Here is a 56,497-nt window from a genome sequence, read left to right on the forward strand (position 1 = left end):
CCCGGCGCCCCGGGGTTGCCCGGGGCGCCGGATCCACGCTCTCACCGGATGTCAGCCGACGCGCGTCAGCTTGCTGCCGATGCCCGGCGCGGCGAGGTCGCTCTGCAGCGCCACCGGCACCTTCACCTGGCTGGCGCCCTCGCCGACGGTCAGCATGCCGACCTCGGTCCCGGCCTTCGCCGTCTGCGGCATCTTCGAGCCGCCGTCCGCGAGCTTGACGTCGACGGTCAGCGAGGCCCAGCCGACCGCCTGCACGTCGGCGGTGGCCACGACGGGCGTCCGGCCCCCGAGACCGTCGTCGACGTAGCCCACGACCTCGCCCTTCTTCACGACGGTCGCGCCGTCGAGGGCCTTCTGCGTGGCGACCATCAGCTGCTTGCTCGCGGCGAGCACGGTGTCGATGATCGCCGGCTTGTGCTGGCCGAGGACGGCTCCGACGATCAGCTGGTTGGTGTTGCCGACCTTCTTCTGCGCGGCGAAGAGGAGGTTTCCGCCCGCCTTGGTCGTCGTACCGGTCTTGATGCCGAGCGCGCCGGAGGGTCCGGTCAGGCCGTTCCAGTTGCGCCAGCTCTTGCCGGAGGGGTCGATCCAGTTGGGCTTCTTGGTGATGTCGAGCAGCGTCTCGATCTCGACGAGCTTCAGGCCCAGCTTGACCTGGTCCTCGGCGGTGCTGACCGTGGTCGCGTCCAGACCCGAGGGGTCCGTGTACGTGGTGTTGGTCATGCCGAGGTCCTTGGCGGTGTCGTTCATCTTCTTGACGAACGCCTCCTGGGAACCGCTGTCCCAGCGCGCGAGCAGCCGCGCGATGTTGTTGGCCGACGGAATCATGAGGGCGGCGATCGCGTCGTACTCCGAGATCTTGTCGCCCTCCTTGACCGTGTCGAGGGTGGACTCGTTGTCGGTCGAGTTGTTCTTCTTGCCCTCGGTCTCGGCGGTCTTGTCGACCTCGATCATCTCGCCCTGATCACCCTTCTTTATGGGGTGGTCACGCAGGATGATGTACGCCGTCATCGACTTGGTGACGCTCGCGATCGGCACCGGCTTCTGCTCGCCGGACTGGCCGAGCGTCCCGAGGCCGGCGGCCGCCATGTACGCCTGGCCCTCGGTGGGCCAGGGCAGCTGCGGCTTCGCGCCGTCGAAGGTGTACGAGGACTTCGCGGTCATCACGAGCGTCGGCTCGGGCAGCGGGCGCACCAGCTGGACGACGGCCAGGATGATCGCCAGGAGCGCGACGAGCGGGGCGTAGATCTTGATCCGCCGGACCGCCGTGCGCATCGGGCTCGGCGGCGGGGGCGGGTTGTTCGTGAGGTCCGCCAGCATGTCGAGCGGCGGCTTGGGGGGCAGCGGCTGCTGGGTGGTCCGCTCGGACGGGTCCACGGAGGCGGGCAGCTTCGGCCGCTGCCGAACCTCGGGCGCCGCTGCGACGCCCTCCGGACGCAGCGGAACGAAGGTGCTGCCCTTGGGCGCCGCGGGCTCCGCCGCCTTCGGCGCGTCCGGCCCGGGGGCGGCAGGCTTGGGGGCGTCCGGCTTGGGGGCGTCCGGCTTGGGGGCGTCCGGCTTGGGGGCGGCAGGCTTCGCGGCGCCGGGCTTCAGGGCGCCGGGCTTGGGGGTCTCCGCCTTGACGGCGTCCACCTTCGGGACCCGGAAGACGGCGGTGCGCTCACTGTCGGCGGGCTTGTCGGCGGGCTTGTCGGCCTTGGGCTTCGCCTCCTCGACCGGCGCCGAAGCCGGAGCCGAAGCGGAAGGCGGCTTCACCGCACGGAACACGGCCGTACGCTCGCTGTCCGCGGGCTCGTCGACAGCCGGCTCGGACTTCGGGCGTGCCGGGGCGGAGGTCGAAGCGGAATCGATCTTCGGGGCCCGGAACACGGCCGTACGCTCGCTGTCCGCGGGCTCCTCGACAGCCGGCTCGGGCTTCGGGCGAGCCGGGGCAGGGGTCGAAGTGGAATCGATCTTCGGGGCCCGGAACACGGCCGTACGCTCGCTGTCAGCGGGCTCCTCGACTGCGGGGGCGGGCTTCGCCTCCTCCGCGGCCGGAGCGGAAGCGGAAGCCGTATCCGGCTTCGCCGCACGGAAGACGGCAGTGCGCTCGCTGTCCCCGGGCTTCGCCTGCGCAGCCGAACCGGAACGGGAACCGGAAGCAGAAGCGGAAGCCGGAACCGGCTCTTCGGCCCGGGTGTCCGGAGCAGCCTCACGCTGCGGCGCGACGGCCCGCTCGGCGGCATCGGCGTCGGCCTCGGCCTCGGGCTCTTCCGCCCGCGACTCGGCGTCCGCATCGGCGTCCGCACCGGCATCGGCCTCCGCATCAGCACCGGCTTCCGCACCCGCGTCGGAATCCACCCGTTCGGCGGCCTCCGCGGCCTCGTCGGTCTTGGCGACCCACGCCGCCACCGCCTCGCGCAGCGGATCCCGCGCGGACCCGGACCCGGCCTCGGGAACCTCCGCGGACCCGGACCCGGCCTCGGGCGCCACCGCGGACCCGGACTCGGCCTCGGCCTCGGGAACCGCGTCGGCCCCGCCCACCGTCTCCGTCTCCGTCCCCGTCTCCGCCTTCGTCGCCCTCTCCGCCTCGCCGGCGCGAACGTCCCGGCCCTCGGGATCCCTCGGCCGGAACACCGACAGCCTCGGATCACGCTCCGCGGACGACTCCGCCGCCCCCGGCGTTCCTGCATCTACCGACTTGTCGGGGGACTCGCCCGCCACCGTTCCTCCTCCATCGCCGCCACGTCCGGCTGTCCGAATGTCTAACAGTGTCCCGTCTCGGGGGCATCGCCCCCGTGCTAGACGAGAACGACATAGCTGCGGGTTCCCCCACAAAGCGGCCACGCGCTCTCGACAGATGAATGTGAGAGGCGTCACCCTGTCACTCATCCACGCGGGGAGGCATGGATGGGCAGGAGCCGCAGAACAATTCCGGAGGAGCTTCTGCTGCTCGCCTTGGACCCGGCCACGGGTACCACGGCGCAGCCGCAGTCGCTCGACCTCGGCCTGGCCGGGGCACAGCTAGTGGAGCTGGCTCTGGCAGGACGGATAGCCCCTGATGGGGATCGTATCGCCGTGGTGATGCCACGGCCGACAGGAGATCCGACTCTGGACTCCGCACTGGAACTGCTGCGCAGGCGCGGCAGCCCGGTACGGGCCGTCCACTGGATCGGCGGACCCCGACTGGGGCTCCGTCAGATTTACCTCGCTCATCTGGAGCGCTGCGGCATGGTCCACGCCGTCGCGGGACAGATGTGCGGTGTGTTGCCGACGACTCGCTACCAGGCGACGGACACGGAGATCAGCCGGGAGATCCGAGCCCGGCTCGACAGTGCGATCCGCACCGGCGTACCGCCGGACCCGCGGACCGCGGCGCTCGCCGCACTGGCCCACGCGGTCGGACTCGGCAAGCACCTGTACCCCGGCAACGAGGGGCGGTCGTCCAGGTCCCGACTGCGGGACCTGATCCGGCACGACCCGATGGGCGGACTCGTGGCGCATGCCGTGATGGACGTCCAGAACGGTGTGGCCGTACAGCCGCGCCGTGACCGCGCACCGGCACCACCGGCCCGGGCCACGGCCGGCAGCGTCCCGCTGCAGCCGCGCCGGACCGGTGCGATGGCCCGCGCGGCCGCGCACTGATCCACCGGTCACGACCAGTTCGGATCCACGGATCCGTCCCGGGTCCGGGCCAGTTCCACCAGCTCCATCGCATCGCCATCGCCGTGACCGACGTCCGCAAGGACCCGGTTCGGAGCCGCCAGCGCGCGGGGTGGCGGGGCCGGTTCGCCGACCCCGCCGCCCCGCGCGTCTGTGTTTTCCCTGCCGTTCCCCAGCGGCGGCGCCCGCTTCGGTGGCAGTCTGCTCGACATCAGACACGCAGAGAGATCGCTGCACGACAGAAGAAGGCGGAGGTGCCGTTCCCGTGGCGTCCAATGTCAATCCCACCGTCCGACGCCGCCGACTGGGCATGGAGTTGCGCAAGCTCCGCGAGGACAAGGGCATGACGGCCGAACAGGTCGCCGAGCGCCTCCTCGTCTCCCAGTCGAAGATCAGCCGGCTGGAGAACGGCCGCCGGTCCATCAGCCAGCGCGACGTCCGCGACCTGTGCGACGTGTACGAGGTCGAGGACCGCCGGCTCATCGACTCGCTCATGCAGATGGCCAAGGACTCCCGCCAGCAGGGCTGGTGGCACGCCTTCGGCGACATCCCCTACAGCGTCTACATCGGCCTGGAGACGGACGCCGCCAGCCTGCGCACGTACGAACCCCTGGTGATCCCGGGCCTGCTCCAGACCACGGAGTACGCCCAGTCCCTCGTCCGCGGTGCGTGGCCGGAGACCGCCCCGGCCGACGTGGACAAACGGGTCCAGGTCCGGATGCACCGCCAGAAGCGGCTCTCCGAGACCGACAACAACAACCCGGAGCTCGGCCCGCTGCGCCTGTGGGCGGTCATCGACGAGGCCGCGCTGCGGCGGCAGGTGGGCGACGCCCAGCTGATGACCCGGCAGCTGGCGTACTTGATAGAGCAGTCCGAGCAGCCGCACGTGACCGTGCAGGTGATGCCCTTCGCGCTGGGCGCCCATCCCGGGGTCAACGGCCAGTACGCGATCCTGGAGTTCCCGGACGCGTCCGACTCGACGGTCGTCTACATCGAGGGCGTGACGAGCGACCTGTACCTGGAGAAGGCCAACGACGTGCAGAAGTACAGCGTGATGTACGAACACCTGCGCGCGCAGGCCCTCAACGTCGACCAGACCCGCCAGTTCATCTCCGACATCATCGACGAATACGCCGACAAGGGCAAATAGTTCGAACGGGTCGAACGGGTCGAACGGCTCCGTGATGTGCCGGGTGAGCGGCGAAGGGGTCGGTACGGTACACGTCACTCCCCAGCCACATAAGGCCTGAATGGAATATGCCACTCGGTCGGGTGAACGCTTCCTTCACCTATCAGGAGCTGCGGGTAGCGTCGATCAGGTCAGCCGGAAATGGCCGACAAGACACCGGAACTACTCGCTCACCGGAGAGAAACATGGCTATTCGTCAGGGCGCCACGGACAACTGGGTCAAGTCCTCCTACTCCGCCAACGGCGCCTGCGTCGAGGTCAAGTCCCCCGTCATGGAGGCCATCGCCGTCCGCGACTCGAAGGTGCAGGACGGTCCGTCCCTCACCTTCGCGCCCGGCTCCTGGACCTCCTTCGTCGCCGACGTCACCGAGGGCCGGCTGGGACGCCTCGCCTGAAGATCACGTCGCGTCCCGATCGTCCCTCCTGTTTGAGCCCTCTCGACCGGTCCGCCGTCTTGGCCGAGGGGGCTCGGCCATGTCCGCGTACGGGAACGGGTACGTGCACGGGCAGCGGCACCGGCACCGGCACCGGCACTGGCACTTGCGCCGGAACCGGCACTGGCAATTGCACCGGCACCGGCACCGGCACGGTCAGCGCAGCTGGTCGACGTACCGGTCCGTCCCCGGCACCGTCGGGATGAACGGCGCCACCAGCTCCACCCGACCCAGCCCCGCCTCCGCGACCTCGTCGTCCAGCCCCTGGAAACGGTCCCAGCACGCGCGCGGATCGGCCTCCAGGAACCACAGCAGCGTGAGCCGGGTGTCGACCCCCTCGACCTGCTTGACGTACGTCATCCGGTCGCCCGGCAGCGGAGTGGGCCGGAAGACCGTCACCATCGCGGCCGGGGAACCGTGCAGCCGCTTCGGCAGGGCGCGCGAGCGCAGCCACTCCAGCAACTCGGTCCGCTGCTCGGGCCCGTCGGCGTCGACGACCTGGACCACGAGGCCGGCGTACGGGTGGTCGAGGGCGTGGAAGTCCCGCGGGCCGGCGGCGCCGTCGCGGTAGACGGTGGCCGCGTGGTCCTGGAAGGCCGTGAAGACGTGGGTGCGGTCCTGGTAGACGCGGCCGTCGCGGTTGAGGCGCTTGTTGATGCCGACGGTCCACTTCATGTGCTCGTCGTAGCGGCCCTCGGTGACCCAGTACGTCGATATGTAGCAGCCTGCGGTGACCGGTTGGGCGACGGCCGACTTCTCCGGGTAGCGCAGCTCCTGGAGCTCGCGGGTGGCGACCCAGCGGCGGCCCGCGTACATCCACGGCATGGCCATGGCGCCGGCGTAGTAGTGGTCGTCCTCGTACCAGCGGTTGTACGCGTGCTCGTGGCCCGGATGCGGCTCCACCATGGTGATCAGCGCGTGGCCGGGGCGGACGCCATAGGGGCCGACGGACGCGAGCGCGGCGTAGTCGTCGACGCGGGTGTCCTGCTGCGGGCCCTGCCGGGGTTCCTGCTCTCCTGTCGTCATGGGAACGGTCTAGCTGATGTGGCGTCAGATGGGGAGAGGTCCGCCTGTCACCATCCCCCACGGCCCAGCACCGCCCAGCACGGCCCGCCGTGGCCCGCCGTGGCCCGCCGTGGCCCACCGCGGCTCATCGCGGCCCACCGCCCGATAAATACATGGCGTCTACAACTTCACCTGACTACGATGCGCGCACCCGTCCCGGAGGAGCGCCATGCCCGCCAGCGCCACGCCTGCCACCGCCTTGCCCGCCGACGCCGCCGCGCCCGCGTCGCCGCCCCCCGCGTTCGCCGCCCGCGCGACCTCGGTCGAGGGTTCTCCCGTACGCGAGATCCTCGCGCTCACCGAACGCCCCGGGATCGTCTCCTTCGCCGGCGGCCTCCCCGCACCCGAGCTCTTCGACACCGAGGGCCTGCGGACCGCGTACGACGCCGCCTTCGCGGTGTCGGCGCGGCGCGCGCTCCAGTACTCGACCACCGAGGGCGCGCCGGAACTCCGCGCGGCCGTGGCCGCCCGCGCCACGGCGCGCGGCCTGCCGACCGACGCGGACGACGTCGTCGTCACCTCGGGCTCCCAGCAGGCCCTCGCCCTCGTCACCGCCGCCCTGATCGAACCCGGGGACGTGGTGCTGGCCGAGGACCCCACCTACCTGGCGGCGATCCAGTGCTTCCGGATGGCGGGAGCGCGGGTGGTGGCCGTGCCCTGCGACGGGGAGGGCATCATCCCCGAGGCCCTGGCGGACCTCGTGGCCCGCGAACGCCCGAAGCTGCTCTACACCGTCCCCACCTTCCAGAACCCGACGGGACGCACCCTGCCGGCCCCCCGGCGTGCGGAGGTGGCGCGGATCGCGGCGCGCCTCGGGCTGTGGCTGGTGGAGGACGACCCGTACGGGGACCTCCGCTACGAGGGCTCCGACGTCCCGTGGCTCGCGGCGCACCCGGGGGCGGAGGACCGTACGGCCCTGATCGGCAGCTTCTCGAAGATCATGGCGCCAGGGCTTCGCCTGGGCTGGCTCCGGGCCCCGGCGGCCCTGCGCCGGGCCGCGGTGGTCGCGAAGCAGGTCGCGGACCTGCACACCTCGACGGTGGACCAGCTCGCCGCGGCCCACTACCTGACGACGGCGGACCTGAGCGCGCACATCGCCACGGTCCGCACGGCGTACCGCGAACGGCGCGACGCCCTGCACGACGCCCTGAGCCGGACCCTCCCGGCCGACTGCGAGTGGAACCTCCCCGCGGGCGGCATGTTCATATGGGCCCGACTGCCCGAGGGGCACGACGCGACGGCCCTCCTCAAGACGGCGGTCACTCACGGCGTCGCCTTCGTCCCGGGAGCCCCCTTCCACCCGACCACCCCGGACCCCCGCACCCTGCGCCTCTCCTTCACTACCCACACCCCACCGGAGATCAGGGAAGGCGCGACCCGCCTCGGCCGCGCCCTGACGGAGTACGCCGGCATCTGAGCACCCCGAATTCCCGCCGCGCGACCACGGAGGCCGAACGTCCGGCAACTCACCGATCTGAGCCCGGACACCCCCCGTTGCCGGCAACCGCGGACCCGCGCGCCTGTCTCGTTCTGTGCACTACCGAACAGTGAAATTGGACTCCCGCCGTCGCAGCAAGCGAAGGTTCGTTCCTTCCCGACCTCATCGGCGCGAAAGGCCTGGGTTCCTGGAAGCATTTCCCCCACAGGGACGACCCGACGGGCCAGCACTTAGGATAAGCCACGACAATAGGCCAGGAGAATGGGAATGGATCATCGACCAAGGCGACATTCCACATTTCAACTCATTCATCGACGGGGTGACATGGATCAATTTCTACGAAGGATATCGCTGGCTCGACTGAGATGACGCCTCAGCCCGATAACGGAAGACACCTCGACATGCAATCGGACGACACATTGCAGCCTGGACAAGTCTGCATGGGCATCGTTACCGCAGTGGGCGACCGCCACCTGGAAATCGACCTGGGAGGAGGTGTCCACGGAACGGTCACATCTGCGAATCTGTCCTGGATGAGATTGGATCATCCTTCACAGGTTGCGCGGGTCGGGCAATCGGTCACCCTCGTATTCCTGAGCGCCGACCCCGACCGCGGCACCATTTCTCTGTCATTGCAAGACATCGAACCCGATCCACTCATTGAATTTGCCCGCAGTGAACTAGGGAAGATCTCTTCGGGACGAATCACGAAACTCACCCCGATCGGAGCCTTCGTGCGCCTCCCATCCGGCATCGAGGCCCTTCTGCCGCATACAAAAGCTGGGGCTGAGGGGTCGAAAGACTTCGAGGTCGGTGACGCATGCGAGGTCAAGGTGGACTACATCAATGTGCACCGCCGTCAGGTAAGGGTCTCCCTCCCCACCCCAGGCGTGAGCCACCGATGAGCCGCGGAAAGTTCCCTGGTACGCGCCCCGCGGGCGCCGATGTTGAAAGCGGACCCCTCCCCGCCTGAGCGCACTGACGACGGACGCAGATATCGCCCGTACTGAGCGGCCGTGGACGCCCAACAGGCGATCCCCACTGGAAGGAGAGCGCGAGTCGTGATCGTGAGGTTCGCCCTCCGGCCCGACCAGGGCGATCCCAGTGGATTCGACCTTGGTGACATGACGTGGCGGGGAGAGCTCGGCGAGGCCGGCTCTGCCGACCAGCAACCCGATCAGGGAATGATGATCCACCTTTCGGTCGCCCAGCTTCTCGACGCCCTGCGTGACCTGTTGGAGGGACGGACCGCCACTACACGGTTCATAGGCGTGGACAGTTCGTTCACATTGACCTTCAAGGCGATGAAGACGGGAGTCGGCGTGACATCCGGATCCCGGAGGCTGGCAGTGGTCAGCCGCGCCGCACTGGCCACCGCAGTTCTCGGCGCAGCAGAGGACCTGGCCGACAGGACGCTGGGAGCACTGCCCGCTCACGATGGCGTCCGAGACGATTACACGGCCGCTCTCGACCAATTCCGCAGCACGACAGCTCTGAGCCGGCCCCCCGACGATGGGGACAGGGAAGAGGACACTGTCAACGGTCGCGGGATGACCGACCACGACCTTCCGGCCTGCGGGGTGGAGCCTCCCTGTCCTACGGCGGCCTCGCCGGCGACCGCCTCACGGGGAACGTCACCTTCTGCGGTGACCACCCGGGCGTCCGGCCCTACGCCCCCCGGCGGCCCGCGGCTGCGGCTGGCGCGTACGTCGGGGTCGTGCCCCTTCACAGCGGCGCGCCCGCGTCGTAGCCTGACGCGCCGTCAGATATGCCCTGCCGCCCGGAGGTCCGTCATGCTGTTGCGAGGGAAGACCGTCATCGTCTCCGGCGTCGGAGCCGGGCTGGGGCATCAGGTGGCCGCCGCCGTCGTGCGGGACGGGGGGAACGCCGTGCTCGGAGCGCGGACCGAGGCGAATCTCGCCAAGTCCGCCGCCGAGATCGACCCCGACGGGACGCACACCGCCCACCTGCCGACCGACATCGGCGACGAGCGGCAGTGCGAGGCCCTGGTCGAGCTGGCCCGCGCGCGGTTCGGGGGTGTGGACGCCGTCGTGCACGTGGCCGCCTGGGACTCGTACTTCGGGGGCCTTGAGGACGCCGACTTCGGGACCTGGCAGCAGATCATCGACGTCAACCTGCTGGGGACCCTGCGGATGACCCGGGCCTGTCTGCCCGCGCTCAAGGAGCGCGGAGGCGCGGTGGTCATCATCGGGACGCAGTCCGCCGTCGCCGCGCCCAACGAGGTGCAGCAGGCCGCCTACGCCGCCTCCAAGGGGGCCCTCACCTCCGCCATGTACTCCATGGCCCGCGAGCTCGGCCCGCACCGGATCCGCGTCAACACCGTGCTGCCCGGCTGGATGTGGGGGCCGCCCGTGCAGGCCTTCGTCACCTTCACCGCCCACACCGAGGGCGTCCCCGAGGCCGAGGTCCACGCGCGGCTGACCGAGCGCATGGCGCTGCCCGATCTCGCCACCGACGGGGACGTCGCCGACGCCGCCGTCTTCCTCGCCTCCGACCGGGCGCGGGCGATAACCGGCCAGTCTCTGCTGGTCAACGCCGGTGAGCTGATGAGATGAGCCACTTCACCGCCGCCCCACCACCGCAACGTCGGATCGTATGCTCGGCTCATGACCACTCCGAGTGACGCTCCGACCGACAACGCGATGCGCCGCGCGCTCCGGCGGGCGCGAGACGGCGTCGCGCTCGACGCGACCGAGGCGGCCGTGCTCCTCCAGGCGCGCGGCGAGGCCCTGCGGGACCTCGCCGCGTCCGCCGCACGCGTAAGGGACTCCGGGCTCGCCGCCGCCGGGCGGCCCGGTGTCATCACGTACTCGCGCAAGGTCTTCATTCCGCTCACCCGCCTGTGCCGCGACCGGTGTCACTACTGCACCTTCGTGACCGTGCCCGGCAAGCTCCGCAAGGCCGGCCACGGCCTGTACCTCTCCCCCGACGAGGTCCTCGACATCGCCCGCCAGGGCGCGGCGATGGGCTGCAAGGAAGCGCTGTTCACCCTCGGCGACCGTCCCGAGGACCGCTGGCCCGAAGCCCGCGAGTGGCTCGACGCGCACGGCTACGACGACACCCTCGCCTACGTCCGCGCCATGGCGATCCGTGTCCTGGAGGAGACGGGGCTGCTCCCGCACCTCAATCCCGGCGTCATGTCGTGGTCCGACCTCCAGCGCCTCAAGCCGGTCGCGCCGTCCATGGGCATGATGCTGGAGACCACCGCCACCCGCCTGTGGTCCGAGCCGGGCGGCCCCCACCACGGCTCCCCCGACAAGGAACCGGCCGTACGGCTGCGGGTGCTGGAGGACGCGGGGCGGTCGAACGTCCCCTTCACCACCGGTGTGCTGATCGGCATCGGCGAGTCGTACGAGGAGCGGGCCGAGGCCTTCTTCGAGCTCCGCCGGATCCAGCGCAGCTATCACGGCATCCAGGAGGTCATCGTCCAGAACTTCCGCGCCAAGCCGGACACCGCCATGCGCGGCATGCCGGACGCGGAGCTGGAGGAGCTGGCCGCCGCCATCGCCGTCGCCCGGCACATCCTGGGCCCGAGCGCCCGGATCCAGGCCCCGCCGAACCTGGTGGACGCCGAGTACGCCCTGCTCATCGGCGCCGGCATCGACGACTGGGGCGGGGTCTCGCCGCTGACCCCCGACCACGTGAACCCGGAGCGCCCCTGGCCGCACATCGAGGAGCTGGCCGAGCGCACCCGCGCCGCCGGCTTCGAGCTGCGCGAACGCCTCACCGTCTATCCGGAGTTCCTGCAGCGCGGCGAGCCGTGGCTGGACCCGCGGCTGCTGCCGCACGTACGGGCGCTGGCCGACCCGGAGACCGGGCTGGCCGACGAGAGCGCCACCGTCGAGGGGCGGCCCTGGCAGGAGCCCGACGAGGGGTTCGTCGCCTACGGGCGCACCGACCTGCACGTCACCATCGACTCCGAGGGCCGCACCGGGGACCGCCGCGAGGACTTCGACCACGTCTACGGCGACTGGGAGGCCCTGCGTGAGGCGGCGGCTCCCGGGATGGTGGCCGAGCGCATCGACACCGACGTGCGCGCCGCCCTCGCGCAGGCCGCGGACGATCCGACGAAGCTGACCGACGCGCAGGCGCTGGCGCTGCTGCACGCGGACGGCCCGGCCCTCGACGCGCTGTGCCGGATCGCCGACGACCTGCGCAAGTCGGTCGTGGGCGACGACGTCACCTACATCGTGACGCGGAACATCAACTTCACCAACGTCTGCTACACCGGCTGCCGTTTCTGCGCGTTCGCGCAGCGCCGCACGGACGCCGACGCGTACACGCTGTCGCTGGACCAGGTCGCGGACCGTGCGGCCCAGGCCTGGGACGTCGGGGCGGTCGAGGTGTGCATGCAGGGCGGCATCCATCCGGACCTGCCCGGGACGGCGTACTTCGACATCGCGCGCGCGGTGAAGAAGCGGGTCCCCGGCATGCACGTGCACGCCTTCTCGCCGATGGAGGTCGTCAACGGGGCCACGCGGACGGGGATGTCCGTACGGGACTGGCTGACGGCGGCCAAGGAGGCCGGGCTGGACTCCATCCCCGGCACGGCGGCGGAGATCCTCGATGACGAGGTCCGCTGGGTGCTCACGAAGGGGAAGCTGCCGACGGCCGACTGGATCGACGTCATCACGACGGCGCACGAGCTCGGCATCCGGTCCTCGTCGACCATGATGTACGGGCACGTGGACCAGCCGCGGCACTGGCTCGGCCACTTCCGCACCCTGGCCCGGATCCAGCAGCGGACCGGGGGCTTCACGGAGTTCGTGACGCTCCCCTTCATCCACACCAACGCGCCCGTGTACCTGGCGGGCATCGCCCGGCCCGGTCCGACGGTCCGCGACAACCGCGCGGTGACGGCGATGGCGCGGATCCTGCTCCACCCGCACATCACGAACATCCAGACGAGCTGGGTGAAGCTGGGCGCGGAGGGCGCGGCCGAGATGCTCCGGTCCGGCGCGAACGACCTGGGCGGGACCCTGATGGAGGAGACCATCTCCCGGATGGCCGGTTCGAGTTACGGCTCGTACAAGTCCGTCCAGGACCTGATCGCCGTCGCCGAGGCGGCCGGGCGGCCCGCGAAGGCCCGTACGACGCTGTACGGGGAGGTGCCGCGGGAGCGGCAGGACGCGGCCCGCGCCTCGGACGGGCACCTGCCGGAACTGCTGCCCGTACTGGACTGACGGCCCGTACGGGACGGACGGCGGCGCGCGGGACTGACGGCGGCGCGCGGTGTCCGGCCGGTGTGGCGTCCGGCCGGTCCGCGCGCGCCCGGCCCACGGGAGGTGGTCCGGGTCGCCCGCGGTGGCGGCCCTTCTTCATCCGGGCCGAAGGCAAGTGGCAAAACGTGCCACCAGCCAGGGGGCGGCCGGAAGTATTCGCGAACTGGCCGTTCTCTGATCACTTCCGAGCCTCTTGGCGAACCACTTCCGGATTCGATCGAAGCTGTCCACTACGGTGAGGCTTTCGCATGCGCGGCGGGTACGAGTGCGGTACCGGGCGCCGGGCATCGGGTGGAGTGGTCAGCGGGGAGCGCGGTGCCGGGGGTGGACGAAGTGATCGGTACGAACAGCGGAACGGGGCCGGTACCCGAAGCCGGACGCGCCCTGCCGGGCCCCGCGACGGGCCCCCTGGCGAGGTTCCCGGCCGGGCCCCCGCCCCTGCCCACCCCCGCCCCCGAGCCCCCGCCGGGGCCCGCGGCCGGGTTCACCCCCGGAGCCTTGGAAGGATCCGCAGCCGTACTCCCGACGGGCCCGGGCCCAGGGTTCGTCGCCGAGCCGACGGTCCACCCCGCAGCCGGGTACGCCGCACCCGGACCCATGCCCGCACCCTTCGGCGCAGCCGGACCCGGGCACATGGCCGCGCCCATGGGCGCGTGCGTGCCCGGCGCACCGCCGGCCGGCTCCGAACCCGCGGCAGGGCCCCCGCCCCTGGACCTGACCGGATCCGGCGGATACGGGGCCCGGTTCGCCGCCGGGCCCGCAGGGCAGGGGGCGGGCCCCGAAACCGGCCCCCCGCCCGCACTCTTCGGCGAAGCCGGCCCCGCCACCCCCACGGCCGTACCCGTGGGCCTGGTTCCGGCCGCGGGCATGGACGGCCCCGCCGGGTACGGGCCCGCAGCCGCGGCCGGACCCCGGCAACAGCCCACGGCCCTACCCGGCCACCTGCCCGCACCCGCGGCCGACGACGGCCCCGCCGGGCACGCCGTCGGCGACGGCACCGCCGGGCACGGTGTGGGGGTCGGGCACGGTGTCGGGCACGCCGTCGGTGTCGGCCACGGCGCTGGCGGCGGCACCGTCGGGCACGGCGGCGTGCACGGGCCCGTGGCCGGACCTGTAGCCGGGCCCGCGGGGCAGGGGGTGGCCGAGCCCGCCGCAGGCGACGGGCGGACGCTCGGGCGGGCCGTCGTCACCGGGCTGTGGGGCCGCATCGAGCAGCAGGACTTCCGCAGCCGTGTCCGCGGCACCCTCCTCGGCTCCGCGCTGGGCGACGCCCTCGGTGCGCCCCTCGCCGGCCTCACCCTCGACGGCATCCGCGAGGCCCACGGTCCCGACGGCCTCACCGCGCCGGCGCCCGCCCACGGCCGCCGCGGCCGGGTCACCGCCGCCACCCAGCTCACCCTCTTCACCGTGGACGGGCTGATACGGGCCCACGTACGCCGGGACACCGGCGCCTGGCACCCGCCCACCGACATCCACCGCGCCTACCTGCGCTGGGCCGCCACCCAGCACGACTGGGGCCCCGACGAGCGCCGCAAGGACAACGGCTGGCTCGCGCGGCAGGAGTGGCTCTACGCCCGCCGCGGCCCGGACCGCGCCTGCCTGACCGGCTTCGCCGACGACGTCCTCGGCACCCTCGACCAGCCGAAGAACCCCGCCGCCCGCGGCACCGCCGCCGCCACCCGCTCGGCCCCCTTCGGGCTGCTGGTCGGCTGGGAGCCGGCCCTCGTCCTCCAGCTCGCCGTCGAGTGCGCGGCGCAGAGCCACGGCCACCCGACCGCCTCCCTCTCGGCCGGCGCGCTCGCCGTCATCGTCCACGGCCTGACCCGCGGCGACTCCCTCGACTCGGCCGTCCAGCGGACCCTGGGCCTGCTGGGCGCCCGCCCCGGCCACCAGCCCGTCACGGACGCCCTCCAGCGCGCCCTGTCGGCCGTCACCCAGGGCTCGCCCGGTCCCCGGGCCGTCGAAACCCTCGGCCGGACGGCCGACGGCGCCGACACGGACCCGGACCGCCCCGACGGCCCCGACGGCCACGACCGCCCCGACGCCGCCGACGCGCTCGCCGTCGCCGTCTACTGCGCCCTCGTCGCCGAGGACATCGCCCACGGCCTGCGCCTCGCCGTCAACCACGGCGGCGACTCCACCGCCGCCGGCGCCCTGTGCGGGGCGCTGCTCGGGGCCCTCCACGGCGAGACGGCCCTCCCGGCCGCCTGGCTCGCCGAGCTCGAAGGCCGGGCCACGCTGCTGGAGATGGCCGAGGACTTCGCCCTGGAGATGACCCAGGGCCCGAGCCTCCACAGCCCCACGGAGGCCTCCCCCGGCTGGCTGGCCCGCTACCCGCGCGGCTGACGCACGGCGGGCGTACGGCGGGCGTACGGCCGAAGCACGCCACCGCCCCTGACGCCCCCTCAACAATCGCGGGTCCAGCCCGTACCGTTGCGGGTCCCACGTCTCGGAGGTGCCAGTACCCATGCGGATCGCCACGACCATCTTCCTCACCGACCGCACCATCTCCCCCGTACGCCTGGCCCGCAGCCTGGAGGAGCGCGGCTTCTCCGGCCTCTACCTCCCGGAGCACACCCACATCCCGGTGGCCCGCGACACCGCCGCCCCCATGGGCGGCGAACTCCCCGAGATGTACGGGCGCACCCTCGACCCCTTCGTGGCCCTCGGCCAGGCCGCCGCCGTGACCGAGCGCCTGCACCTCGGCACCGGCATCACCCTCGTCGCCCAGCACGACCCGATCGACCTCGCGAAGCAGGTCGCGACCCTGGACCACCTCTCCGGCGGCCGTTTCACCCTGGGGATCGGCTACGGCTGGAACGTCGAGGAGGCCGCCGACCACGGCGTCGAGTGGCCCACCCGCCGCGAGCTGGTCCGCGACCGCATGGCCCTGATGCGCGCCCTGTGGGCCCCGGAGCCCACGGCGTACGTCGGCCAGTACTGCTCCGTCCAGGCGAGCAGCGCCCACCCGAAGCCGGTCCAGACCCCGCGCGAACTCGCCCCCGGCGTCCCCCTGCACGGCCCCCGCACCCTGATCGGCGGTGCGGCCGGACCGAAGCTCTTCGCCGCCATCGCCGACCACGCCGACGGCTGGCTCCCGATCGGCGGCGGCGGCCTCACCGAGACGCTCCCGGTGCTGCGCCAGGTCTGGGAGACCGCCGGACGCGACCCCAAGTCGCTCCAGGTGGTCCCGTACGCGGTCCAGCCCAGCCCCGGCAAGCTGAGCCACTACGCCGACCTGGGCATCGAGGAGGTCGTCCTCCAGCTGCCCTCGGCGCCGAAGCCGCAGGTGCTGCGCGCCCTGGACGAGTTCGCCCAGTACCTCTGAGCCCTTGGGCCCTCCGGACACGCCCGGCCGGCCGCTGCGTAGGCTCGGGCGGATTACACACGGGGGCTCGGAGGAGAGCGACATGGACACGGCCGACACGGTGGCCCGGGCATCCGGGCCCACGGAGCAGGCGGGCGCGCCCCGGGCGGGGCGTACACGGAACTCCCTGTTCTGGGCCGCGCTCGTCGCCGGGGGCGGCACGCTGGGCGGCTTCGTCTCCCAGTTCCCGTACGGCCTCTTGTACGTCGGCGTGCTCGTCGTCCTCGCCGCGGCCGGCCTCGGCGCGGGCGTCGCCGGCACGTTCTGGAACCGGGCGGGAGCCGCCACCCTCGTGGGCTTCGGCACCATGGCGCTCGGCGTCTTCGCCGGATCCAACCTGAACGAGTCGTACCTGAAGCTGCTCGGCGAACGGGTGGACGCGGTGGTCGCGGAGTCCCGCGAGTTCGCCAACGCCAAGGGCGACACCCGCTTCTACTGCCGTGTCGTCGAGCCCTCGGGCGAGAGCCACGAGCTCGACGCCATCCGGAACTGCTACGCGCAGGTGGCACCGGGCGGGCACGTCGTCCTCTTCGAGGACCGGCTCGGCGGCCTCGACCCGTGGATGGAGACCACGGGCAGCCGTGCCCTCGACCCGCTGGGCCTGGGCATCACCGGCGGCCTGTTCGTCCTCATCGGCGGCACGATGTTCTCGGCCGGTCAGCGCCGCCGCTCGGACCGGGAGATCGCCGAGCTGCACCGCCTCAAGTACGGTCCGCCCGGGCGCTCGCGGGGGTAGCCGGCCGAAATCCCTTCGACGGCCGTCGCCCGGCGCGCCGATCATGACGCCATGACGAACCGAGGACCGGACGCCGGAAACCAGTGGCAGGCCCTTCCGGCCGGGATCCGGACGCAGGCCGACGGCTACGTCCTGCAGGACGGGCGCTTCCAGGCGGTGCGGCTCGTCTGGGAGGCGGGCCGCGCCCAGGGCGTCGGCCTGCGAGAGGCGCAGGAGATCGTCCACCTGCGCTACCGGCACTTCGGCGACCGCGTGGCCCGTACGCCCGACTCGCCGCTCGACCTGGACTCGCTCTCCGCCCTCGCCCTCGGCGTCAGCGGCCGCGTGGTGGCGATCGAGGCCGTCTGGGACGGGGACACCGTCCACGACTGGTTCGTGAAGCTGCTGGCGATCACGGACGAGCCCGCCGGGGAGAAGGGCCTGGCCACGATCTACCGGGGTACGGCCGTACGCGCCCTGGGGGGCGCCGACCCCGGCCCGCAGCACCCGTCGGCGGCGGCCGCCACCCGCGCGGGCGGCGCCCTGGCCGCCCACCTCGGCGTACCGTTCCACTTCGCCAGCCCGGACACCCCGGACGACGAAGCGCCGCGCTGGCGGTCCTGACCCACGCCTACGTCCGGTGGCTCGCCCGGCGGGCCAACTCGGCCCAGACCGTTTTGCCGATCAGCCGGTCCGTAACGCCCCAGCCGGCGGCGACGGCCTCGACGATACGGAGGCCGTAGCCGGATTCGGCCTGGTAGGCATGCGGCAGCGGGGTGGGGCGGCGGTCACGCCGGGCGTCGGACACCTCGACGCGCAGGGCGTTCTCCAGCAGCGTCAGCTTGAGCTCGAAGTCCCGCCCGGGCACCCGGCCGTGGGTGACGGCGTTGGCGGCGAGCTCGGCCACGAGCAGCCCGGCGTCGGCGGACAGCCCGGTGGATTCGGGAAACCCCCACTCGTGCAGCTCGACGAGTGCCAACTGGCGGGCGAGGCGGGCCCCGCGCCGGGTGGAACTGAAACGCTGAGTGAACACGCGTACGAGGGCCGGTGCCTGCCCGGGGGGTGTGGTCATGGCGCCAACGTCCCGCCTGGCCTGGGCGGTTCAACACCACCCGGACTCGTACAAACCAACTGTACGAGTCCACTCCCTGGACAGTGGGAGTCACCGTGCGTGAACATTCCTGTCGGGGAGGTGACCGCCATGGTGAGTGCCGACGACAGCGGTGACGGCGAGGTCGAACCGGATGACACCCTGCGCAGCTTCGGCGAGACCGTCAAGGCATCCCGTAGACGTGCCGGCCTGACTCAGGAGCAACTGGCCCCACTGATCGGCTACTCGGTCCAGTACGTCGGCTCGGTCGAGCAGGGCCGCCGCCACCCGTCCCGGAAGTTCATCAGCAAGACCGAGATGGTGTTGGACACCTTCGGCGTCATCGACATCGCGGCGAAGCGGCTGTCCCGGCGGCGGGGGCTGGCGTCCTGGTTCCGGCGGTGGGCGGAGCTGGAGGAGACGGCTGTCACGCTCAACACGTACGAGTGCCGGTCCGTGCCCGGGCTGCTGCAACCCGAGTCCTACGCCCGCGCCCTCATCGACAACGTTCCGCCTCTGGCGACCTCCGAAGAGGCCGACGCTCGCGTGACGGTCCGCATGGAACGGCAGAAGCTGCTGTTCCGCACCCCGTACATCCTCTTCAGCTTCATCATCGAGCAGGCGCTGATCGAGCGGCGGACGGGCGGCCCCGAGGTCACGCGGGAGCTGATCGACCGCCTCTTGGAGTGCGCCAGGCTCCCCAACGTCGACATCCAGATCATGCCGACGGTCAGCCCGGATCACGCAGGTACCGACGGCCCCTTCCAACTCCTGGAAACCGATGAGCACGAGTGGCTCGGCTACACCGAGGGGCAGCAGTCGGGCCAGGTGATTTCCGACCCGAAAGACATCAGCCTCCTCCACCAGCGGTATGCCAAACTTCGCATCCAGGCCCTCAATCCCGCCGACAGCGCGGGCCTGTTGATGCGAATGCGAGGATCCCTGTGAACAGCTCCCGGTTGCGGTGGTTCAAGAGCAGCTACAGCGGCAGCCAGGGCGACAGCTGCGTCGAGGTCGCCCTCTCCTGGCACAAGTCCACGTACAGCGGTAGCCAGGGCGACGACTGCGTCGAGGTCGCCGCCTGCGCGGACGCGGTCCACGTCCGGGACTCCAAGGTAACGGCCGGCCCCGAGCTCGCCGTGACGCCCGCGAGCTGGGGTGTCTTCCTCGACGGCGTCACGGAGTAGCTGAAAAAGCGACAGGGCCTCCCCGTCTTTCCGGGGAGACCCTGTCGTGTCCGGTGACCGGTGAGCCCTACGACGTGAAGTAGCCGGCCACATCGGCGATGAGGTCGACGGATCCCGCGTTGTTGTAGAAGCTGACCTTCCCGTTCACCACGGGAACGACCACCAGGTTCGGGATCGTCTGCCCCGCCGTGAAGTTCAGGTTCGACGCGCTGGTACGAGTGGTGCCGTTGGGGTACACCGAGACGTAGCTGCCCTCGGTGGGGTCGGTAGCCGTCACGTTCAGGACGACCGCCGTCACACCCGACGCCGGAATCCCTGCCGTACCCGCGACCTGCAAGATCACCGTTCCACCCTGGCCCACCCTCGCCTTCGGCACACCGATTCCGCCACGCGTGTCCATCAGACGGGTCGGCGTGATCGGCTTGTACGTCGAACCCGAGCCGTCGGTCGTGTAGTAGCCGGCCACATCGGCGATGAGGTCGACGGATCCCGCGTTGTTGTAGAAGGTGACCTTCCCGTTCACCACGGGAACGACCACCAGGTTCGGGATCGTCTGCCCCGCCGTGAAGTTCAGGTTCGACGCGCTGGTACGGGTGGTGCCGTTGGGGTACACCGAGACGTAGCTGCCCTCGGTGGGGTCGGTGGCCGTGACGTTCAGGACGACCGCCGTCACACCCGACGCCGGAATCCCTGCCGTACCCGCGACCTGCAAGGTCACCGTTCCACCCTGACCCACCCTCGCCTTCGGCACACCGATTCCGCCACGCGTGTCCATCAGACGGGTCGGCGTGATCGGCTTGTACGTCGAACCCGAGCCGTCGGTCGTGTAGAAGCCGGCCACATCCGCGATCAGATCGACCGAACCTGCGTTGTTGTAGAAGCTGACCTTCCCGTTCACCACGGGAACGACCACCAGGTTCGGGATCGTCTGCCCCGCCGTGAAGTTCAGGTTCGACGCGCTGGTACGAGTGGTGCCGTTGGGGTACACCGAGACGTAGCTGCCCTCGGTGGGGTCGGTAGCCGTCACGTTCAGGACGACCGCCGTCACACCCGACGCCGGAATCCCTGCCGTGCCCGCGACCTGCAAGGTCACCGTCCCGCCCTGACCCACCTTCGCCTTCGGCACACCCAAACCACTACGCGTGTCCATCAACCGCGTCGGCGTGATCGGCTTGTACGTGCCCTGGCCGGCTCCGGCGGGCGGGGTCACCGTCAGCGTGCCCTGTGCGTAGCGGAAGTTGAGGGCGACGACACTGATGTTCCAGCTGCCGGCGGGGGCCGTGCGCAAGTCCACCGTCGCCTTCAGTGTCCGGGCGTCGTCGGAGACCGAGACGGTCGTGGCCGTCAGCGGTGCCGGGCCGCCGGTCAGCTCGACGGTGGTGTTCATGCCCAGAGCCGTGCCCTGCACGGTGAGGGTGGCGACCGTACCGCTCTGTGCGGTGGTCGGCGTGACCGTGCCGACGGACAGGTCCTCGGGGCCGCAGGGTGCGTTGGTGCAGACGAGCTCGGCGCGGTAGGCCGTACGGCTCGCCCGTTCCGGCAGCGCGAGGACGAACAGGCTCTGGTCGTCGGCCTGGCAGTCGTACGGGGCCGAGGTGCCGCTGCAGAGGTTGTTCCAGGTCGTGTTGTAGAGCGTGGGCTCCGGGGTGGAAATCCCGCCGTCCGTGGCGGTGATGTCGGCCCTGAAACGGTCATCCGAGACGCTCGACAGGACGGCGCACACGCCGGTGCGTTCTTCGGAGAGCGTGCCGGTCAGGGGGCCGTACCCGTACGCCACCGATCCGGACCGCGCGCACTCCGGCGCGGGGCCGGCGGCCGTGGCGATCCGCCAGGCGTCGAGACGGTAGGAACCGGGGAGGGACCAGCCGTCCGGCACCTGGGTGATGACCTGGTAGCCCGTGGAGCCGGTGACCGTGCACGCCGAGGTCTTCTGGTGGCAGGCGATGCCGCCGGCGTCGTCCATGACCAGGGTGTGGGTGCTGTTGTGGGCGTCCCGGACGTTGACGCGCAGCCGGTCGGTGGCGGCGGCCGTGGTGATCCGGTGGCAGTGCAGGGAGCCGTTCTGGCCGGGCGTGCCGGTCGTGGCCGGGGCGCCGACCGCCGTCGCGGCGGAGGCGGCACAGCCCTTTGCCGTCGCGGTGACGTCGCGGCGGTCCAGGGTGTGGCTGCGCGGGGCGTTCTGGCCCTCCACGAGCACGGTGTACGCCTTGCCGGGGGTGAAGGAGCAGCTGCTGAGGCCGTCCGTACGGATCGGCTGGCCCGGCGCGGGGTGCGTGTAGCAGGAGGCCCCGTTGCCCTCGGTGTCGATCAGGCTGATCACCCAGTCCGGGCGCAGCTCCAGGTCGTCCGGGTAGCCGTAGCGGATCCGGAGGAGTTCGTCCGTGGAGTGCGCGCCGGCCGGGATGGTCAGGCAGTGCGAGAAGACCCCGTTGCCGGTCTCCAGCCGCACGGCGCTCGCGTCGTCGGCGAAGCTTGCGGCGGGCAGGACCTGACAGCCCGCCTGGAGTACGTCCGTACGGACGAAGTGGACGCCGTACGAGCCGGTGGCGGCCGTGTCGTCGGCGTGCACCAGCGCGCGGAACGGCGCCATTCCGGTCAGGGCGCAGGAGCCCTGGACGAGGGCGCCGGTGGTGCACTGTGCGGTGCCGTTCCGGTCGACCACCTCGACCTGGACGGCCACACCCGCTCCACCGCGCGAGGTGAGGGCTGCGATCCGGGCGCCCTGCGGGCTCGGCAGCTCCAGGCAGTGCGTCTGCCCGGCCGTGGTGAAGTTGCCCGCGTATCGCCCCTCGGCGACGCGGACGCAGTCCTCGGCTGCCGGTGCGGCCTGAGCGGCGCTCACGGGCAGGAGGAGTGCGGCGAGGACGGCGAGCAGACAGGTCACTACGGTGGAAATCGGGCGTCTCTCGGACGCCGAGGCGATTGGCATGAACCCCCCAGGGTGGTGTGCGACGAGTGATCGTCGCACACCCGTTCACCTACGGGCCAAGGCATTGGCGTGGCTGAACTTCCCGTGCCCGGAACGGGTTTCGTACGCTGCCGCACATGATCGATTCACGTACACATGTCCGCGTCGCCCGGCCCTCCCTCGACCTGAAGGCCGCCGAACGCTTCTACGTCGACGGGCTCGGCCTGGAGGTGCAGTGGCGCACCACCGGGAGCGCGCCCGGGGAGCACGACCTGCTGATGGTCGGTCCGGCCGGCGGCGGCTGGCACTTCGAGCTGACCCGTGACGCCTCGAACCCGATCCTGCCCGTGCCGACCGTCGACGACCTCTTCGTGCTCTACCTCGGGGAGACGCCGGACGAGGCCCTGGTCCAGCGGCTCGTCGAGCACGGCGGGACGCGGGTCGCCGCCCACAACCCGTACTGGGACGAGTGGGGGGTCACCATCGAGGACCCGGACGGCTACCGGCTCGTGCTCTGCTCCCGCACCTGGGGCTGAGCGGCCTCCTGGTCGCCCGTACCGGCCGGCGTCGGGTCACTTGACCGAGGGGGGCTTGGGGAGGGTGTGCAGGGGCCCGGTGAGGGAGGCGTCCGTGGCTCCCGCGGCGTGGCCGGCGGCGGAGGAGGTGACCTCGACCGCGGTCTTCGCGTCGTTGACGGTCCGGGCCGGGTGGTCGACGATGTCGACGACCCGGTCGACGACCGGCGGCGCCTGAGCGGTGGGCTCGTCGGCGTGCGCGGCGACGGGGGTGAGTGCGAGGGCGGCGCCACCGGTGACGACCAGGGCGGCGAGAGTGCGCTTCATGGCGTTCATGCCAGGCCCAACGACTCCCCCCACCGCGAGTCACCGCCCGGGCCCGCCCGGAACGCCGGCGGCCCCGGATCGGGGGGGAACGATCCGGGGCCGCGGGGATGACTCAGCGGGGCTGCGCGGAGGTGGTCAGTCCTCGACCACCAGGGCCGGGGTGGACTTCGTCAGGACCTGGCCGCGGAAGAAGGCGGGGCTGCGGCGCTCGGTGACGAACATGATGACCAGGCCGAGGGCCAGCAGGCCGACGCCGATGACGAAGACGTTGCCGACGCCGAGGCCCGGGATGGTGGAGCCGGAGCCGTACGCCGGGTCCCAGGCGTCGTAGAGGGTCTTGAAGAAGACCGCGGCCAGCAGCAGCCCGCCCAGGACCGGGAAGACGCCCTTGAAGAGCAGGTCGCGGGTGGAGCGGCGCAGCTCGGCGCGGAAGTACCAGGCGCAGGCGAAGGCCGTCAGCGAGTAGTAGAAGCAGATCATCAGGCCGAGCGCGAAGATCGTGTCGGTCAGGACGTTCTCGCTGACCAGGGTCATCACCGTGTAGAAGGCTCCGGTGGCGACGCCCGCCATGACGGTGGCGCGGCCCGGGGTCTTGAACTTCGGGTGGACCTTGGCGTAGGAGGGCGGCAGCGCCTCGTACGTCGACATGGCGAGGACCGTGCGGGCCACCGGGATGAAGGTGGTCTGCAGGGACGCCGCGGCGGAGGCCAGGACGGCCACGAAGAGCAGGATGCCGAGCACGGGGCCCATCACCGGGCCGGCGAGGGCCGCGAAGACGTTGCCGGAGGTCTCCTCGTTGGCGAGGCCCAGGCCTTCGCCGCCCGCACCGACGGCCATCTGGGCGGCGACGCCGGTGGCGAGGTAGGAGCCGACCAGGACGACCATGGCGATGAGCGAGGCGCGGCCGGGGGTCTTCGTGGAGCCGGTGGTCTCCTCGTTGGTGGCCAGGCACGCGTCCCAGCCCCAGTACATGAAGATCGAGAGCGAGAGTCCGGCGGTGAAGGCCGCCATGGACTCGACCGCGAAGGGGTTCATCCAGGACCAGGAGAAGTCCAGGCCGGTGTCGAAGGTGCCGGCGGAGGCCTTCTGGAAGGCCATCGCGACGAAGATGGCCAGCACGACGAGCTGGAGGCCGACCAGCGCGTACTGGACGCCCTTGGTGGCGGTCATGCCGCGGTAGCTGATGGCGGTCGCGACGGCGATCAGCGTCAGGCAGGTGGCGATGTGGACGAGCTTGTTGTCGTCCAGGGCCGCGATCGAGTCGTTGCCGGTGATCTCACCGGCCAGCAGCCAGAAGTAGGAGGTGGCGACGCCCGCGAGGTTGGACAGGACGATGATCGTGGCGATCACCAGGCCCCAGCCGCACATCCAGCCGATCCGCGGGCCGAAGGCCTTGACGGTCCAGGTGAAGGAGGTGCCGCAGTCCGGCATGGCCTTGTTGAGCTCGCGGTACGCGAAGGCGACCAGCAGCATCGGCAGGAAGCCGGCGAGGAAGATGGCCGGCATCTGCAGGCCCACCTCCCCCGCGGTGGAGCCGAGGGTCGAGGTCAGGCAGTAGACGGGGGCGACGGTGGAAATGCCGATGACGGCGCTTCCCACGAGGCCGACGGAGCCCTTGCCGAGGCCCTTGCCGCGAACGTCGCCCTCGGCGACGCCGCTTACCGTGTCTCCGGCCCGAGGCCGAACGTCCAGCTGAGTCATGGGTCAGGACGTTAGATGGTGCGTTTTCCACATCTGGAGGATCGAAGTCCGGAATCCGGCCCGCCCGAACGCCTTGGAATCCTGAGGTCGAGAGACTTCACGAACACTTAATACAAGGTTCACTTCTGCCTGGGGCCATGGTTCAGCAGGCCCTCGAGAGAAGCTTTCAGGATGCGGAAACCGTAGCGGTGTCCGTTTTGGGGCATTTCAAACTTTCCCGTGCGAGTTTTCCGCCGCCCGGTTTGCCGCGGACATGATCAGCGCCCTACAGTCGCCGCCGTTCAAGGTCATCCACGGGGGGACACCGCGCACATGCGTTTCAAGCCACTGATCATCACCGTCTCGGCCACCGCGGCCCTGCTCTCCCTCACCGGCTGCGGAGGCGGCGACAACCCGCCGCTCGGCGGTGTCGGCGGGGATTCCGTTGCGGCCGGCGCGAACGGCGCCGCCAACGGCACCGGCGACGGCGGCCCCCATGAGGGCACGCTGGAGAACCCGACGAAGAACGGCGGCGTCAACGGCAATGCCCCCAAGGACGGAACGGCCTTCCAGAAGCTGCCCAAGGCGGCGACCATGGCCGCGGCCGCCCGCTTCGTCAACGGGTTCACCCCCTGCGACCCGATCAAGGCCATCCCCGCGGGCACCAGGTCGAGCACGGGCCCGGACGAGAAGTTCTTCCAGGCCGGCACCGTCACCGAGCGCGGGACCTGCGGCAGCCGGGGCCGCACCAGCATCTACATGATCAAGGACGCGAAGGCCTTCCAGACCGCCTTCAAGGCCGAGACCGCCGCGAAGCAGGGCGGGGACCCCAACAGCGGCATCGTCATCGGGCAGGACTTCGCCATGGGCTCCGAGAGCTCGGACGCCATGAGCGCCCTGCTGACCCCGCAGGCCGGGCTGCTGATGCTGAACTGCCACGCGGACTTCAACCCGCCGAGCGGCTTCCGGAAGGAACCGGCCTTGGTGAAGGGCTGCGTCCTCACCGACTACTACGTGGACTGAGCGGCGCCGGTCGGGACGGGGTCGGGTGTGTGCCGGGGTGATCCCCGCAGGGCGTCGAACGCAACGAGGCTCCGCACTCCGACCCCTCGCCACGTTCGGCGCCCGAGGAGACGCCCCGGCGCGCGCCCGGCCCCGGCACCACCGGCCCCCACCCGACCCCGCCCGAGCGGCGCAGCCCACCGGCGCACCCGCCCCCGGCACGGCCCCGCATCCGCGAGACTGTCCCCATGCCCACGGCCGATGAGCTCCTCAGCGCGGAAACCGTCAGCACCCTGGCCCGGCTGCTCGCCCGGGCGGGCGGCCGCCGGTCCGCGCCCGCCCTGCGCGCCCGCGCCGGCGCCCTCGACGGGCTGACGTACAGCGGCCGCGTCGGCGCCGTCCGCGACGCCGTGCTCGCCGACCTCCCCGAGGACTGGCCCGCCTTCGAGGCCGTCGTGCGCACCGCCCTCGCCGATCCCGCCTTCGCGGGCTGGATGACCTTACCCGTCAACGAGGCCGTCGCCGTCCGCGGGCTGGAGGTGTTCGAGCCCGGGCTGGCGCTGCTGCACGACCTCACCTCCCGGCTGACCGCGGAGTCCGCCGTACGGCCCTTCCTGCGCGCCGACCCGGCCCGCGCCCTCGCCGTCGTACGGGCGTGGACGGCCGACCCGGACCCGCACGTACGGCGCCTCGCCAGCGAGGGCACCCGGCCCCGGCTGCCGTGGGCCCCGCAGCTGCCCGCCTTCGTCGCCGACCCCCGCCCGGCCCTGCCGGTGCTGGACGCCCTCTACCGCGACGAGTCCGAGTACGTCCGCCGCTCCGTCTCCAACCACCTCAACGACATCAGCCGGGACCACCCCGCGCTCGCCGTCGAGACCGCCGCCCGCTGGCTGCGCGCCCCCGCGGGCACGACGGACCGCGTGGTACGCCACGGACTGCGCACCCTCGTCAAGGCGGGCCGGTCCGAGGCGCTGACCCTGCTCGGGCACTCCCCGGACGTGCCGGTCACGGTGCGCGGGCCCGAGGTGACCACCCCCCGGGTCGCCGTCGGCGATTACCTCGTCTTCGACTACGCGGTCACCAACACCGGCACCCTCCCGGCCGAGCTGGTCGTCGACTACGTCGTGCACCACACGAAGGCGAACGGCACCCGCACCCCCAAGGTCTTCAAGCTCCTCACCCGCGCCCTCGCCCCCGGGGAAACCCTCGGCGGCACCAGGCGGCACTCCTTCAAGCCGATCACCACCCGCCGCTACCACTCCGGCGAGCACCTGGTGCAGCTCCAGGTCAACGGCCGGGTCCGGGGCGAGGCCGGATTTTCGTTGGACGCGTCCTGACCCGGCCTGGCAGGCTCCTCGCATGACCTACGGAATCGAGTCCCACCCCGCCCGATGAGCGTCCGCGACGAGCGCGAGCCGCTCGCCCCCCGGACGACCTCCCTGTACGACTACGCCCTCTTCCGGCACGGCACCGACCCGGACGGCCGGGTCCCGTCCGGCGGATACCCACTCCCCGGCGGATTCCCGGCCGTGAGCCGGCGCGACCGGCTCGACCCCGCCGCCGCCGAGGCCGCGGTCACCTCGGCCCTCGTCCCGCTCCTGGCCGACCCCATCATCGGGCGCGCCGCCGAAGCCGTGCACGCGCGGCTGGCCCCGCTCCCCGTTGCGCCGAAGAGCGTCCACCGGATCGTGCGCCGGATCATCCCCGAGGACCGGTACGTGGGCCGGGCTCGACGCCTGGCCCGGCGGCTGACCCGCACCGGCACCCACCCGTCGGCCGTGCACGCCGGCCTGGCCCTGCTGATCCGTCTCGGCGAACCCGAGGACGTGCCGACCGTCCGGACCCTCGGCATGCTGCGGGAGTTCTCCCTCGCGGCCGTCGCCGTCCTCGACCGGATCGACCGGCCGGCGGCGGCCGAGGCCGAACTGCGGCTCCGAGCCGAACCACCCCGCCCGAACCCCCTCCTCGACGCCGTGACCCGCGGGGACCGCGACGCCGTCCGCGCCGCCCTGATCCGCTCCACCACGGCGAAGCCGATCGGCCCGCCCCGCCGGGTCGCCGAGGCCGCCCGGCTGGACGAGTTGCTCGACGCGTACCCGCAGGACCCCGACCTGACCGTGGCGGCGTGCCGACTGCTGCTCGCCATGACCGACACGAACCAGTACCGGCCGGAGGTCCTCGACTACGCGCGGGCGCGTCCCGTGTACGAAGCCGTGGTCGGCGGAGCCCATCGGCTCACCCCGTCACCCGACGCGTACGCCCTGCTGATCTCGCTCGCCCAGGACCTGCGCAGCGGAGCCGGGGCGGTACTGCAGTGGCCGCCGGGCCGACGGGCCGAACTGATCGACAGCCTGGGCCGACTGCTGGCCGCACCGCTCTGGGCGGCCGTCCCCGGCAAGGCCGCGGCCGCCGCCGCGCACACCGGCCCCGGCCCGGACCCCAGTGGCCACCGGGCCGGCTGGATGCTCCGCACCGGACGCCGGCCGTTCACGCCGCCCGCCGCACCGGCCACGTTCGAGATCGAGGTCGTCGTCTCCGACCCGGCCGTGCGCAACGTGGTGGAGACCCGGATCCTGCTCGGCGGCAGGCCGTTGGTTCCGGACCTGTTCGCCTCGGGCGGCCCCATCTGCCCCGAGTTCCTGCTCGACACCGGGCGGCTGCGGGCCGGACCCGAACCGAAGGAGGTCAAGCTCGCCGAGGCCTACTGCAGCGAAGACTGCTGCGGTGCGCTCTACGTGACGATCCGCCGCGAAGGCGACGAGGTGGTGTGGGACGGCTGGCGGGGCGTCGAGGGGAAGCAGCAGCCCCCCGCGTACCGGTGCGACGCCGCCGCGTACGACGCGGAGGTCGAACGGGCCGAGAACGACCGGAGCTGGTCCTGGCCCGCGCGCGACACCGCCCGGCTCATCGCCGACGGGCTCCGCAAACGCCCCGAACTGCTCACCGCCTGGGGCTGCGGCGCGGGCGGGGCCTTCACCGCCTGGGACGATCCGCAGGCCGTCGAGCTCCACTTCACGTACGCCCCCGGCACCGAACCCGGTGTACCGGGCAAGGGCGAACCCTGGCTGCAGTTCGCGTGGCGGATCCCGGACGACGGCACACCCCCGCAGGCGCAGGCCCGGGCCGCCCTCGAGCGGCTCGCGGCACAGGACCCGTGCACCTGGGCCCGGCTCTGCGGGGGCAGCAAGGCGTACGCCGAAGCCCTCGGCCACGCCTGGCCGCCCGAGGGCCCGTAGCGGGGCGGCCGTCGGGGTCCCTCGACGGGACCCCGACGGCCGCGGGCTACGCCGTCCAGACGATCGACTGGATCTCGCTGTACGCGTGCAGCGCGTACGAGCCCACGTCGCGCCCCACCCCGCTGCGCTTGAAGCCGCCGAACGGCGCCTCCATGTTGCGGCCGATGGTGTTCACGCCGACCCCGCCCGCCCGCAGCCGCCGCGCCACGCGGAACGCGCGCGCCGAGTCCCCCGACCACACGTAGCTCAGCAGGCCGAAGTCGCTGTCGTTGGCCAGCCGGACCGCCTCGTCCTCGTCCCCGTCGAAGGGGACGACCACGACCACCGGGCCGAAGATCTCCTCGCGGACCACCCGCATGTCGTTCGTGCAGTCGACGAGGAGGGTCGGGGCCACGTAGAAGCCCTTGCCGTCCTCTCCCACCACCGGGCGCTCGCCGCCGTACGCGATCCGCGCGCCCTCCTTCTTCCCCAGCTCGACGTACGACTCCACACGGTCCCGGTGCGCCGCCGAGATCACCGGGCCCACCACCGTGCCGGCCGCCGCCGGGTCGCCGACCTTCATGAAGGCCAGGTAGCCGGTGAGCTTCTCGATCAGTTGGTCGCAGACCGACCGGTGGGCGACCACCCGGGTCGGGGCCGTGCAGATCTGCCCGGAGTAGAAGGAGAAGGTGGTGCCGATGCCCATCACCGCCGCGTCCAGGTCGGCGTCCGCGAAGACGATCGCCGCGCCCTTGCCGCCCAGCTCCATCAGCTGCCGTTTCATCGTCCGGCCGCAGACCTCCGCGATGCGCTGCCCGACGCCCGTGGAACCGGTGAAGGACACCATGTCCACGTACGGGGAGTCCACCGCGGCCTCGCCGACCTCCACCGACTGGCCGTTCACCACGTTCACCACGCCCGCCGGCACCCCCGCCTCGTGCAGGGCGTCCGCCATCCGGAACACCGACAACGGGTCCTGCGGGGCGGGCTTGACCACCACCGTGTTCCCCATGGCCAGGGCCGGCGCCACCTTGCCCGCCGGGTTCGCCCACGGGTTGTTGTACGAGGTGATGCAGGTGACCACGCCGACCGGCTGACGCACCTCCAGCGCGCCGAGGATGCTCGCCCGCCCCATCGGGCCGGCCTCCGTGACCTGCGGCGGGAGGCCCTTCTCGACGGGTTCGAGGGCCCCGCGCGCGTACCGGCGGAAGCGGGCCACCCCGACGCCGACCTGCATGCCGCGCGCGATCGCGGTGGGCGCGCCCGTCTCCGCCCGGGCGAGCTCCGTCCACGGTTCGAACTCGCGCTGCATGATGTCCGCGGCCCGGTCGAGGATCGCCGCCCGCTCCTCGGGCTTCGTGCGCGACCAGCTCTCGAAGGCCTCGGCCGCGGCGCGGGCCGCGTCCTCGACCTGCGGGCGCGAGGCCTCGGGGGCGAGCCCGACGACCGACTCGTCCGCCGGGTTGACCACTTCGTAGTGGCCGCCGGCGGGCTCCACCCACTCGCCGCCGATGTAGAGCTTCTGCGGCCGTGACTGTGGCTGCGCGTCGGTCATCGGGTGCTCACCGTCCTCGTGTCACGGCCCGAACGGAGCACGGTCCCGGGGACCGCCCCCGTGATCTCGTCGTCGCGGACGGTCTCCACCCCGTTGACCCGTACGGAGACGATGCCGATGGCCCGCGCGTCCAGCCGCGGGCTGTCCCCGGGCAGGTCGTGGACGAGCGTCGCGGGGCCGGCCTCGATGCGTTCCGGGTCGAAGAGGACCAGGTCGGCGTGGTAGCCCTCGGCGATCCGGCCGCGCTCGCGCAGCCCGAACAGCTGCGCCGGGTCGTCGGTGAGCATCCGTACCGCCTGCTCCAACGGGACCAGCTTGCGGCCGCGCAGGCAGTCGCCGAGGAAGCGGGTCGTGTACGGGGCCCCGCACATCCGGTCCAGGTGCGCGCCCGCGTCGGAGCCGCCGAGCAGGACGTCCTCGTGCTGCCAGGTCTCGGCGCGCAGGGCCCAGCTCGCCGGGTCGTTGTCGGTGGGCATCGGCCAGAGCACCGTGCGCAGGTCGTCGTTGGCGCAGATCTCCACCAGGCACTGGAAGGGGTCCTGGCCGCGCTCGGCGGCGATGTCGTTCACGACGCGGCCGGAGAGGCCCTCGTTCTCCTTGCTGTACGTGTCGCCGATGACGTACCGGCCGAAGTGGGCGAGGCGCCGGAAGACCCCGGCCTCCTTGCTGTCGGCGCGGCGCAGCATCTCGGCGCGTACGCCGGGGTCGCGGAGCTTCTCGATCCGCTCGGGGACGGGCAGGCCGAGGACCTCGCCCCAGCCCGGGATGAGGTTCAGCGCGCAGAAGGTGCCGAGGGACATGTTCATGGGGGTGAGGATGGGCATGGTCAGCGCGACGACGCGGCCGCCGGCCTTGCGGGCGCGCTCGCTGGGTATCAGCTGGCGCGGGACGCGTTCGGGGACGGCGGCGTCGATGGTGAGGACGTTCCAGTTCAGGGGGCGTCCGGCGGCGGCGCTCATGTCGACGAAGAGGTCGATCTCCTCGTCCGCGAACTGGTCCAGGCACCCCGCGACGATCGCTTCGAGCTGGGTGCCCTCGTGTTCGGCGACGGCCCTGGAAAGGGCCAGGAGTTCGGCGGGCCTGGCGTGCCGGGAGGCGACGGGGGCGCCGGAGCCGTCGGAGTGGGTGGAGGACTGGGTGGTGGACAGGCCCCAGGCGCCGGCGTTCATGGCGTCGTGGAAGAGGTCGAGCATCTGCTGCATCTGCTCGGGCGTGGGCTGCCCGCCGACGGCGTCCTCGCCCATGACGTGGCGGCGCAGCGCGCAGTGGCCGACCATGAAGCCGGCGTTGACGGCGATCCGGCCCTCCAGGGCGTCGAGGTACTCGCCGAAGGTGGACCAGGTCCAGTCGACGCCCTCCTCCAGGGCCTTGAGGGCCATGCCCTCGACCTTGCTCATCATGCGGCGCGTGTAGTCGGCGTCCTGCGGGCGGGCCGGGTTGAGCGGGGCCAGGGTGAAACCGCAGTTGCCGCCGGCGACGGTGGTCACGCCGTGGTTCATGGAGGGCGTGGCGTACGGGTCCCAGAAGAGCTGGGCGTCGTAGTGCGTGTGGGGGTCGACGAAGCCGGGGGTGAGGACCAGGCCGGTGGCGTCCTCGCTGCTGCGGGCTTCCTCGGTGACGGTACCGGGTGCGGCTATCGCCGCGATCCGGCCGTCGCGGATCCCCACGTCCGCGACGCGGGCGGGGGCGCCGGTGCCGTCCACTACGGTCGCGCCCTTGATCAGGTGGTCGAGCATGACGTCCCTTCTGCCGGTCTTCGCGTTGCGGCCCGTCTCGTGGGGCTCCGCCCCACACCCCGCGCCTCGAACGCCGGCGGGGCTGCAATCCCCGGCCTCGCCGCCGGGGCAGGGTGTGGCCCCGGCCGGAGGCCGCCCGGCCGGGGCTGGTGCGGGACGGCGGTCCGGGAAGACGCCGTCCCCGTTCGCCGTCGTGTCAGACGGCCTGACGGAAGCGCGTCGTGCGGTGCACCGGGTCCGTGTCTATCTCCGGGATGACGTGCTCGCCGATGAGCTTGATCGTGGTCATCGTGTCCTCGTACGAGACACCGGTCGGCAGACCGAAGGAGAGCTGGTCCGCGCCCGCCTGCTCCCAGCGCTTGCACTGGGCGCGGACCTCCGACGGGTCACCGCAGATCAGCAGTTCCTCCGCGATCAGGAGCTCGATGATCTCCGCGTTGTACTCCGGCAGGGTCTCGGGCCACTGCGGGATCGCCTCCGGCCGCGGGAAGGTGTCGTGGTAGCGGAAGACCAGGGACTGGAAGCGGTTCATGTTCGCGTTGACGGCGATCTCCACCGCCTTGTCGTGCGTCTCCGCACAGATCGCGGTGGACGTGACCATCACGTTGTCGTTGACGAACGCGCCGATCGCCTTCGCCTCGCGGATCGCCGTCTTGTACTGGTCGAGGACCCACTCCATGTCGGAGACCTTCTGGACGCTGAAGCCGAGGACGCCCAGGCCCTTCTTCGCCGCCATCGCGTACGAGGACGGGGAGCCGGCCGCGTACCACATGGCCGGGTGCGCCTTCCCGTACGGCTTGGGGAAGATCTTCCGCGGCGGCAGCGACCAGTGCTTGCCCTGGAACCCCTCGTACTCCTCCTGGAGGAACATCTTGGGGAACTCCGCGATGGTCTCCTCCCAGATCTCCTTGGTGCCGTTCATGTCCTCGATGCCGGGCAGGAAGCCGAGGATCTCGTGGCTGCCCGCGCCGCGGCCGGTGCCGAACTCGAAGCGGCCCTTGGAGAGGTGGTCGAGCATGGCGACCTTCTCGGCCACCTTGACCGGGTGGTTCACCGGGGCGAGCGGGTTGAAGATGCCGGAGCCAAGGTGGATGCGCTCGGTGGCGTGGGCGAGGTACCCGAGGAACACCTCGTTCGCCGACAGGTGGGAGTACTCCTCCAGGAAGTGGTGCTCGGAGGCCCAGGCGTACTTGAAGCCGGACTTGTCCGCCTGGATGACGTACTCGGTCTCCTCGATCAGCGCCTTGTGCTCTGCCTCGGGGTCGACCTTGGAGCGCGCCTCAGGCACGTATCCCTGCACGAAGAGCCCGAATTCCAAGGGGTTCACCGTCCTTTGGTTTCTGACGTTGCGTCAGATTCGATGTCCCGACTGTTCCACTGCGGGGGCGGGAGCGTCAATACCTGACGCTCCATCAGATAACCCGGGCGCGGGGCCCTACAGGATGCTGACGCCCGCCATCCAGCCGCCGTCGATGACGAACGGCTGGCCGGTGATGTACGAGGAGTCCTCGCCGGTCAGGAAGAGCGCCAGCTTGGCGATCTCCTCCGGCTGCCCCACCCGCCCCATCGGGACCACCCGCTTGTAGAGCTCCGCCATGGCCTCCCTGGCCTCGTCGGTCATGTTCGCCGGGTCCAGCAGCCCCGGATTGGCCATCGGAGTGTCCACGGCGCCCGGGCACATCGCGTTGACCCGGATCCCCTTGGCCGCCAGCTCCAGCGCCGCCACCCGGGTGAGGCCGAGGACGGCCGCCTTGGTTGCGGCGTAGGTGCCGACGTACGCCATGCCCGTCAGACCCGTGTACGAGGAGGTGTTGACGATGGTGCCGCCGCCGGCCGCCTCGATCTCGGGGGCCACGGTCTTGATGCCGAGGAAGGCGCCGACCTGGTTGACCTGGACCACCTGCTGGAACTCCTCCAGCGGGGTCGCGGTCAGCTCGTTGAAGCGCAGGATGCCCGCGTTGTTGACCAGGCCGTCGATCCGGCCGAAGGCCTCCTTCGCCGCGGCGACCGCGGCCGCCCAGTCCTCCTCGCGGCTCACGTCCATCCGTACGTACCGGGCCCGGTCCTCGCCGATGTCCTTCGCCACCGCCGCGCCCTGCTCGTCCAGCACGTCACCGAGGAGCACCCTGGCACCCTCGGCGGCGAACAGCCGGGCCTCCTGCTCGCCCTGGCCGCGTGCCGCGCCGGTGATGATGACGACGCGCCCGTCCAGCTTGCCCATGGTCATGCTCCCTGATCGTCTCGGCCCGAGTCGTCTGTCGCCCGGTCATTGAGGAGGGGGCCGACCTCGGCCCCGAAAGCGGTGATCTGGTCGACCAGTTCGGCGCGGTCGCGGCTGCGGAAGCGGACCTGGATCTGGTCCACGCCGAGCGCCTTGTACTCGCGCAGGGACTCCGCGAGCGCCTCCGGCTTGCCGGTGAGGGTCCGGCGGCCGGTGTCCCAGCCGGGCTCGCCCACGTACAGCGCCTCGGTGATCGCCCCGATCTCGCAGGGGCCGGCGACCCCGGCCTCGGCGCGCAGCTCCCCGATGCGGGCGATCTGCGCCGGGAGCCGGTCGCGCGGGTCGCCCTGCGGGAGCCAGCCGTCCCCCCGGACGGCGGCCCGGCGGACGGCGGCGGGCGACGATCCGCCGACCCAGACGGGGATCCGTTCCTGCGCGGGCCGGGGCAGCTGGCCGAGGTCCTTGAAGGAGAACCGCTCGCCCTCGAACTCCGGGTACTCCTCGGGCCCCAGCGCCGCCCGCAGCGCGTCCACGGTCTCGTCGAGGACGGCCCCGCGGCGGGCGAAGTCCACGCCGAGGGCCTCGAACTCCTCCTGGACGTGCCCCGCGCCGACGCCGAGGATCAGCCGGCCACCGGAGAGGTGGTCGAGGGTGGCGTACTGCTTGGCGCTGATCAGCGGGTGGCGCAGGCCGAGGATCGCCACGTGGCTCAGCAGCCGCACGCGCTCGGTGATCCCGGCGAGGAAGGACAGGGTGGCCACCGGGTCGTACCAGACGGTGCTCATCGGGCCGGCGAGCCGCCGCGGGATGGCCACGTGGTCGCAGGTGGCCACGTACCCGAAGCCGGACCGGTCGGCGGCCCGCGCGATCTCGGCGAGATCCGCAGCGGTGGCCGACGCCTCCCAGGGCTCGGCGTAGATGGTGCTCTGCGACTGGATCGGGAGCTGCATCCCGTAGACCAGCCGACCTTCCGGAAACACGCGCGCCATGGGGGCCCGCCTCGCCTTCGTCTGCCGATTCGTCCTGTCGGTGCCGGGCCATCGTCGTAGCTGACGGGCCGTCAGACAAGAGGCCGGGGTGAACGCGTACCTGGCAGGATCGGCCGCACGGTTCTAAGGTGCGCGGGTGGATCTGATGCTCACGCTGGTCAGCGGGATCGCCTGGACGGCCGTGTACGTGGAGGCGATCCGCGTCGGGCTGCGGGACCGGACGTGCGCGATGCCCGTCGCCGCGCTCGCGCTGAACTTCGCGTGGGAGGCGACCTACGCCGTCCACGACTTCACGACCGGGGTCTCCGCGCAGGGCGTGGTGAACGTGGTGTGGGCGGCGGCCGACGTGGTGATCGTCTACACCTACCTGCGGTTCGGCCGGGCCGAGCTGCCGGACTTCGTGACCCGGCCGCTCTTCGCCGCCTGGTCCGTCCTGGTGTTCGGTACCGGCTTCGCCGTGCAGTGGCTGTTCCTCGCGCACTTCGGGACGCACGACGCGAGCCGGTACGCGGCCTTCCTGCAGAACCTGCTGATGTCCGGCCTGTTCATCGCCCTGTACGCGGCCCGGCGGGGTCCGCGCGGGCAGTCCCTGACCATCGCCGTCGCGAAGTGGCTGGGGACGCTGGCCCCGACCCTGCTGTTCGGGGTGGTGGAGGGCTCCCCGTTCATCCTCGGCCTGGGGATCCTGTGCAGCGTGTTCGACCTCGCCTACGTCGGGCTGCTGCTCCGGGACGGGGGTGGGGACCGGGACGGGGACCGGCCCGGGGACCAGCCCTGGGACCGGCCCGGGGTCAGAAGCCTTCCGGACCCATCACGATGACCGGCTTCGCTGCCGGGTCGAGGGTCTCCAGGACCTTCTTCATGGCCTCCTTCGGGATGCCGACACAGCCCTGCGAGGGGCCGTCGTGGTCCACGTGGAGCCAGATGTTGCCGCCCTTCTCCTCACCCTCCGGCATGACCGGGTCCAGCGGGGACTTGCCGGGCCGGCGGTTGTAGTCGATGGCGACGACGTAGTCGAAGGAGCCGGCCAGGGACTCGCCGTTCACGCCGCGGCCGGAGGCGACGAACGCGCGGTTCCTGTCGTACGGGAGCCGGGTGCCCGGCGGCTTCGGGAGCAGGCCGCCCGCGTCGGTGAGCGCGAAGACGCCCATCGGGGAGGTCAGGTCCCCGTACTCGCGCTCCACCGACCAGCCCTTGGCGCCGTTGCGCGCGGGCCAGCTCTCGGTCCGCACCCAGTCGACGTCGGCGGTCGGGCGGGTGTAGAGCGCGGCGGTGGACTCCGAGGAGTCGCCCGCCTTGCCGGTGACCAGGATGAGCTGGCGGGCGTCGGCCGGGATCCGTTCCCTGGTCTGCTCGCTGATGCCGGTCAGCCCCTGCAGCGGGGACCGCCGGACGTCACGTGCGGCACGGTCGGCCGCCTGCGGGCGGGCGTCCGCACGCGCCTGCGGCGCCGCGTCGGCGGTCTTGTCCGGGTCCTGGGCGACGTACACCCAGCCGACCGCGATGGTCGCGAGGCCGAGGGTGACGGCCAGGGCCACACGGCGGGGCGTACGGGGCGCTCGGGAGCGTGCTCGGGCGTGCTTGCTCATTGAACCGACCGTACATCAGGCGGTCTTCAGAGGCGGTGCGCCCGCGGTGTGCGCGTCCCGCCCGGCACGGGGAACAGGACACGCACCGTCAGACCTCCCTCCGGTGCCGGATGGGCCTCGACCGCCAGCTCCGCCCCGTGCGCCCGCGCGATCGACGCCACGATCGAGAGCCCCAGTCCGGCGCCCTCACCTGGGGTGTGCTGCCGTTCGGCGCGCCGCCGGAAGGGCTCCAGGAGCCCGGGGGCGTCCGCCGGATCGATCACCGGACCGGTGTTCGACACCGTCAGTTCCCCCTCCGCCGAGGTCGTAACGGCGATCCGGCCCCCGACCCGGTTGTGACGTACCGCATTGACCAGCAGGTTGCGCAGGAGGTGACCGAGGAGCGCGCGGTCGCCCGTCACGGTCAGCGGCGCGAGCGTCCGTACGACGGTCAGCCCCTCCTGCGGGCAGGCCGCCGACTCGGCCGCCGCGAGCGCCGCCAGGTCCACCGGTTCGGTCGCCTCCAGCCCCTGCTCCGACACGGCGAGCAGCAGCAGGGACTCGATGAGGTGCTCGCTGGAGTCCGCGACGCCGATGAGCTTCGCCCGGATCCGGGCGACCTTCTCCGGCGGCGGGTCCCCGGCCAGCCCGATCTCGGCGGCCGCCCGCTGCACGGCCAGCGGGGTGCGCAGTTCGTGCGCCGCGTTGGCGGCGAACCGCCGCTGGGCGGAGACCAGGTGCTCCATCCGGCCCAGCATCGCGTCGAAGGTGTCGGCCAGTTCCTTGAGCTCCCCGGGCGGGGCGTCGAGGGAGATCCGCTCGTCGAGGTTCTCCCCGGACAGGCGGCACGCGGTCTCGGTGATCACCCCGACGGGGCGCAGCACCCGGCCGGCCATCCACCAGGCGAGCCAGATCGACAGCACGGCGAAGAGGGCCAGGGCGAGGAGGGAGTACACGAGCAGCCGGTGCCGGGTTGCGTCGGTGACGGCGTCCGAGAGGTTCCGGGTGAACGCGTAGCCCTTGAGCTCCTCGTCGGTGGGCGGCTCGCCCGGGGGCCGCCGCCGCGCCGGTTCCCAGCTGCGTCCCACCTCGGCCCGCGGGCCGGGCGAGGCGGTACCGGGCGGGGCGGAGGGCGAGGCGGAGGGCGAGGCGGAGGGCGGGACACCAGGCGGGACACCGGGCGAGGGGAGGGCGTAGGCCGGGCTGACCGTGCGGACGGCCCCGCTGACGCTCGCGTAGAGGCCCTGGCCGACCAGGACGTAGACCAGCGCCACCAGTCCGCCGCCCGCGAGGAGCAGCAGCGATCCGTAGAGGGCGGTGAGGCGGCCGCGCTCGGTGCGCAGGACTCCCCCGACCCGTGACCGGTGCCCGTTCACCGGGCGGCGATCCGGTAGCCCGCGCCCGGCACGGTCTCGATCAGCGGTGGCTCGCCCAGCTTGGCGCGCAGCTTGCTGAGGGTGACGCGGACGGCGTTGGTGGAGTAGCTGGTGTCCTGCTCCCACACCTGCTCGATCAGGTCGTCGTTGCTGACGACGGCGCCCTCGGCGCGCAGCAGGGCCTCCAGGACGGCGAACTCCTTGCGGGACAGCGCGAGCCGGTGCCCGTCGCGGGTGGCGCTGCGGCGGGCGGTGTCGACGGCGATCCCGGAGCGCTCCAGGACGGGCGGCAGCGCCGGGCGGGCGCGCCGGCCGAGGGCCAGCACGCGGGCGAGGAGCTCGTCGTAGGCGAAGGGCTTGGTGAGGTAGTCGTCGGCGCCGAGGCCGAGGCCCTCCACCCGGTCCCGTACGGTCCCGGAGGCGGTCAGCATCAGGATGCGGGTCAGCAGCCGCTCGCGCACCACCTGCCGGCAGACCTCGTCGCCGTGCAGGCCGGGCAGGTCGCGGTCGAGGACGATGACGTCGTACTCGCCCAGGCGCAGGCGCCGCAGGGCCTCCAGGCCGTCGCTCGCCTCGTCGACGGCGAGCGCGTCGCGGCGCAGCCCCTCGGCGATCATCTCCCGGAGGAATTCCTCGTCCTCCACCACCAGTACGCGCATGGCCCCCTCTTTACCGGAGATCCGTATTTCGCCGTCGTAAGCGGGGTGCGAGAGGGAAGCGAAAGGCCCTTTCACCGCAGGCTCGGGCCCATGAAGCGATCCCTGATCATGAGCACGGCCGCGGTCGTCACCGGGCTGACCCTGTTCGCCACCGCCTGCGCGAACGGCACGTCGGCGGGGAAGAAGGACGCCTCCGGAGGCGCCGGCGGGAACAGCGGCGGCGGAGCCGGCGCGGACGCGGACCGGGCCGTGAAGATGCGTCAGTGCCTGCGCGAACACGGCGTGGACGTGCCCGACCCCGAGCCCGGCCAGGACCCGCGCGGGATGACCCTCGGCGGGGGCGCCGACCCGCAGAAGACGCAGGAGGCCATGAAGGCCTGCGGGATGGGCGGACCGGGCTCGGGCAAGGAGCCCACGCAGGAGGAGAAGGACCAGGAGCTCACGTGGATCCGGTGCATGCGCGAGAACGGGGTCGCCCTCAAGGACCCCGAGTACAACGGCGGCATGAAGAGCGCCACCGAGGTCCCCAAGGGCCAGGAGAAGGCCTTCGAGGAGGCCCAGAAGAAGTGCGAAGCGGCCCGATGACGAAGCGCGCCAAGTGGCTGCTGGGGTCGCTGGCCGCCGTCCTGGCCGTCTCGGGCGGCGGCTACGCCGTGATCGCCCAGCCGCAGCGCGCCTCCGGCGGGCAGGAGCAGCGCGCGGGCGGCGGCCTGCCGCCGGCCACCGCGCCGGTGCGGCGCGGCGACCTCAGCTCGGGCCTCCAGGTGGAGGGCACCCTCGGCTACGCGCAGGAGCGCAGGCTGAACGCGGGCGGGCCGGGCGTGCTGACGTGGGTCGCGGCCGAGGGCTCGGTGGTCGAGCGGGACGGGAGGCTGTACGAGGTCAACGGCAGGGCGGTGCGGCTCATGTACGGGTCCACGCCGGTGTACCGGCCGCTGAAGAGCGGCGACAAGGGCGAGGACGTCAAGCAGCTCAAGCGGAACCTGCAGGCGCTGGGGTACGGGACCGGGCTCGATCCGCAGGACGGCACCTTCACGGCGGGTACGGCGACGGCGGTCAGGCGCTGGCAGAAGGCGCACAAGGCGGCGGAGACGGGCGAGGTCGGCAAGGAGGACATCGCCTTCGCCTCGGGGCCGCAGCGGGTGCGCAAGGGCGACGCGGCGGTCGGTGACGAGCCGGGACCCGGCAAGCCGGTGCTGACGGTGACGGGCACCGAGCGGATCGTCCGCTTCCGGATCGATGCGGCGAAGGCGGCGGCGGCCAAGCCCGGCGACCCGGTGACCGTACGGCTGCCGGGGGGCGTCACCGCCACCGGGAAAGTCGGGTCGGTGGGCGGGACGGCCGGCCCGGACGACGAGAACGGCGGCGCGGGCGGGGGCGGCGGAGGCGGGGGCGGGGGCGGAGGCGGGGGCGACCAGAAGGCCAAGGTCGAGGTGTCCGTCACCTTCGACGAGCCGGCCGAGGTCAACGCCCCGGACCAGTCCCCGGTGACGGTCGCCCTCACCGGCGAGACCCGCAAGGGGGTGCTCTCCGTACCGGTCAACGCCCTGCTCGCGCTCGCGGGCGGCGGCTTCGGCGTCCAGGTCGTCGAGGACGGCAGGGCGCGCGAGGTCAAGGTCGAGCTGGGCATGTTCGGCAACGGCCGGGTCGAGGTGACCGGCGACGCCCTCGAGGAGGGCATGCAGGTGGGGATACCGAAGCTGTGACGCACACGCACATGGAGACAGTGGTGGAGCTGACCGGGGTCACCAAGGAGTACGCGGGCGGGGTCACCGCCCTGCGCGACGTCGACCTCACCGTCACCGCCGGCGAACTCCTCGCCATCGTCGGCCCCTCGGGCTCCGGCAAGTCCACCCTGCTGCACGTCGTCGGCACCCTGGACCGCCCGACGGCGGGCGGCGTACGGATCGCCGGGCACGACATCGCGGCCCTCTCGGACCGTTCGTTGTCGGCGCTGCGGTCGCGGCACGTCGGCTTCGTCTTCCAGTCCTTCCACCTGGTGCCGGGCATCAGCGCCCACGCCAACGTCGCCGAAGGGCTGCTCTACAGCGGCCTCTCGCGCGCCGAGCGCGGGCGCAGGGCCGCGCGGGCCCTGGAGCGGGTCGGCCTCGGGGACCGGATGGACCACCGGCCGCACGAACTGTCCGGCGGGCAGAAGCAGCGCGTGGCCATCGCCCGGGCGGTCGCGGGCGCACCGGACCTGCTGCTGGCCGACGAGCCGACGGGCGCGCTGGACACGGCGTCCGGGGAGTCGGTGATGGAGCTGCTGCACGAGCTGAACCGGGACGGGGCCACCATCGCCGTGATCACCCACGACAACGAGATCGCGGCGAGCCTGCCGCGGCAGGTGCGGATCCGCGACGGACGGATCGTGGCGGACGTGCGCAGCCGGGCGGGGGTGGTCGCGTGAGGGGGCGTACGAGGACGCGTACGGGAGGCGCGGGCAGGGGCAGGGGGGCGCGGAAGCTGACCCCGCCGAGGCTGTCCCCGCGGGACGTCCTGCACGTCGGGTCGGCGGGCCTGCGCTCGCGCCCGATGCGGGTGTTCCTGTCCGCGCTCGGCATCGCCATCGGCATCGCGACGATGATCGCGGTGGTCGGCATCTCCTCCTCCAGCCAGGCCGAACTGCTGCGCGAACTCGACGCGCTCGGCACGAACATGCTGGTCGCCACGCCCGGCAAGGGGATGTTCAGCGGGCAGGACACCAAGCTGCCCAAGGACGCCCTCGGGATGGTCTCCCGGATCGAGGGCGTCGAGTCGGTGGGCACCACCGGTGACGTGGCCGAGTCCGTGCGCCGCTCGGAGAACATCCCGAAGGAGGAAACGGGCGGGGTCGTGCTCAAGGCGGCCAAGGACGACCTGCTGGGCACCCTGCGCGCCGGGATCGGCAGCGGCACCTGGCTCAACGACGCCACCGGCCGCTACCCCTCGGTGGTGCTCGGGCACGTCTCCGCGCGCCGGCTCGGCATCACCGAGCCGGGCCGGCAGGTCTTCGTCGGCGGCCGGTACTTCACGGTGATCGGCATCCTGGAGCCGGTCCCGCTGGCCCCGGAGATCGAGCGCTCCGCGCTGATCGGCTGGGACGTGGCCGAGCGGCTGCTGGGCTTCGACGGCCATCCGACGGCGGTGTACGAACGGTCGGCGGACGAGCGGGTGGCGGCGGTCAGGCAGCTCATCGCCCAGACGGCCAACCCGCAGACGCCGAGCGCGGTCTCGGTCACCGACCCCTCGGCGGCGCTCCAGGCGAAGGCGGCCACGGAGGGCGCCTTCAGCACCCTGCTGCTCGGACTGGGCGGGATCGCCCTGCTGGTGGGCGGGGTCGGCGTCGCCAACACCATGATCATCTCGGTGCTGGAGCGGCGCCACGAGATCGGCCTGCGCCGGTCCCTGGGCGGGACGAAGGGGCAGATCCGGATCCAGTTCGTGACGGAGTCCCTGCTGCTGTCCGGCCTCGGCGGCCTCGCGGGCATCGTCCTCGGCGGCGCGGCCACGGCGGTCTACGCGCGCGCCGGCGACCTGCCGTGGGTGGTCCCGCTCTGGGCGGTGACCGGCGGCTTCGCCGCCACCCTGGCGATCGGCACCGCGGCCGGCCTCTACCCGGCGGTGCGCGCGGCCCGCCTGTCCCCGACGCTGGCCCTGTCGGCAACGTAGCCCGGCACCTCCACAACTCCCGCCCCCGGCCCGATCCCGGACGGCCGGGGGGCCGGGCGGGGGCGGAGGCCCCGCCCCCGGGGCGGCACCCCCGGGGCGCGAGCCACACCCGGCACGGGAGCCACGCCCAGGGGGCGGGAGCCACGGACCGGGCGGAGGTCACACGCCGGGCGAAGGCCACGGGCCCCGGCGGAGCCCACAGGCCGGGCACGAGGCCACAGGCCGGGTGAAGGCCACGGGCCGGGCAGAGGCCGCAGGCCGGGCAGACCCCACAGACCGGGCAGAGGCCATGGGCCGGGCGCAGCCCACGGCCGGGCACGAGCTACGGGCGGGGGGGCCGGGCGGGGGATCGGTGATGTCGTGGCCGTGCCCCGGGTGCGATCACCGACGTACGCTGAGGTGATGAGGCGAACTCCCCGTCATGCGGCGCGCGTTGTCATCCTGTCCCCGGCCGGGTCCGTGTTCCTCTTCCGCGAGGACAACGTGGAGGTCGGCATCCACTGGCTGCCGCCCGGCGGCGGCATCGATCCCGGTGAGAGCCCCGAGGACTGCGTGCGGCGCGAGCTGCGCGAGGAGACCGGGTGGACCGACCTGGAGCCGGAACGGCTGCTGTGCACCTGGGAGCACGACTTCACCTACCAGGGCGTCCCGGTGCGCCAGCACGAGCACGTCTACCTCGCCCGCGGCCCCCACCGCGAACCGGTCCTGGAGTCCCCCGGCATCCACTGGCAGTGGCTCCCCGCGGACCGCCTGGCCACCCTCGGCGAACCCCTGTGGCCCCCGCGCCTCCCGGACCTCCTGGCGAACGCCCCGGCGGAACCGGTCCACCTGGGCCTGTTGGCCTGACCGACCGGCGGCCGACCGGCGGGGGCAGCGAAGACGAAACGGCCGGACCGGCTAACGGGCGCCGGGGGCCTTCGCGGTGGCCCTGGCGTACAGCGAGGCGGCGTACTCGCCGAGGATCGTGCTGGTCGACACGTCGTCGGTGTCGCCGCCCGTGAGGATGCCGATGATCCTCCCGTCGCGGGCGATCCACGCACTGCCGCTCGTGCCGCCGGGGAAGTCGGAGCAGTCGAAGCGCTGTTGGGTGGCGCTCTCACGGACGCCGACCGCCGTACAGGTGCGGGGGATCTTGCGGTCGGCGGGGTAACCGGTGACGGTGACCTCCTCGCCCGCGCGCCCGCTGGTGTCGAGCACGGCCGCGCCGGTCACGTCCTCGATGGTGCGGCCCTTGGCGTCGGGGGCGAGGCGGGCGAAGGCGAGGTCGTAGTCGTCGTCCGTGCCCTCGGCCCAGCGGTCGTCCTCGAAGACCTCCTCGATCTTCCAGGTGCCGTACGGCGCCACGCCGTTCGCGTACGCAGGTGCGAAGACGGCGGTTCCGTCGCTCTGGTCGCCCTCCATCAGACAGTGCCCGGCCGTGATGATCATGTTCCGGCCGGGACTGTGCACCACGGTGGCCGTACAGAAGTGGTCACTGTCCAGCCCGTTCGTGAACAGGGCTCCGGTGAAGGCCGCGGGACCACCGGGCGGGGGCGTGACGGCGGGCGGGAGGGTGGCTCCGGGCGGCGTCGAGAGCTGAGGCTTCGATGCTTGCGATCGCGATGTGGGCGTCGACGATGCCGTCGGGCCGGTCTTCGCCCGTACGGGCGCGGCCCCCTCGGGCGGCGGCACCAGCTCGGCCACCGCGGCGGAAGCCCCCAGAGCCGCCACCGCACACAGCACCGCCGTCACGACGGTCCGCTTGTCCACCGGCATGATGATCCTTCCGATTTGCCCTGGCGAAGCATGCCTCGGGGGCGGGGCCCGGTGCAAGGGGCGGGCCGGTCAGGCGGGTGTGCGCAGGTCGCGCAGAAAACGCAGGCCAGGGCGGCCGTCGAGCCGGATCTCGCCGGTGGGCGCGAAGCCCGTGCGGGCCAGTACGGCCCGGGAACCGGGGTTGTCGAGCGTCGTGACCGTCCGCAGCGTGGTCAGGCCGTACGCGCCGGCCGCGAGGTCGCAGGCCTCGCGCACGGCAGCCGTGGCCACGCCCCGCCCGGCGGCCTTCTCGGCGATCCGGTATCCCAGCTCGGCCGACCCCTCCGCCAGGTCGACGAGGTTGACCCGGCCCACGACCGCGCCACTGTCGTCCACGAGGACGTGGAACCGGCACAGTCCGGCGTCCTGCTCGGCCATCAGCGCGTGGTGCCGTTCGTCGAAGCGGACGAAGTAGTCATCGCCGCGGTCGGGGACGGACGCGGCGAAGTAGGCCCGGTTCTCCCGCTCGAAGTCGAGCACGGCCGGGGCGTGGTCGAAGCGCAGGAGTTCGAGCCGAGGCATGCCCCGATGCTATCCCGACCATCAACTGTGCGATTTGGCAGGTCCGTTCGGCCTGTTGGTCTCATCGTCCCTCCGCTTCACCGAGAGCCTTCAGAGAGGGCGACGCATACGTGCGACTGACAGGCAAGTACCGGATATCCGTGGTCGCCGCGGCGGCCGCGGTCGCCATCGTGGGCAGTCTGCAGCTCTCCCCCACCGCGTTCGGCACCGAGGACACCGTCGAGAGCGCACCACCCGCGGCCGGGGCAACGGAGTCGCCCGACTCCCACGGCGAGGACTCCGCCGTCCACGGGTCCGACGGCACCGTCTTCAAGGGCGGCGTGATGTCGCTCGGCGCGGAGCCGCCGAAGGCCGGCACGCGGTCGGCGGCGGCAGCCGCGGCCACCGCCACACCGCCGCAGGGCGAGGTCGTCGTGGGCGTGCTGCACCGCCCGTGCGTCCCGCCGGCCGGCGAGGGCAGCATGGGAAGCACGGGCTGGAAGGTCGTCCGCGACGGCTCCGGCACCGCCAACCTCAGCTGCGGCTTCACCAGCTCCTCCGTGGCCGAGACCGTCACCAGCGGGCACGCCTACATCGACGACTCGTTCTTCACCCCGGCCGGCAAGCCGACCGCCGCCATGGGCGAGACGTACATGCGCAACCACGTCAGTCACGAGCTCGGGCACATGCTGGGCCTGACGCACGCCAACCGCAGCCTGAACAAGGGCGACTGTGTGAAGGGCACCGACTCGGGCCAGTTCCCCGTCATGTGCTCGCCCGCGTACGCCTACCAGGACAAGCGGGCGGGCACCTACGTCCAGCAGTTCGACGTCCAGGGCCTGCGCCTCCTCGCCGCCGGCGGCGGCGCCGCGCTGTCCCCGCAGGGGCGGGTGACCGGAATCGGCGCCAAGTGCCTGGACGTCAAGGGCGGCAAGGCCGTCAACGTGGCCTCCGGCAAGGTCCTCGACGTGACGGGCGGCGCGACCGCCAACGGCACCGTGGTCCAGCTCCACACGGCGAACACGAACAAGCGGCAGGTCTGGGCCACCCCGAAGTAGCCCGCCCGTACCCGCCCACCAGGGGGGTCTTCCCTTGAACCGGGTATGCGGATAGGGCGGTTGCCCGATGCCGGGAGGCCGTCCTCAGGCGCACGCTGGTGCGATGGACGGTTGGGGAGCGGGGCGGGTTCTGCGGGACCGCAATGCGGGGTTGTACCTCGCCGGGGTGGTCGTGTCGGGGTTCGGCACGACCGCGATGTGGCTGGTGGCCGGGATCTGGGTGAAGTCGCTGACCGGGTCGGATTCCCTCGCGGCGCTCACGGTGTTCGCCCTGTGGGCGCCCGTGCTGGCCGGGCCGGCGCTGGGGACGCTCGCCGACCGGCTGCCGCGGCGGCCGGTGCTGGTCGGCGTCGGCCTCCTGATGGCCGCGCTGCTGCCCGTACTGCTCCTGCTCGACTCGGCGGGCCGGGTGTGGCTGCTGTTCGCCGTCCTGCTGGTCTACGGGGTGTGCGGCACCGTCCACGAGGCGGCGGAGGCGGCCCTGGTGCCGCAGGCCGTCGACGGCCGGCTGCTCGGGGACGTGGGCGGGCTGCGGCTGGCGGCCAACGAGGGCGCGAAGCTGATCGCTCCGCTGGTGGGCGCCGGGCTGTTCGTCCGGTACGGCGGGGCGTCCGTGGCCCTGCTCGACGCGCTGACCTTCGCACTGGCGGCGGGGATCTTCGCCCTGCTGCGGGTCCGCGAGGAGCCGCCGGACCGGATCGCGTCGGCGCACGGCCTCGCGCGGGTGCGCGAGGGCGGGCGGCAGCTGTGGGGCTCGCCCGCGCTGCGGCCGCTGGTGCTGAGCGGGGCCGCGGTGATGTTCCTGGCCGGTCTGAACGGCGCGGTGGTCTACGCGGTCGCCGATGGCGTGCTGGGGCACGCGCCCACCTACGTGGGCGTGCTGTACGCGGCGCAGGGCGCGGGTTCCGTACTGAGCGGGCTCGCGGCGGGCCCGCTCCTGCGGCGGCTGCCGGAGCGGGTGTTCACGGCCGGGGGCGTGGCCCTGTTCGCGCTGGGCGTCGGGGCGAGGGCGCTGCCCTACGACGCGGTGGCGCTGGCCGGCAGCGTGGCGATCGGGGCGGGGCTGCCGTGCGTGCTGATCGCCGCGCTGACCGCGGTGCAGCGCGAGGTCCCGGTCGCCGTCCTCGGCCGGGCGGCCGCCACCGCCCACACGCTGATCTTCGTACCGAACGCGCTGGCCCTGGCGCTGGGGGCCGCACTGGTGGGCTTCGTGGACGTGCGGGTGCTGCTGCCGGTTCTCACGGTGGCGGGCCTGGCCGTGGCGCTGCTGCTCGCGGCCTCCTCGCGGGGCGCGGCGGCGGAGCCGCGCGGCGCCGGGGCGCACCGCGCGGTGGAACGGTAGAGCGGTGGGAGGGCGCCCTGTGCGCCCCGGCCTACCGGCCCCCCGGGCCCGGCCACAGTCCCTCGGCCGTGAGGCCCAGCAGGTCGATCGCGTTGCCGCGGACGATGCGGTCCACCACGTCCGGTGCCAGGTGGCCCATCTGGGCCTCGCCGACCTCGCGGGACTTCGGCCAGGTCGAGTCGGAGTGCGGGTAGTCCGTCTCGTAGAGGACGTTGCCGACACCGATCGAGTCGAGGTTCTTCAGGCCGAAGGCGTCGTCGAAGAAGCAGCCGAAGACGTGCTCGGCGAAGAGCTCCGACGGTGGGCGCAGCACCTTGTCCGCGACTCCGCCCCAGCCCCGGTTCTCCTCCCAGACCACGTCCGCCCGCTCGAGGATGTACGGGATCCAGCCGATCTGGCCCTCCGCGTACATGATCTTAAGGTGGGGGAAGCGCTCGAACTTGCCGCTCATAAGCCAGTCGACCATCGAGAAGCAGCAGTTGGCGAAGGTGATGGTGGAGCCGACCGCCGGTGGGGCGTCCGCGGACGTGGACGGCATGCGGGAGGAGGAGCCGATGTGCATGGCGATGACCGTGCCGGTCTCGTTGCACGCCTCCAGGAAGGGGTCCCACTCGTCGGTGTGGATGGACGGGAGGCCCAGGTGCGGGGGTATCTCCGAGAAGGCGACGGCGCGCACGCCGCGGGCCGCGTTGCGGCGGACCTCCGCGGCGGCCAGGCGGGCGTCCCAGAGCGGGATCAGGGTGAGGGGGATGAGGCGGCCGCGGGCGTCGGGGCCGCACCACTCCTCGACCATCCAGTCGTTGTAGGCCCGTACGCCGAGCAGCCCCAGCTCACGGTCCTTGGCCTCGGTGAACGTCTGGCCGCAGAAGCGGGGGAAGGTGGGGAAGCAGAGGGCGGACTGGACGTGGTTGACGTCCATGTCGGCGAGGCGGTCGGGAACCGAGAAGGACCCCGGGCGCATCTGCTCGTAGGTGATGACTTCCAGTTTGATCTCGTCGCGGTCGTACCCGACGGCCGTGTCGAGGCGGGTGAGCGGGCGGTGCAGGTCCTCGTACACCCACCAGTCGCCGATCGGGCCGTCGTCGCCCTTGGCCCCCATGACGGGTGCGAACTTGCCGCCGAGGAAGGTCATTTCCTTCAAGGGGGCGCGCACGACGCGGGGGCCGGTGTCCTGGTACTTGGACGGGAGCCGGTCCCGCCAGACGTGGGGGGGCTCAACCGTGTGGTCGTCCACCGAGATGATCTTCGGGAAGGTCTCCATGGCTCATACGGTAGCGCCGATCTGACGAACCGTCAGCTAGTTGGTCCGTGATCGGCCATGGACGGGCTGACGTGTACGCGCAAGACAGGGCAGACTGACCCTTACACCGAACGGAAGGCAGGGGGAGGACAGATGGACGGCGTACCGGCCATCCCGCACCCGCGGAAGCACCCCGAGGGAGCCCGGCCCACCACCACGTCCAAACGCCCGGCCCCGACCCCGACCCCGGCACCGCGACCGCGCCCGACCCCGGACGCCGCCACGGCGGCCACGGCGGCCACGCCCGCCACCCCTGCCACCGCGGACGCCCACGTCTCCCCCGTCTCCCCCGTCGAGTCCCGCTTCGCCGTCCTCGGCCCCGTCCGCGCCTGGCGCGGCGCCGAGCCGCTGCCCTCCGGCACCCCCCAGCAGCGCGCCCTGCTCGCCCTCCTCCTGCTGCGCGACGGCCGCACCGCCACCGCACCCGAGCTCATCGACGCCATCTGGGGCGATGACCCCCCACAGCAGGCCCTCGCCACCATCCGCACCTACGCCTCCCGTCTGCGCAAGGTCGTCGCCCCCGGGCTGCTCGTCACCGAGTCCGGCGGCTACGCCATCCGGCTGCGCTCCGCCGCCACCCTCGACCTCGGCGTCGCCCGCAGCCTCGCCGCCGACGCCGACGCCGCCCGCGCCGCTGGCGACCGCGCCCTCGCCCGTACGCTCCTCGCCCGCGCCCTCGACCTCTGGGAGGGCGAGCCCCTGGCCGGGGTCCCCGGCCCGCACGCCGAGACCGAGCGGACCCGGCTCGCCGAATGGCGCCTCCAGCTGCTGGAGACCCGCCTCGACCTCGACCTGGAGGTCGGCCACCACGCCGAGGCCGTCTCCGAGCTCACCGCCCTCACCGCCGCCCACCCGCTCCGGGAGCGCCTGCGCGAGCTGCTCATGCTCGCCCTGTACCGCAGCGGCCGGCAGGCCGAGGCCCTCGCCGTCTACGCCGACACCCGGCGCCTGCTCGCCGACGAACTCGGCGTCGACCCGCGCCCCGAACTGGCCGCGCTCCAGCAGCGCATCCTGAACGCCGACGCCGATCTCGCCCGCGCGGAGGACCCGGCCCCGGCCGCCGCGACCGTCCACGTGAGGCCCGCCCAATTGCCCGCGACCGTGCCCGACTTCACCGGCCGCTCCAGCTTCGTCGACGAGCTCGGCGCCATCCTGTCCGGCGGCGCCCAGGACCAGGTCATGGCCGTCTCCGCGCTCGCCGGCATCGGCGGCGTCGGCAAGACCACCCTCGCCGTGCACGTCGCCCACGCCGCCCGCCCGCACTTCCCCGACGGCCAGCTCTACGTCGACCTCCAGGGCACCGAGGCCCGCCCCGCGGAACCGGAGGCCGTCCTCGGCTCCTTCCTGCGCGCCCTCGGCACCCCCGACACGGCCATCCCCGACTCCCCCGCCGAGCGGGCCGCGCTCTACCGCTCCACCCTCGACGGCCGCCGCGTCCTGGTCCTCCTCGACAACGCCCGCGACGCCGCGCAGGTCCGCCCGCTGCTGCCCGGCACCGCCGGCTGCGCCGCCCTCGTCACCAGCCGGGTCCGCATGGCGGGCCTCGCCGGAGCCCATCTCGTCGACCTCGACGTGATGAGCCCCGAGGAGGCCCTCCAGCTCTTCACCCGGATCGTCGGCGAGGAGCGCGTGCGCGCCGAGCGCCAGGCCGCCCTCGACGTCGTCGGCGCCTGCGGCTTCCTGCCGCTCGCCATCCGCATCGCCGCCTCCCGGCTCGCCGCCCGCCGCACCTGGACCGTCTCCGTCCTCGCCGCCAAGCTGGGCGACGAGCGCCGCCGCCTCGACGAGCTCCAGGCCGGCGACCTCGCCGTCAAGGCCACCTTCGAGCTCGGCTACGGCCAGCTGGAGCCCGCCCAGCAGCGCGCGTTCCGCCTCCTCGGCCTCGCCGACGGCCCCGACATCTCCCTCTCGGCCGCAGCCGCCGTACTCGACCTGCCCGAGCACGACACCGAGGACCTGCTGGAGGCTTTAGTCGACTGCTCCCTGCTCGAATCCGCCGCCCCCGGCCGCTACCGCTTCCACGACCTCGTACGCCTCTACGCGCGTGCCTGTGCCGAACGCGACGAGCAGCCCCCGAGCGGCCGCGAGGCGGCCCTGGACCGGCTGCTGGACTTCTACCTGGCCACCGCCTCCGGGGTGTACGCCCTGGAACGCCCCGGTGACCGGCTCCCCGCCCACCTCTGCGACACCCACTACCCCGGGCTGGTCTTCGCCGAGTCGCGGACCGCCCTGGACTGGCTGTACGCCGAGGCCGACCCGCTGCTGGCGTGCGTACGGCAGGCCTCCGTACGGGGCGGCGAGACGCCGGTGCTGCGGCGGGCCGTGGACCTGCTGTGGGCGGCGAAGGACCTGGCCGAGTCCGGGGCCAACTCCAAGCAGTACGAATCGGCCGCCGTCGCCCTGCGCGACGCCGCCCAGGCCGCCAAGGACCCGTACGCCGAGGGCCGCGCACGCACCACGCTCACCAACGTCCACCTGGTCGCGGGCCGCTTCGCCGAGGCCGACGACGAGGCCCGCCAGGCCACCGTGCTCGCCCGCGAGGCCGGCGACCCGCTGCCCAGCTGCTGGGCTCCCAACGACCGCGGGATCATCGCCCTCTACCAGGGCCGGCACGCGGACGGGGAACGCTATCTGCTGGAGGCCATCGACGGCTTCCGCGCCGACGCCAACAACGTCGGCGAGGCCAGCGCCCTGTGCAACCTCTCCCGCATCCACGTGGAACTGGGCCGCCTCTCCAGCGCCATAGACCTCGCCCAGCAGGGCATCGCCATCTACGACCGGATGGGCCTGACCCTGCGCCTGGCCAACGGCCGCTACGCGCTCGGCATCGCCCTCACCCAGGCCGGCCGGCTCGGCGAGGCCCTGGCCCAGCTCACCGAGGCGCTGTCCCTCTTCCACGAGAACCGGCAGCCGCTGTGGGAGGGCGTGACCCACTTCCGGCTCGCGGAGGCCCACCTGGCGGCGCGCCGGCCCACCCTGGCCGCCTCGCACGCCGAGCAGGCCATCGCCCTGCGCGGCATCGGCGGGGAGTGGCGCCGGGCCACCGTGCTGACCGTGCTGGGCAAGGCGCTGCGGCGGCTGGGCCAGACGGACCGGGCGCGGGCGTGCTGGCGGGACGCGGAGGCCGTCTTCCGGCAGCTGGGGTCCACGGAACTGGCCGAGGTGCAGGCCCTGCTAGCCTCGGAGATCGCGGCCTGACCTGCGGTGACGCCGGTTGAACGAGGCGTTCATCGTTCGTTTATCGCCGGTCGGCACGATAGGTGCATCGACCCGGCGCGTCGGGGGGCAACCGGGTCGGTTGGAGGACTACCCGCTCGGCGGTCATCGGGGGAATCGCCGAGCGGGCCCCACCCATCCACCAGGAGAACCGATGACGACGAACGAGAACATCCTGCCGACCGACGGCGACGGCAAGTCGCTCGACAACCACGCCCCGGGCGTCGACGTCGAGACCCTGGACAACCACGCTTCGGGTATCGAGATCAAGCCGCTCGAACCGACGCCCGCTCCGGTTCCCGCTCCGCCGACGCCGGCCGAGGAGATCCAGACGCTGGACAACCACGCGTCCGGTCCGCGTCCGTAGCAGGCACCCGGCACGACGGGGGACGCAGGACGCACCACGCAGGACCGCAAGACGCAGGACCGCAAGAACGCACGACGTACGGGGGATTCAACGGGGGAACGGCGGTCGCGGTGGCCCGGAGGGGGAGCCATCGCGACCGCCGCACGCGTGCGTCCGCCTCCGGTCCGCCCGGGGCACGGGCATACGCTGGGGGTGTGTTCTCCTCCCACGGACCGAGCGTCCGCGAACTCGCCGTGCAGGGCCTCTCCTCGATCGAGCGCGGCTACGACCTGCTGGCACCGAAGTTCGACCACACGCCCTTCCGCACCCCCGACCGGATGCTCGACGCCGTGGAGGAGGTCCTCGCCCAGCGGGAGGGGTCCTTCGGCGCCGGGCTCGACGTGTGCTGCGGCACCGGCGCCGCGATCGGCATGCTGCGCAGGCTGTGCCGGGACCGCGTGACCGGGGTGGACCTCAGCGCCGGCATGCTGGCCGAGGCCGAGCGCGCCCACCCGGACCAGCGCGTGGACTTCGTACGGGCCGACGCGCGGGCCCTGCCGCCCGCGCTCGGGGACGCGTACGACCTGGCGGTCAGCTTCGGTGCCTTCGGCCACTTCCTGCCATCGGAGCGGCCCGCCCTGTTCTCCGGCGTGCACCGCTCCCTGCGCCCCGGCGGGGTCTTCGCCTTCCCCATCGGCGCCCCGATCCCGGCGAGCTCCCCGGTGTGGTGGGTGGCGGCGGGCTTCGACGCGGCGATGCGGGTGCGCAACGCGGTGTGGCGGCCGTCCTTCGTCATGTACTACCGGACCTTCCCGCTCAGCGGGGTCCGCCGGGACCTGGAGGCCGCCGGCTTCACCGTCGAGACGGTGCCGCTGGAGCACTTCGGGCGGCAGAGCGGAGGCGCTCCGCGCTGGCGGCTCGTGCTGGCCCGGCGTCCTACCTAGCGGAATCGCTGCGTCACCGCCCGCGCACGGGACACAATCGACGAGGGTTCGTCAGGCAGGGTGCCACCGCACCACCCTCACCCCTTGGAGCAGCCGGTGTCGTCGCAGGAAATGCCCATAACGATCACCCCGCAGCAGGCCGCCCACGGGGTCATCCTCCCCGTTCAGCTGGCGAACGGGCCGGCCCGGCTGCGCATCCCGGCCTGCCGGAACGGCGACCTCGTCCGCGCCCGGGTCGGGGAGCAGGAATTACTGCTGCGCATCCGCGTGTCCGGTGGCGGCGGGGCGGCAGCGGGAGCCGGGGGCGGAGCCGGCGCCGGGGCGGGGATCGGGGCGGCGTTCGCGACCGGCAGGCTGGGCGCGACCGCGGGCGGCCCTGCGGGCGGCACGCCGCAGCCCGCCCCGTCCTCCGCCATGGCGAACGGCCGCGGGTGCCTCGCGGCGCTCCTGGTCGCCGCCGTGATCGCCGTCGTCGTCATCGCGGTGAACAGCGGGGACGACGGCGACGGCAGGAACTCCGCCTCCCCCACCCCGACCTATTCCTCCGGCGCGCTGTCCCCTTCCTCCGCCGCTCCGTGGTCCGCGGAACCCACCGTCGCCCCGAACGCCGTGCCCACCCCGTACAGCGCGGCGCCCGCTCCGGTACCCACCCCGGAGGAGCCGAGCCCGTTCGACCGGGGCACCTGCCTCAACGGACAGTTGCCGGACTCGACGACGCCGACGACCGTCACCGGCGTGGAGGAGGTCTCCTGCTCGGCGTCCGACGCGCACTACAAGGTGATCGAGAGCATCCCCGGCACCTCGGACATGGACCGCTGCAACTCCAACCCCAAGACGCAGTACGCGTTCTCCTACCGCTACACGCGGGGCGCCACCGTCCTCAACCAGTACGTGTACTGCCTGATCGGCCTCGGCTCGTACGCCCGCTGAGCGTCGCCCGCCGAGCACCGCCCGCCGAGTACCGGCCGGGACGCGCTAGCGGGCCCGCAGCTCGCGCTTGAGCACCTTGCCGCTCGCGTTGCGCGGCAGCTCGGAGACGAACTCCACCGCGCGCGGCACCTTGTAGTTGGCCATCTCCCGCCGGGACCAGGCGATCAGGTCGTCGGCGGTGAGCGTGGAGCCGGGGCGGCGGACGGCGTACGCCTTGCCGACCTCGCCCAGCCGCGGATCGGGGATCCCGACGACCGCGATGTCGGCGATGTCCGGGTGCAGGCCGAGGAGTTGCTCGATCTCGGCGGGGTAGGCGTTGAAGCCGCCCACGATGAACATGTCCTTGATCCGGTCGGTGATGCGCAGGTTGCCGTGCGCGTCCTTGAACCCGACGTCGCCGGTGTGCAGCCAGCCGTCCGGGGTGATCGCCCTGGCGGTCTCGTCGGGGTCCTCGAAGTAGCCCTGCATGACGTGGTAGCCGCGGACCACGATCTCGCCGGCCTCGCCGGCCGGCCGCGGCGTCCCGTCCGCGGCGACGATCATCACCTCGGTGTCCGGGATGGGCCGCCCGGAGGTCTCGGAGACGATCTCCGCGGGGTCGCCCCGCCGGCACATGGTGACGATGCCGCTGGCCTCGGAGAGCCCGTACGCGGTGAGGACGGTGGCGATGCGCAGCTCGCCGCGCAGCCGCTCGACGAGCCGCAGCGGGACCACGGCGGCGCCGGTGACGACCAGGCGCAGGGCGGAGAGGTCGTGGTGGTCGCGCTGCGGGTGGTCGAGGAGGGACTGGTGGAGGGTGGGCGGCCCGGGGAGAACGGAGATCCGCTCGGCGGCGACGTTGGCGAGGACGGTGTCCACGTTGAACACGGGCTGCGGGACCATCGTGGCCCCGCGCATCAGGCAGGCGATGATCCCGGCCTTGTAGCCGAAGGTGTGGAAGAAGGGGTTCACGATCAGGTAGCGGTCGCCCTCACGCAGTCCGGCGAGCTCGCACCAGACGTCGTAGCAGCGCAGGGACTGGGCGTGGGTGATGACGGCGCCCTTGGGGCTGCCGGTGGTACCGGAGGTGAAGATGATGTCGGAGGGGGCGTCGGAGGGGATCGACGCGGCGCGTTCGCGGACGGCTCCGGCCGGTACGCGGTCCCCGCCCGCGAGGAAGTCCTTCCAGGTGCGGAAGGACTCGGGGGCGTCCTCGGCGAGGACGACGACCTGTTCCAGGTGCGGCAGTCCGCGCAGCGGCCCGGAGCCGGGGCCCTCGCCCGCGGCCCGGCGCAGGGAGGCGACGTAGGAGGTGCCGAGGAAGGTGCCGGTGACGAAGAGCAGCCGGGCCCGGCTGCGCTGGAGGACGTACGCCGCTTCCGCGCCCTTGAAACGGGTGTTGAGGGGGACGAGCACCGCGCCCGCCGAGACGGCCCCGAGCGCGGAGACGATCCACTCCAGGGTGTTGGGAGCCCAGACGGCGACCCGGTCACCGGGCTCGACCCCGGCGGCCATGCAGGCGGCCGCGGCGCGCTCGACGCGCTCGCCGAGCTGCGCGTAACTGATGCGGACGCGGCCGTCGACGACGGCCTCCTGGTCGGCGTACCGTACCGCTGCCGCCCGGACGAGCCCCGCGATGCTGCCCCAGCGCAGGTCTGCGCGTGCGTCGTCGCCCATGCGTGCCATCCTCCCGCGAACCCAGTAGCTGACTATCCGTCAGATTAGCTGTAGCCTTCGCGGCTGTCAGTACTGGCGCACCCCGGAGGTGGCGATGGCGGCAACGCTCAAGGACGCTACGGCGATAGTGGGCATCGGGCAGACCGCCTTTGCCAAACGACTGCCGCAGTCCGAGAAGGAACTGGCCTGCCGGGCGATCCTGGCCGCTCTCGACGACGCCGGCATCGAGCCCTCCGAGGTCGACGCCTTCTCCTCCTACACGATGGAGGAGACCGACGAGGTCGAGGTCGCCAAGGCCATCGGCGCCGGCGACGTCACCTTCTTCTCCAAGATCGGCTATGGCGGCGGCGGTTCCTGCGCCACCGTCGGCCACCTCGCCTCCGCCGTCGCCACCGGCCAGGCCACCGTCGGCGTCGCCTGGCGCTCCCGCAAACGCGGCTCCGGTCCGCGCCCCTGGAAGAACACCGCCGTCCAGCTGCCCACCCCCGGCCAGTGGACCCGCCCCTTCGGGCTGCTGCGCCCCGCCGACGAGATCGGCATGCTGGCCCGCCGCTACATGCACGAGTACGGCGCCACCCGCGACCACCTCTTCAACGTGGCCATGGCCTGCCGCAACCGGGCCAACGCCAACCCGGCCG

At 72.5% G+C, this 56,497-nt stretch carries 48 protein-coding genes (1 of these 48 only partly in view); 30 read left to right on the top strand and 18 right to left on the bottom strand.

What is annotated here, in order from left to right; translation table 11 throughout:
• Window positions 1-51: 51 nt before the first annotated feature.
• Window positions 52-2,703 (bottom strand): D-alanyl-D-alanine carboxypeptidase family protein, encoded by a 2,652-nt coding sequence (locus tag ACZ6JT_RS24505; RefSeq protein WP_469212862.1) that lies wholly within the window; start codon window positions 2,701-2,703, stop codon window positions 52-54.
• A gap of 186 nt (window positions 2,704-2,889) precedes the next feature.
• Here ACZ6JT_RS24505 and ACZ6JT_RS24510 point away from each other — a divergent pair, with 186 nt between their 5' ends.
• From ACZ6JT_RS24510 to ACZ6JT_RS24520, 3 genes are all read left to right on the top strand, one after another.
• A complete protein-coding gene (locus tag ACZ6JT_RS24510; protein ID WP_469212864.1) occupies window positions 2,890-3,624 on the top strand; it encodes a GOLPH3/VPS74 family protein in 735 nt (244 codons plus the stop codon).
• A 283-nt stretch (window positions 3,625-3,907) separates the two neighbouring features.
• Window positions 3,908-4,792 (top strand): helix-turn-helix domain-containing protein, encoded by an 885-nt coding sequence (locus ACZ6JT_RS24515; RefSeq protein WP_469212865.1) that lies wholly within the window; start codon window positions 3,908-3,910, stop codon window positions 4,790-4,792.
• Window positions 4,793-5,016: 224 nt separating this feature from the next.
• On the top strand, window positions 5,017-5,226 hold the full coding sequence (locus tag ACZ6JT_RS24520) for a DUF397 domain-containing protein (RefSeq protein WP_362855773.1): 210 nt from the start codon (window positions 5,017-5,019) through the stop codon (window positions 5,224-5,226).
• Between the two features lie 195 nt (window positions 5,227-5,421).
• Here ACZ6JT_RS24520 and ACZ6JT_RS24525 read toward each other — a convergent pair whose 3' ends face one another.
• Window positions 5,422-6,291 (bottom strand): hypothetical protein, encoded by an 870-nt coding sequence (locus tag ACZ6JT_RS24525; RefSeq protein WP_469212866.1) that lies wholly within the window; start codon window positions 6,289-6,291, stop codon window positions 5,422-5,424.
• A gap of 208 nt (window positions 6,292-6,499) precedes the next feature.
• On the opposite strand from ACZ6JT_RS24525, the gene ACZ6JT_RS24530 reads away from it, so the two are divergent.
• The 8 genes from ACZ6JT_RS24530 (at window position 6,500) to ACZ6JT_RS24565 (ending at window position 17,717) form a co-directional block, all read left to right on the top strand.
• Window positions 6,500-7,747 (top strand): aminotransferase-like domain-containing protein, encoded by a 1,248-nt coding sequence (locus tag ACZ6JT_RS24530; protein ID WP_469212868.1) that lies wholly within the window; start codon window positions 6,500-6,502, stop codon window positions 7,745-7,747.
• A 422-nt stretch (window positions 7,748-8,169) separates the two neighbouring features.
• A complete protein-coding gene (locus ACZ6JT_RS24535) occupies window positions 8,170-8,673 on the top strand; it encodes a S1 RNA-binding domain-containing protein (protein ID WP_469212869.1) in 504 nt (167 codons plus the stop codon).
• A gap of 888 nt (window positions 8,674-9,561) precedes the next feature.
• Entirely contained in the window at window positions 9,562-10,344 is a 783-nt protein-coding gene (locus ACZ6JT_RS24540) for an SDR family oxidoreductase (RefSeq protein WP_469212871.1), read from the top strand.
• Between the two features lie 51 nt (window positions 10,345-10,395).
• Window positions 10,396-12,972, top strand: a complete 2,577-nt coding sequence (locus ACZ6JT_RS24545; RefSeq protein WP_469212873.1) for a bifunctional FO biosynthesis protein CofGH — start codon at window positions 10,396-10,398, stop codon at window positions 12,970-12,972.
• 1,176 nt (window positions 12,973-14,148) lie between these two features.
• Window positions 14,149-15,357 (top strand): ADP-ribosylglycohydrolase family protein, encoded by a 1,209-nt coding sequence (locus ACZ6JT_RS24550; protein WP_469213276.1) that lies wholly within the window; start codon window positions 14,149-14,151, stop codon window positions 15,355-15,357.
• Window positions 15,358-15,478: 121 nt separating this feature from the next.
• Complete coding sequence (locus ACZ6JT_RS24555; protein ID WP_469212874.1) at window positions 15,479-16,339, top strand: TIGR03619 family F420-dependent LLM class oxidoreductase; 861 nt, start codon at window positions 15,479-15,481, stop codon at window positions 16,337-16,339.
• 82 nt (window positions 16,340-16,421) lie between these two features.
• Window positions 16,422-17,114: a hypothetical protein gene (locus tag ACZ6JT_RS24560; protein ID WP_469212876.1), complete on the top strand. Its 693-nt coding sequence runs from the start codon at window positions 16,422-16,424 to the stop codon at window positions 17,112-17,114.
• Window positions 17,115-17,165: 51 nt separating this feature from the next.
• Window positions 17,166-17,717 carry a hypothetical protein gene (locus tag ACZ6JT_RS24565; RefSeq protein ID WP_469212878.1) on the top strand — a complete coding sequence of 184 codons (552 nt, stop codon included), beginning with the start codon at window positions 17,166-17,168 and terminating at the stop codon, window positions 17,715-17,717.
• A 7-nt stretch (window positions 17,718-17,724) separates the two neighbouring features.
• On the opposite strand, the gene ACZ6JT_RS24570 is transcribed toward ACZ6JT_RS24565, so the two are convergent.
• The gene (locus ACZ6JT_RS24570; protein ID WP_469212879.1) at window positions 17,725-18,165 is read right to left on the bottom strand and encodes an ATP-binding protein; all 441 of its coding nucleotides are present in this window, start codon (window positions 18,163-18,165) and stop codon (window positions 17,725-17,727) included.
• 129 nt (window positions 18,166-18,294) lie between these two features.
• On the opposite strand from ACZ6JT_RS24570, the gene ACZ6JT_RS24575 reads away from it, so the two are divergent.
• Both ACZ6JT_RS24575 and ACZ6JT_RS24580 read left to right on the top strand, forming a co-directional pair.
• Window positions 18,295-19,131, top strand: a complete 837-nt coding sequence (locus ACZ6JT_RS24575) for a helix-turn-helix domain-containing protein (protein WP_469213278.1) — start codon at window positions 18,295-18,297, stop codon at window positions 19,129-19,131.
• Window positions 19,128-19,370, top strand: coding sequence for a DUF397 domain-containing protein (locus tag ACZ6JT_RS24580; RefSeq protein WP_469212881.1), 243 nt, complete (start codon window positions 19,128-19,130; stop codon window positions 19,368-19,370). Before ACZ6JT_RS24575 ends, ACZ6JT_RS24580 begins: the two co-directional genes overlap by 4 nt.
• 67 nt (window positions 19,371-19,437) lie before the next feature.
• On the opposite strand, the gene ACZ6JT_RS24585 is transcribed toward ACZ6JT_RS24580, so the two are convergent.
• A complete protein-coding gene (locus tag ACZ6JT_RS24585) occupies window positions 19,438-22,254 on the bottom strand; it encodes a hypothetical protein (protein ID WP_469212883.1) in 2,817 nt (938 codons plus the stop codon).
• A 161-nt stretch (window positions 22,255-22,415) separates the two neighbouring features.
• Between ACZ6JT_RS24585 and ACZ6JT_RS24590 the strand changes: the two genes are divergently transcribed.
• The gene (locus ACZ6JT_RS24590; protein ID WP_365472856.1) at window positions 22,416-22,814 is read left to right on the top strand and encodes a VOC family protein; all 399 of its coding nucleotides are present in this window, start codon (window positions 22,416-22,418) and stop codon (window positions 22,812-22,814) included.
• Window positions 22,815-22,850: 36 nt separating this feature from the next.
• On the opposite strand, the gene ACZ6JT_RS24595 is transcribed toward ACZ6JT_RS24590, so the two are convergent.
• Window positions 22,851-23,120, bottom strand: a complete 270-nt coding sequence (locus ACZ6JT_RS24595; protein ID WP_469212884.1) for a hypothetical protein — start codon at window positions 23,118-23,120, stop codon at window positions 22,851-22,853.
• Between the two features lie 135 nt (window positions 23,121-23,255).
• On the bottom strand, window positions 23,256-24,821 hold the full coding sequence (locus tag ACZ6JT_RS24600) for an APC family permease (protein WP_469212885.1): 1,566 nt from the start codon (window positions 24,819-24,821) through the stop codon (window positions 23,256-23,258).
• Between the two features lie 312 nt (window positions 24,822-25,133).
• Between ACZ6JT_RS24600 and ACZ6JT_RS24605 the strand changes: the two genes are divergently transcribed.
• The 3 genes from ACZ6JT_RS24605 (at window position 25,134) to ACZ6JT_RS24615 (ending at window position 29,038) form a co-directional block, all read left to right on the top strand.
• Window positions 25,134-25,823, top strand: a complete 690-nt coding sequence (locus ACZ6JT_RS24605; RefSeq protein WP_469212887.1) for a hypothetical protein — start codon at window positions 25,134-25,136, stop codon at window positions 25,821-25,823.
• Window positions 25,824-26,050: 227 nt separating this feature from the next.
• On the top strand, window positions 26,051-27,139 hold the full coding sequence (locus ACZ6JT_RS24610; RefSeq protein ID WP_469212888.1) for a DNA alkylation repair protein: 1,089 nt from the start codon (window positions 26,051-26,053) through the stop codon (window positions 27,137-27,139).
• 54 nt (window positions 27,140-27,193) lie between these two features.
• On the top strand, window positions 27,194-29,038 hold the full coding sequence (locus ACZ6JT_RS24615) for a hypothetical protein (RefSeq protein WP_469212890.1): 1,845 nt from the start codon (window positions 27,194-27,196) through the stop codon (window positions 29,036-29,038).
• Between the two features lie 46 nt (window positions 29,039-29,084).
• On the opposite strand, the gene ACZ6JT_RS24620 is transcribed toward ACZ6JT_RS24615, so the two are convergent.
• From ACZ6JT_RS24620 to ACZ6JT_RS24640, 5 genes are all read right to left on the bottom strand, one after another.
• Entirely contained in the window at window positions 29,085-30,572 is a 1,488-nt protein-coding gene (locus ACZ6JT_RS24620) for an aldehyde dehydrogenase family protein (protein WP_469212892.1), read from the bottom strand.
• Window positions 30,569-32,308 carry an N-acyl-D-amino-acid deacylase family protein gene (locus ACZ6JT_RS24625; protein ID WP_469212893.1) on the bottom strand — a complete coding sequence of 580 codons (1,740 nt, stop codon included), beginning with the start codon at window positions 32,306-32,308 and terminating at the stop codon, window positions 30,569-30,571. The genes ACZ6JT_RS24620 and ACZ6JT_RS24625 overlap by 4 nt, the downstream gene beginning before the upstream one ends.
• 196 nt (window positions 32,309-32,504) lie before the next feature.
• On the bottom strand, window positions 32,505-33,626 hold the full coding sequence (locus tag ACZ6JT_RS24630) for an LLM class flavin-dependent oxidoreductase (RefSeq protein WP_030706821.1): 1,122 nt from the start codon (window positions 33,624-33,626) through the stop codon (window positions 32,505-32,507).
• Between the two features lie 117 nt (window positions 33,627-33,743).
• Window positions 33,744-34,529: an SDR family NAD(P)-dependent oxidoreductase gene (locus ACZ6JT_RS24635; RefSeq protein WP_469213279.1), complete on the bottom strand. Its 786-nt coding sequence runs from the start codon at window positions 34,527-34,529 to the stop codon at window positions 33,744-33,746.
• A gap of 2 nt (window positions 34,530-34,531) precedes the next feature.
• Window positions 34,532-35,518 (bottom strand): LLM class F420-dependent oxidoreductase, encoded by a 987-nt coding sequence (locus tag ACZ6JT_RS24640; protein WP_469212894.1) that lies wholly within the window; start codon window positions 35,516-35,518, stop codon window positions 34,532-34,534.
• Window positions 35,519-35,663: 145 nt separating this feature from the next.
• Between ACZ6JT_RS24640 and ACZ6JT_RS24645 the strand changes: the two genes are divergently transcribed.
• Window positions 35,664-36,338 (top strand): transmembrane-type terpene cyclase, encoded by a 675-nt coding sequence (locus tag ACZ6JT_RS24645; RefSeq protein WP_469213281.1) that lies wholly within the window; start codon window positions 35,664-35,666, stop codon window positions 36,336-36,338.
• On the opposite strand, the gene ACZ6JT_RS24650 is transcribed toward ACZ6JT_RS24645, so the two are convergent.
• The 3 genes from ACZ6JT_RS24650 to ACZ6JT_RS24660 are packed head-to-tail and all read right to left on the bottom strand — an operon-like array spanning window position 36,310 to window position 39,121.
• Window positions 36,310-37,107 (bottom strand): L,D-transpeptidase family protein, encoded by a 798-nt coding sequence (locus tag ACZ6JT_RS24650; protein WP_469212896.1) that lies wholly within the window; start codon window positions 37,105-37,107, stop codon window positions 36,310-36,312. The two genes, ACZ6JT_RS24645 and ACZ6JT_RS24650, sit on opposite strands and share 29 nt — an antisense overlap.
• A gap of 26 nt (window positions 37,108-37,133) precedes the next feature.
• A complete protein-coding gene (locus ACZ6JT_RS24655) occupies window positions 37,134-38,462 on the bottom strand; it encodes an ATP-binding protein (protein WP_469212897.1) in 1,329 nt (442 codons plus the stop codon).
• Entirely contained in the window at window positions 38,459-39,121 is a 663-nt protein-coding gene (locus ACZ6JT_RS24660; protein ID WP_469212899.1) for a response regulator transcription factor, read from the bottom strand. Before ACZ6JT_RS24660 ends, ACZ6JT_RS24655 begins: the two co-directional genes overlap by 4 nt.
• A 90-nt stretch (window positions 39,122-39,211) precedes the next feature.
• On the opposite strand from ACZ6JT_RS24660, the gene ACZ6JT_RS24665 reads away from it, so the two are divergent.
• The 5 genes from ACZ6JT_RS24665 (at window position 39,212) to ACZ6JT_RS24685 (ending at window position 43,618) form a co-directional block, all read left to right on the top strand.
• Entirely contained in the window at window positions 39,212-39,706 is a 495-nt protein-coding gene (locus ACZ6JT_RS24665; protein ID WP_469212901.1) for a hypothetical protein, read from the top strand.
• Window positions 39,703-40,827 carry a peptidoglycan-binding protein gene (locus tag ACZ6JT_RS24670; protein WP_469212903.1) on the top strand — a complete coding sequence of 375 codons (1,125 nt, stop codon included), beginning with the start codon at window positions 39,703-39,705 and terminating at the stop codon, window positions 40,825-40,827. Before ACZ6JT_RS24665 ends, ACZ6JT_RS24670 begins: the two co-directional genes overlap by 4 nt.
• An 11-nt stretch (window positions 40,828-40,838) precedes the next feature.
• Window positions 40,839-41,531, top strand: coding sequence for an ABC transporter ATP-binding protein (locus ACZ6JT_RS24675; protein ID WP_469212905.1), 693 nt, complete (start codon window positions 40,839-40,841; stop codon window positions 41,529-41,531).
• Window positions 41,532-41,656: 125 nt separating this feature from the next.
• Window positions 41,657-42,772, top strand: coding sequence for an ABC transporter permease (locus ACZ6JT_RS24680; protein ID WP_469212907.1), 1,116 nt, complete (start codon window positions 41,657-41,659; stop codon window positions 42,770-42,772).
• 402 nt (window positions 42,773-43,174) lie between these two features.
• Entirely contained in the window at window positions 43,175-43,618 is a 444-nt protein-coding gene (locus ACZ6JT_RS24685; protein WP_469212909.1) for an NUDIX hydrolase, read from the top strand.
• Window positions 43,619-43,669: 51 nt separating this feature from the next.
• Here the strand turns inward: ACZ6JT_RS24685 and ACZ6JT_RS24690 are convergent, their stop codons facing one another.
• Window positions 43,670-44,527, bottom strand: a complete 858-nt coding sequence (locus ACZ6JT_RS24690) for a trypsin-like serine peptidase (protein ID WP_469212910.1) — start codon at window positions 44,525-44,527, stop codon at window positions 43,670-43,672.
• Window positions 44,528-44,596: 69 nt separating this feature from the next.
• Window positions 44,597-45,088: a GNAT family N-acetyltransferase gene (locus ACZ6JT_RS24695; protein ID WP_469212912.1), complete on the bottom strand. Its 492-nt coding sequence runs from the start codon at window positions 45,086-45,088 to the stop codon at window positions 44,597-44,599.
• Between the two features lie 110 nt (window positions 45,089-45,198).
• Between ACZ6JT_RS24695 and ACZ6JT_RS24700 the strand changes: the two genes are divergently transcribed.
• Entirely contained in the window at window positions 45,199-46,125 is a 927-nt protein-coding gene (locus tag ACZ6JT_RS24700; RefSeq protein ID WP_469212914.1) for an RICIN domain-containing protein, read from the top strand.
• Window positions 46,126-46,228: 103 nt separating this feature from the next.
• The gene (locus tag ACZ6JT_RS24705) at window positions 46,229-47,467 is read left to right on the top strand and encodes an MFS transporter (RefSeq protein ID WP_469212915.1); all 1,239 of its coding nucleotides are present in this window, start codon (window positions 46,229-46,231) and stop codon (window positions 47,465-47,467) included.
• Between the two features lie 31 nt (window positions 47,468-47,498).
• On the opposite strand, the gene ACZ6JT_RS24710 is transcribed toward ACZ6JT_RS24705, so the two are convergent.
• The gene (locus ACZ6JT_RS24710; protein WP_469212917.1) at window positions 47,499-48,728 is read right to left on the bottom strand and encodes an amidohydrolase family protein; all 1,230 of its coding nucleotides are present in this window, start codon (window positions 48,726-48,728) and stop codon (window positions 47,499-47,501) included.
• Between the two features lie 132 nt (window positions 48,729-48,860).
• Between ACZ6JT_RS24710 and afsR the strand changes: the two genes are divergently transcribed.
• The 4 genes from afsR to ACZ6JT_RS24730 all read left to right on the top strand — a co-directional run bounded on the left by afsR (window position 48,861) and on the right by ACZ6JT_RS24730 (window position 54,203).
• Window positions 48,861-51,965, top strand: a complete 3,105-nt coding sequence (gene afsR, locus ACZ6JT_RS24715) for an SARP-family global regulator AfsR (protein WP_469212919.1) — start codon at window positions 48,861-48,863, stop codon at window positions 51,963-51,965.
• Between the two features lie 172 nt (window positions 51,966-52,137).
• Window positions 52,138-52,350 carry a hypothetical protein gene (locus tag ACZ6JT_RS24720; RefSeq protein WP_469212921.1) on the top strand — a complete coding sequence of 71 codons (213 nt, stop codon included), beginning with the start codon at window positions 52,138-52,140 and terminating at the stop codon, window positions 52,348-52,350.
• Between the two features lie 194 nt (window positions 52,351-52,544).
• The gene (locus ACZ6JT_RS24725; RefSeq protein WP_469212922.1) at window positions 52,545-53,273 is read left to right on the top strand and encodes a class I SAM-dependent methyltransferase; all 729 of its coding nucleotides are present in this window, start codon (window positions 52,545-52,547) and stop codon (window positions 53,271-53,273) included.
• Between the two features lie 96 nt (window positions 53,274-53,369).
• Window positions 53,370-54,203, top strand: a complete 834-nt coding sequence (locus tag ACZ6JT_RS24730) for an LppU/SCO3897 family protein (RefSeq protein WP_469212923.1) — start codon at window positions 53,370-53,372, stop codon at window positions 54,201-54,203.
• 45 nt (window positions 54,204-54,248) lie between these two features.
• Here ACZ6JT_RS24730 and ACZ6JT_RS24735 read toward each other — a convergent pair whose 3' ends face one another.
• Complete coding sequence (locus ACZ6JT_RS24735) at window positions 54,249-55,859, bottom strand: FadD3 family acyl-CoA ligase (protein ID WP_469212924.1); 1,611 nt, start codon at window positions 55,857-55,859, stop codon at window positions 54,249-54,251.
• Window positions 55,860-55,953: 94 nt separating this feature from the next.
• Between ACZ6JT_RS24735 and ACZ6JT_RS24740 the strand changes: the two genes are divergently transcribed.
• On the top strand, window positions 55,954-56,497 hold the beginning of the coding sequence (locus ACZ6JT_RS24740) for a lipid-transfer protein (RefSeq protein WP_469212926.1). 608 nt of this gene lie beyond the right edge of the window; only the first 544 of its 1,152 coding nucleotides appear in the window; it begins with the start codon at window positions 55,954-55,956; the stop codon falls past the right edge of the window.

The organism is Streptomyces sp. NPDC046308, from assembly GCF_055588065.1.

Coding starts and splice junctions, on each gene's coding strand:
- ACZ6JT_RS24645 (WP_469213281.1), top strand. CDS start 35,664: ATGCTCACGCTGGTCAGCGGGATCGCCTGGACGGCCGTGTACGTGGAG.
- ACZ6JT_RS24615 (WP_469212890.1), top strand. CDS start 27,194: ATGAGCGTCCGCGACGAGCGCGAGCCGCTCGCCCCCCGGACGACCTCC.
- ACZ6JT_RS24570 (WP_469212879.1), bottom strand. CDS start 18,165: ATGACCACACCCCCCGGGCAGGCACCGGCCCTCGTACGCGTGTTCACT.
- ACZ6JT_RS24545 (WP_469212873.1), top strand. CDS start 10,396: ATGACCACTCCGAGTGACGCTCCGACCGACAACGCGATGCGCCGCGCG.
- ACZ6JT_RS24635 (WP_469213279.1), bottom strand. CDS start 34,529: ATGGGCAAGCTGGACGGGCGCGTCGTCATCATCACCGGCGCGGCACGC.
- ACZ6JT_RS24680 (WP_469212907.1), top strand. CDS start 41,657: ATGCGGGTGTTCCTGTCCGCGCTCGGCATCGCCATCGGCATCGCGACG.
- afsR (WP_469212919.1), top strand. CDS start 48,861: ATGGACGGCGTACCGGCCATCCCGCACCCGCGGAAGCACCCCGAGGGA.
- ACZ6JT_RS24685 (WP_469212909.1), top strand. CDS start 43,175: ATGAGGCGAACTCCCCGTCATGCGGCGCGCGTTGTCATCCTGTCCCCG.
- ACZ6JT_RS24695 (WP_469212912.1), bottom strand. CDS start 45,088: ATGCCTCGGCTCGAACTCCTGCGCTTCGACCACGCCCCGGCCGTGCTC.
- ACZ6JT_RS24575 (WP_469213278.1), top strand. CDS start 18,295: ATGGTGAGTGCCGACGACAGCGGTGACGGCGAGGTCGAACCGGATGAC.
- ACZ6JT_RS24650 (WP_469212896.1), bottom strand. CDS start 37,107: ATGAGCAAGCACGCCCGAGCACGCTCCCGAGCGCCCCGTACGCCCCGC.
- ACZ6JT_RS24660 (WP_469212899.1), bottom strand. CDS start 39,121: ATGCGCGTACTGGTGGTGGAGGACGAGGAATTCCTCCGGGAGATGATC.
- ACZ6JT_RS24510 (WP_469212864.1), top strand. CDS start 2,890: ATGGGCAGGAGCCGCAGAACAATTCCGGAGGAGCTTCTGCTGCTCGCC.
- ACZ6JT_RS24525 (WP_469212866.1), bottom strand. CDS start 6,291: ATGACGACAGGAGAGCAGGAACCCCGGCAGGGCCCGCAGCAGGACACC.
- ACZ6JT_RS24605 (WP_469212887.1), top strand. CDS start 25,134: ATGCGTTTCAAGCCACTGATCATCACCGTCTCGGCCACCGCGGCCCTG.
- ACZ6JT_RS24560 (WP_469212876.1), top strand. CDS start 16,422: ATGGACACGGCCGACACGGTGGCCCGGGCATCCGGGCCCACGGAGCAG.
- ACZ6JT_RS24675 (WP_469212905.1), top strand. CDS start 40,839: ATGGAGACAGTGGTGGAGCTGACCGGGGTCACCAAGGAGTACGCGGGC.
- ACZ6JT_RS24705 (WP_469212915.1), top strand. CDS start 46,229: ATGGACGGTTGGGGAGCGGGGCGGGTTCTGCGGGACCGCAATGCGGGG.
- ACZ6JT_RS24520 (WP_362855773.1), top strand. CDS start 5,017: ATGGCTATTCGTCAGGGCGCCACGGACAACTGGGTCAAGTCCTCCTAC.
- ACZ6JT_RS24670 (WP_469212903.1), top strand. CDS start 39,703: ATGACGAAGCGCGCCAAGTGGCTGCTGGGGTCGCTGGCCGCCGTCCTG.
- ACZ6JT_RS24610 (WP_469212888.1), top strand. CDS start 26,051: ATGCCCACGGCCGATGAGCTCCTCAGCGCGGAAACCGTCAGCACCCTG.
- ACZ6JT_RS24565 (WP_469212878.1), top strand. CDS start 17,166: ATGACGAACCGAGGACCGGACGCCGGAAACCAGTGGCAGGCCCTTCCG.
- ACZ6JT_RS24625 (WP_469212893.1), bottom strand. CDS start 32,308: ATGCTCGACCACCTGATCAAGGGCGCGACCGTAGTGGACGGCACCGGC.
- ACZ6JT_RS24595 (WP_469212884.1), bottom strand. CDS start 23,120: ATGAAGCGCACTCTCGCCGCCCTGGTCGTCACCGGTGGCGCCGCCCTC.
- ACZ6JT_RS24600 (WP_469212885.1), bottom strand. CDS start 24,821: ATGACTCAGCTGGACGTTCGGCCTCGGGCCGGAGACACGGTAAGCGGC.
- ACZ6JT_RS24665 (WP_469212901.1), top strand. CDS start 39,212: ATGAAGCGATCCCTGATCATGAGCACGGCCGCGGTCGTCACCGGGCTG.
- ACZ6JT_RS24555 (WP_469212874.1), top strand. CDS start 15,479: ATGCGGATCGCCACGACCATCTTCCTCACCGACCGCACCATCTCCCCC.
- ACZ6JT_RS24710 (WP_469212917.1), bottom strand. CDS start 48,728: ATGGAGACCTTCCCGAAGATCATCTCGGTGGACGACCACACGGTTGAG.
- ACZ6JT_RS24720 (WP_469212921.1), top strand. CDS start 52,138: ATGACGACGAACGAGAACATCCTGCCGACCGACGGCGACGGCAAGTCG.
- ACZ6JT_RS24620 (WP_469212892.1), bottom strand. CDS start 30,572: ATGACCGACGCGCAGCCACAGTCACGGCCGCAGAAGCTCTACATCGGC.
- ACZ6JT_RS24540 (WP_469212871.1), top strand. CDS start 9,562: ATGCTGTTGCGAGGGAAGACCGTCATCGTCTCCGGCGTCGGAGCCGGG.
- ACZ6JT_RS24535 (WP_469212869.1), top strand. CDS start 8,170: ATGCAATCGGACGACACATTGCAGCCTGGACAAGTCTGCATGGGCATC.
- ACZ6JT_RS24735 (WP_469212924.1), bottom strand. CDS start 55,859: ATGGGCGACGACGCACGCGCAGACCTGCGCTGGGGCAGCATCGCGGGG.
- ACZ6JT_RS24640 (WP_469212894.1), bottom strand. CDS start 35,518: ATGGCGCGCGTGTTTCCGGAAGGTCGGCTGGTCTACGGGATGCAGCTC.
- ACZ6JT_RS24690 (WP_469212910.1), bottom strand. CDS start 44,527: ATGCCGGTGGACAAGCGGACCGTCGTGACGGCGGTGCTGTGTGCGGTG.
- ACZ6JT_RS24590 (WP_365472856.1), top strand. CDS start 22,416: ATGATCGATTCACGTACACATGTCCGCGTCGCCCGGCCCTCCCTCGAC.
- ACZ6JT_RS24530 (WP_469212868.1), top strand. CDS start 6,500: ATGCCCGCCAGCGCCACGCCTGCCACCGCCTTGCCCGCCGACGCCGCC.